Origin of the sequence: Paraburkholderia sp. SECH4, from assembly GCF_030511745.1 — a bacterium.
Classification (GTDB): domain Bacteria; phylum Pseudomonadota; class Gammaproteobacteria; order Burkholderiales; family Burkholderiaceae; genus Paraburkholderia; species Paraburkholderia madseniana.
This window is the reverse complement of sequence record NZ_JALOCP010000014.1, coordinates 1-57,671: the sequence shown is the minus strand read 5'-3', so window position 1 is coordinate 57,671 and position 57,671 is coordinate 1. Positions and strand designations below refer to the sequence as shown.

The window sequence follows — 57,671 nt, the reverse complement described above, 5'->3', positions numbered from 1 at the left end:
TTGCCGTGCTGCGCTTTATTGCCGGTCTCGGCATCGGCGGCGCGTTGCCGAGCTCGACGACCATGACCGCGGAGTTCACGCCGGCTCGCCGCCGCACCTTGGCGGTCACCGCGACGATAGTCTGCGTGCCGCTCGGCGGCATGGTGGCGGGATTGTTCGCGCATGAAATTCTGCCGACGTACGGATGGCGCGGCTTGTTCATGATCGGCGGTGTGCTGCCTCTCGCGCTCAGCGTGTTGTTGTTCTTCACATTGCCCGAATCGCCGCGCTTTCTCGCCCGGCACCCGCGGCGCTGGCCGGAACTCAAACGCCTGCTTGGCCGGATGTCGCGTCCGGTGGCCAGCGGCTGCGTGTTTACCGACTCGCGCGAACAGGCTGTTGAAAAACATACGGGTTTTACAGCGTTGTTCCGCGAGGGCCTCGCGCTCGATACGGTGGCGATCTGGTGCGCGTTCTGCCTGTGCCTGCTGGCCGTCTATAGCGCCTTCAGTTGGCTGCCGACGATGCTGAGCACGCAGGGCTTGTCGGTGTCGGTGGCGGGGTCGGGGCTCACCGCATACAACCTCGGCGGTGTGGTCGGCGCGTTGCTGTGCGCGGTGGTGATCGCCCGTACCGGTTCGCGCTGGCCGTTGATTATCTGCAGCGCGGGTGGCGCGGCGAGCGCGTTGCTGCTGCTCGGTGTGAACATCTCCGACCACACCGGCTTGCTGATATTCGGTCTTGGCGTACACGGCCTGTTTGTCAACGCGGTCCAGTCGACGATGTTTGCGTTGTGCGCTTATGTCTATCCGACGCGTGTGCGCGCAACCGGTACCGCCTCGGCGCTCGCGTTCGGCCGGCTCGGCGCGATTGCCAGTGCTTTCGCGGGTGCGGTGGTGATTACGGCGGGCGGTGCATCGTCATACCTGTGGATGCTCGGCATCGCGATGGTGATCGTGATGGTCGCGCTGATGGTGGTCAAACGTCATATTCCGAAGCCGGGCGGTTGAAGGACGCAATGTCCTGAATCGCGGCGACCGGGTGTGACACGCGGATCGCCGCTATCTGAAGCGGTCAATCTTTAGCGTATCGGACGGCTTGAATAGCGGTCGGTATCGTCACGTCTGTCATTAGTATCGCTACATAAAAACGCTGCGTGCGGGCCGCATACGGATTGGTGTGCGCTCACACAAAGCACTAGTCCAGGAGACTCGGAGATAATGAAATACAAACTCGCTTTGGGCAGTATGTTGCTCGGTATCAGCGCATCGTCGTTCGCGCAGAGCAGCGTGACGTTGTACGGAATCATCGATACCGGCATCGAACTGGTGACGCATGCAAACGCAGCGGGCGATAGCGTCGTGCGGATGCCGGGCATCACCGGCGAATTTCCGTCGCGCTGGGGGATTCGCGGCAAGGAGGGATTGGGCGGCGGGTTGTCCGCGGTCTTCGTACTGGAAAGCGGCTTTAATACCAAAGCCGGCACGCTCAATCAGGGTGGCCGGTTGTTTGGACGGCAAGCCTTTGTGGGTCTCGAGAGTCCATACGGTACGTTGACTTTCGGCCGGCAGTACACGATGACCTATTGGGCGATACTCGATTCCGATCTGCTCGGCCCTGATATATACGGTGGCACGGGTTCGTTCGATCAGTACATGCCGAGCGCACGCAGCGACAACACGATTGCGTATAAAGGCACGTTCTCGGGCTTCACGTTCGGCGCGACCTATTCGTTCGGCCGCGATTCAGCGGGTACCGGCAATTCGCCGGGGCAGGGCACCTGTGTGGGGTCGATTCCGGGCAGTTCGCAGAGTTGCCGCGAATGGTCGACGATGCTGCGCTACGACATGAACGGCTACGGCGTGGCGGGCGCCTACGACGAACAACGCGGCGGCCCGGGCGCGGCCGCGAATCTGTTCGACGGCACGGCGCCTTTTGCGCTGACACAACCTGGCGACAAGGACGTGCGGATGCAGTTGAACGGCTACGGACACATCGGCCCGGTAAAACTCGGGGCGGGTTGGCTTGGCCGTCACGTCGAGACGGTGTCGCCGGCGTTGCCGGATGTGCGCTCGAATCTGTACTACGTGACTGCGGCCTATAACGTGACGCCTGCATTCATTCTCGACGGCGGCGTGTACCGCATCATCAATCGTGCCGACGACACCCGCGGCACAATCGCCGCGCTACGCACCACATATCTGTTGTCGAAGCGTTCCGCGGTTTACCTGCAAGGGGCGTATCTGTTCAACAGTCCGCATGCCGCTTATACGGTGAGCCAGGGTGGCGGAGGCACGACGCCGGCGCCAGGCATCGGGCAACTCGGTGTGATGGCCGGCATTCGTCATTCGTTCTGAGAGATTTAAACGGCCACGTCAGATGATCCGACTTGGCCGTTGTTGCTTTAGATCCCGCCGACGCACATGTACTTGATGACGACGTAGTCGTCGATACCGTAATGCGAGCCCTCGCGGCCGAGACCGGATTGCTTGACGCCACCGAACGGCGCGACTTCGTTCGAAATCAGGCCGGTGTTGATACCCACCATGCCATATTCGAGCGCTTCGGCGACACGCCACACGCGGCCGATATCGCGACTATAGAAGTACGACGCGAGGCCGAATTCCGTATCGTTGGCGAGGCGGATCACTTCTTCATCCGACGAGAAGCGGAACAGCGGCGCGAGCGGGCCGAAGGTTTCGTCGCGAGCGACCTTCATGGCCGGCGTGACATCCGCGAGCACGGTCGGTTCGAAGAAGCCATGACCGAGCGCATGGCGCTTGCCGCCGGTGACGATGCGTGCGCCTTTGGCGAGGGCGTCTTCGATATGCGATTCGACCTTGAGCACGGCGGCTTCGTTGATCAGCGGACCTTGCGTGACGCCGTCTTCGGTGCCGCGGCCGACCTTGAGTTGTTCGACGGCGACGCGCAGTTTTTCGGCGAATGCGTCGTAGACTTTATCGTGCACGTAGAAGCGATTCGTGCAGACGCAGGTCTGGCCGCTATTGCGATATTTCGACGCGATGGCGCCCGCGACGGCCGCATCCAGATCCGCATCTTCGAAGACGATGAACGGTGCGTTGCCACCGAGTTCGAGCGACACTTTCTTGACCGTCGGCGCGCACTGCGCCATGAGCAGACGGCCGACCGGCGTCGAGCCGGTGAACGACAGTTTGCGCACGATCGGATTACCGGTCATTTCCGCGCCGATGGCTTTCGGCTCACCGGTGACGACATTGAACACGCCGCGCGGCACACCGGCGCGTTCGGCCAGCACGGCGAGGGCGAGTGCGGAGAGCGGCGTGGCTTCGGCCGGTTTGACGATGATCGGGCAGCCGGCTGCGAGTGCGGGGCCGACCTTGCGAGTGATCATGGCTGCCGGGAAATTCCACGGCGTGATGGCTGCGCAGACACCGATCGGTTCTTTCGTCACGACGATGCGTTTGTCGTTTGCCGGTGTGGGGATGGTGTCGCCGTTGACGCGTTTGCCTTCTTCTGCGAACCATTCCAGGAACGAGGCGGCGTAGAGGATTTCGCCTTTGGCTTCGGCGAGGGGCTTGCCTTGTTCGGTGGCGAGGATCTTTGCCAGATCGTCGGCGTTTTCCAGCATGAGGTCATGCCATTTGCGCAGGATCGTGGCGCGTTGTTTGGCGGTGGTGGCTCGCCATGCTGGCCAGGCGGCGTTAGCCGTGTCGATTGCACGGCGGGTTTCGGGTGTGCCCATGCGGGGCACTGTGGCGATTGTTTCGCCTGTGGCGGGGTTTTTTACTTCAAACGTCGTGCCGTCGTCGGCGGATTGCCATTCGCCTGCTATGTAGGCTTTTGTTTTTAGGAGAGAGGGGTCGGTTAGGACTAGCGTCGGCATTTTTGGTTTGCTCCAGGGGTTTTGGATTTAAGGTTTTTTGCCTTCGCGGCGCTTTTTGTCCGTGTTCTTGGGGCGTTGGCCTTTCCTTGTTTTGTTAGTGGTCTATTAGCGTTGCCCCTGTGCGGGGCGGCACCTACTTTTCTTTGCATGCCGCAAAGAAAAGTAGGCAAAAGAAAGCGGCTCAAACCACTCCTGCTAAGTGGGCACCGTAGTTTGCCAGGGGTAGTGGTGCATCTGGAATCTGTGTTCGTGCACCTGCATACGCCAGTGACAAGGGCGTCATACTTCCGGCGGCGCTGCGCGCGCCGAAGCGTACTTCATCAAACCACCCGCTACGTTTTGGCGCTCCCGTCTCACCACCGGACCGTGGCTCGTCATCGCACCGACACATCGTTTGAGGTGGGGTTCCCAAGGGAGTGCAGAGGCGCCTCGCCGAGGCGAAGCCGACGGCCCCCACAGATCTCAACCGAAGCCCCTGGTTTCCCATGCAGACCCGTCCGCGACGCACGCAGTGCGGAGTGGGAGCTGATGACTCCTTTGTCACTAGCGCGGAATGTGCGAGAACACGGATTCCAGATGCACCACTACCCGCAGCAGACCACGGTGCCCACTTAGCATTAGCGGTTTGAGCCGCTTTCTTTTGCCTACTTTTCTTTGCGGCATGCAAAGAAAAGTAGGTGCCGCCCCGCACAGGGGCAACGCTAATAGACCACTAACAATTCAAGGAAAGGCCAAAGCCCTAAGAACACAGACAAGAAGCGCCGCAAAGGCAAAAAAAAAGCAAAGCCCAACGCGGCACGCGTCCACACACCCGCGCGCCGCGCAGGCAAAAAAACCATCAAACAGCTACAGCAACACTCTCCTTAAGCACCGCTTCAAGAATCCCCATAGCCTCATCAAAGACGGAGTCTTGAATAGTGAGCGGGAACAGGAACCGAACCACATTCGAATAAACACCACAAACCAGCAGCAACAACCCGCGCTCAAGCGCCCGAGCCTGCACCCGCTTGGTGAAATCCGCATCCGGCTCCGTGCCACCCGCCTTGCAGAACTCAACAGCAACCATGCCACCCGGCCCACGCACATCGGCGATCTGCGGAACTTCGCTCTGAAGCGCGATCAGCTTCGCCTTGACACGATCGCCCAGAACGGTAGCCCGCTCGCAGAGCTTCTCTTCATCGATGATATCGAGCACAGCATGCGCGGACGCAACCGCCAGCGGATTACCCGCATACGTGCCACCCAGACCGCCAGGCGCCGCAGCGTCCATCAAATCAGCACGTCCGACCACGCCCGACAACGGCATCCCACCCGCCAGGCTCTTGGCCATCGTCATCAGATCAGGCACCACGTCATAGTGATGCATCGCAAACAACTTGCCGGTACGGGCAAAACCCGTCTGCACTTCGTCGGCAATCAGCAAAATGCCATGCTCATTGCACAGCTTGCGCAGTGCGCGCACGAACTCCGCCGGCGCCGGGTAGAAGCCGCCTTCGCCCTGAACCGGTTCGAAAATGATCGCCGCGACGCGCTTCGGATCGATGTCGGCCTTGAACAGAAACTCGATCGCCTTCAGCGAGTCGGCCGTCGTCACGCCATGCAGCGGATTCGGGAACGGGGCGTGGAACACGTCCGCCGGGAACGGACCAAAGCCGATCTTGTACGGCGCAACCTTGCCGGTCAGCGCCATGCCCATCATCGTGCGGCCATGGAAACCGCCGGTGAACGCGATCACGCCCGGACGGCCGGTCGCAGCACGCGCAATCTTGATCGCGTTTTCAACGGCTTCGGCGCCCGTCGTGAAGAAAGCGGTTTTCTTCGGGTAGTCGCCCGGCGCGCGCGCGTTGATCTTCTCAGCCAGTTCGACGTACGACGCGTACGGCACGATCTGATACGCGGTGTGCGTGAAATGATCGAGCTGGTCGCGGATCGCGGCCAGAATCTTCGGGTGACGGTGGCCGGTGTTGCACACCGCAATGCCCGCGGCGAAATCGATGAAACGGCGGCCTTCGACGTCCCACAACTCGGCATTCTCCGCGCGCTCGGCGTAGAAATCGCACATCACTCCGACGCCGCGCGGCGTGGCGGCGTCTTTGCGGCTCTTCAGGTCAGCATTCTTCATGGTTATCTCCTTCGCTCCTCGGTGTTTGCGGGGGTGCCGCCAACGGACGCCGCACGCTCAGCGCAGCACATGCAGCGACTATAATGAGATTTGGCTCTTAACTTCAGAGCCATTTCAATAAAAATGTAGGAGCCAATCATGCGCGCGAGCGTTTTGTCCGACTGGCTGGCGCAGCGCCTTGACCGTGGCAACGGCCAGCCGATCTATCGTCAGTTGCATCGGCTGTTGCAGCAGGCGATCCTGTCGCGCGAATTGCCGGCGGGCAGCAGGGTGCCGTCGTCGCGTCTATTGGCGCAGGAATTGGGCATCGGGCGCAATACCGTCACGCAGGTGTACGAGCAGTTGGTGCTCGAAGGCTATGTGAACTCGGCAACCGGCCGCGGCACGTTCGTCGCCGAAAGCGCGCCGGACGAGATCGTCGGCGTGCCCGACGCCGAGGCGCTGGCCGCGCCGCTCGAGTCGTTGCCTCTGCCGCTGCCTTTGCAGGGCAGCCGCGCGTTGTCAACGCGTGGCGCGAGGCTGATTTCGGGGGCGGGCGTCTCGAAGCGGCAATGGGGCGCGTTCATGCCCGGGGTGCCGGATGTCACGAAGTTTCCGGCGCGCGTGTGGAGCCGCCTGCACAACAAGTATTGGCGCCGGCCGCGCCCGGACTTGCTGACCTACGCGCCGGGCGGCGGGCTGGCCTCGTTGCGGCACGCGTTGGCGGACTATTTGCGGACGTCGCGCTCGGTACGTTGTACGCCCGAGCAGATCATCGTCACGACCGGGATCCACCAGTCGGTCGACCTGGCTGTGCGCCTGCTATCCGATCCGGGCGATGTGATCTGGACCGAAGACCCATGCTATTGGGGCGTGCGCAGCGTGCTGCACGTGTCCGGTCTGCAATCGCGGCCGATCGCCGTCGACGAAGAGGGCATCAATCCCTCCGCCGACGATCTCGCGCAGCCGCCGAAGCTGATGCTCGTCACGCCGTCGCATCAATATCCGCTGGGCATGGTGATGAGCCTCGCGCGGCGCCGCATGTTGCTCGAGTACGCGCGGCAGAATCAGTGCTGGATCATCGAGGACGACTACGACAGCGAATACCGTTACGGCAGCCGGCCGCTCGCATCGTTGCAAGGTCTGGATAGATCCGGGCAGGTGATTTACGTGGGCAGCTTCGGCAAGACGCTGTTCCCTGGGTTGCGGATCGGCTACCTGGTCGTGCCGGAAGCGCTGGCCGAGAGCTTTGCGACTGCGAGCGCGGAGTTGTACCGGGAAGGGCAGTTGTTGCAGCAGGCGATGCTCGCGGAGTTCATCGCGGAAGGGCATTTCACGTCGCATATCCGCAAGATGCGCACGCTCTACGGGCAGCGTCGCCAGACCCTGCTGGATGCTGCAGCGCACCGTTATGGCGACGCGCTGCCGGCCGTGGGCGGCGATGCTGGTTTACATCTAGTGATGCAATTGCCTGAAGGCAGTGACGACCGTGCAGTGGCTAAGGCGGCGCTGGAGCGCAATATCGTCGTACGGCCGTTGTCAGGGTATTACGCGCAGCCGTCGCTGGCGCCGTCGGGTCTGCTGATCGGCTATGCGTGTGTGCCGGACGAGGAGATCGCGCCGGCGTTCAATACGCTGGCTGAGGCGATTGACGCGACGCTTGTGCAGTTCGCGTGAGCGGGGCTTGAGGGCAGGTGAGGGCGCTTTTCAGATAGCGACGCTGTAGGGACGGACCATTGAAACGGTTTGCGTGAGGCCCAGGCCAGCAAGAGTGTCGAGGTATTCTTCGACAGACTTGGGCGGATTTTTCAACGACTTTCTGTGGTCAGCCATTGCTTCGAGAACCTTGGCCTGGTTCAGGTCGAAGAGACCAGCGATGAAGTCATCAGGATGCTGAGCGGCCACATTGAATGTGCTCAAAGCGTCGACTGGAAAATCCTTCAGGTTGAACGTGACAATGAGTTCCGCGCCGCAATGCACGGCGGCGGCGACCACATGTGCATCACCAGGGTCTGGCAAATCGATGGCCGGCATCAGATGCGCATAATTGTCGACCAAGGCATCCCGCACATGCGCGTCCATCAGGTCGCGGACGCGATAGATCTTGACGGGGTCGAGATCAGGACGGTTTGCAATCAGATTGCGGGTCCACTCGTCATGAATAGCCGGCGTCTAGCGCGCACGATAGAGGTCGGTTAGCGCGAGACGCATCAACAGATTTCGCAATGGTTGGGAGTACAGAACGCAAGCGTCGTAGATCGCAGTGAAATGTGACGACATTGATTATTCCAGGCCCATTTCCTGTGACAACGCTGCGAGTTCGTCCAAGGCCTTGCGCCGGTCCGAATCGATTCGATCCTTATACGCCATCACGTCTTCATAACGCACTCGCCGATGCGTATTGACCTTCCGGAAAGGGATTTCTTTCTTTTCCAGCAACTGGACGAAATACGGGCGCGATACGTTAAGCAGGTCGGCCGCTTCCTGCGTGGTCAACTCGGCATGAATAGGGATGATCGACACAGCGTTACCCTGGCCGATTTCCGCAAGGACGTCGACGATCAGACGCACAACAGACGTCGGCAATTCGACACTGCGCGTTTCGCCCTTGCTGTCCTTGAAGTCGAACTGTTGCGTTTCGGCGTGGCTTGAAAGCACGACGGACAGATTCCGACCGGAGACACGGGCGAGCTCAGCCTCTTGCGCTGACGGGAGCGGCGTGGGATGGATCGAGGTGTTCATGGCGCGGTTCCTTTCGAATTTCGGCATTGTAAATCGAAATATTCGAAATCGCAATAAACGAAACGAGCGCGAGCGCGTGCTTCAACGCCTCAAATCCGAATCAACACAGCCCCCAGCGTAACCAGTGCGCAAGCCACGATCCGCCGCGTGGTCAGCTTCTCCTGCATGAACAGCCAGCCGATCAGCACCGCGAAGATCGAACTGAGTTCACGCAGCGCAGAGACCATCGCAATCGGCAGATAGCGGTAGGCCTCGATGATCAGGCAATAGGCGGTGAGTGCGAGCACACCGGATGCGATGCCCTTGAGCACCACCGTGCGGCCGATGAACAACCCCTTCGCGCCGCCGCGCCAATGCCACGCAAGCAGAAACTGCGGGATATTCCAGATCAGATAGACCCACATGATGTAGCTCAGGCCGTTGCCCGCCACGCGCGCGCCGATTCCGTCGACGACCGAATACGTGGCGATAAAGAAGCCCGTCAGCAGCGCAAACGGCACGCTTTCGCCGGAAAACCGCATGCCGCGGCGGAACGCGAGTGAGACGATGCCGAGCGACACCAGCGCCACGCCGATGGCCGCCAACGGCTTGAGCGATTCATGCGCGAATACCAGCGCGCCGATGAATACGAGCATCGGCGAAAGACCGCGCGCGATAGGATAGATTTGCCCGAAATCGCCGCTCTTATAAGCGCGGATCAGTGCCAGCAGGTAGCCGAATTCGAGTACGACCGACGCGAAGATATAAGGCCACGCCTCAGGTGCAGGCAAAGGAAGCACGATCACGCCGACCGCGCTGACTGCGACATAGGGAATCGCCATCATGCCAAGCAGCCATACGCGGTCTTCGGATAGATGCAGAAACGCGTTCCAGGTAGCGTGAAGCAGCGCGGAGAGCAGCACCAGCAAGACGACAAAGGTGTCCATCGAAGATCAGGGAGAGAAGAAAGAAGGCCGGGGGGCCGGCTGCAAGCACGTGATTATTCCAGCAGAACGCGGGAATGGAGGGGTGGACGACTAAAGTGAAGGGGTTTTATGTGGCGAAAACCGGTGATTTGTGGCGAGGAGAGCCCGCTGCTCAACCTCGTCGCAGCGCTAGCAGGCCGGCGCACTTACACACTGGCACACAGTATCGAAGCGGCCTGGACGAGGGTTGGCGAAGCACGTCTCGCCACCCCCCCCAGGCTTTCAGGAATCGTGAAGCGCTCACGTCACGCGTTCGCGCAGCCACGCGGACGCCAGATCGATCACCGTCACGACCACGATCACCATGATCATCACCGCGGCCGTCTGCGCGTAATTGAACGAGCGGATCGCCTCGTACAGCACCACGCCGATCCCACCCGCGCCGACCATGCCGACCACCATCGCCGAGCGCACGTTCGATTCGAAGCGATATAGCGCGTATGAGATCCACAACGGCAGCACTTGCGGCAGCACGCCGTAAATGATTTCGTCGAGACTGGTCGCGCCGGTGGCGCGCACGCCTTCGGCCGGACGCGGATCAATTGCCTCGACCGCTTCGGCGAAGAGCTTGGCGAGCACGCCGGTGGTGTGCACCCACAACGCCAGCACGCCGGCGAACGGACCGAGTCCCACCGCGACGATGAACAGCATCGCGAAGACCATTTCATTGATCGCGCGGCACGCGTCCATCATGCGGCGCATCGGCTGCACGACCCACATCGGCGCCATGTTGTGCGCGGACATCAGCCCACACGGCACCGCGCACACCAGCGAGAGGGCCGTGCCCCACACCGCCACCGACAGCGTCACGTACATCTCGTGCAGATAGCTGCGCCATTCGGTGAAGTCCGGCGGGAAGAAGTCCTTGGCGAACTGGCCCATGTTGCCGGAGTCGGAGAGCAGGTCGAGCGGTCGCATATCGGCGCCGTGCCAGGCGCCACCCAGCACGGCAAGCACGGCGATCCAGCCGATGAGCGACAGCCAACTGCGCTTGCCCGCAGCGGGGGCGCCGCGCGCCGCCTGCGCGGCGAGCGCTTCGCTCGCACGCGCGGGCGACGTGATCAGATCAACGGTGTTCATTGCTTGGCTAAGGCGGTGTTGAGTGCGCTCAGCCTGGCGTCGAGTGCGGCCAGTTGGGTTTTGCGGTCGTCGTCGGAAAGATGCGTGTCGCTCTCGATCTTCTGCTTCTGCTGGAACAACGCGACCTGGCGAATCGGCAGCAACTGCTCATCCGACGATGCCGCGAAGCCGGCGTAGCCCGTGATAGCAGCCATCACCGCTTTTTCATGCGGATCGGTCTTGCCGTAGTTCACGAAGAAGTTGCGGATCTTGTCCTTGGTGGCTTGCGGCAGATCCTTGCGCCAAACCAGCGGGTCCGACGGAATCTGCGGCGACGTCCACAACACGCGTACTTGTGCAAACTTGTCCGGATGCTGCTTCTTCAGCGTGTCGAGCATCTCGGTGTTGTTGGTCGCGATGTCGATCTTGTTGTTCACCACGGCCAGCAGATTCGCTTCGTGGCTCGACGGCAGCACGGCCTTGAACGAGGTGTTGACCGGCGTGTTGTGCTTGGCGAACAGGTAATAGCCGGGGATCAGCGTGCCCGAGGTGGAGTTCGGATCGCCAAAGCCGAGTGTGACGTCCTTCGTGTTTTTAAACACGTCGTCGAGCGTCTTGAAGCGGCTGTTCACGTTGGTGATCAGCACCGACTTGTAACCCGCGTCGCCATTCAGATACAGGACCTTCGCGAACACTTCGCCTTGCGAGCGATCCACCGCTTCGATCGCCGAGGCATTGCCAAAATAACCGACCTGTACCTTGTTAAAGCGCATGCCTTCGATGATGCCGGCGTAGTCGGTCGCGAAGAACGCTTTGACGTTCAGGCCGGTTTGCTTGTTCATGTCGTCGATCAGCGGCTCCCAGCGCTGTTTCAGCACGGAGGACGAATCGGTCGAGATGATGCCGAGATTGATGTCCTCGGCTTGTGCGGTAGCGACGCAGGCAAATGCGGCCGCGCCGACGGTCAGCGTGATCAATGAACGCAGGAATTTCATCGCTTTGAGGTCCGGTTGAGTGAACAGAATGAGTGGGCGCGCTCAGTTCGAGTGCGCCGGATTGAGGGCGAACGCATAACGCGTCGAGGTGGATTCGGTGTCTTGCGCCGGTGCGCTGGTGTCGCCACCGTTAGCGTTGCTGTCCGCATGATTGACCGCGCCCGCGGCGGTCTCTTCGAGCAGTTCACGGGCATCGTCGCCGTAGAGTTTCTTGAGCAGGGCAGGGCTCAGCGCGGCCGAGGGGCCGTCGTAGACCACCCTGCCGCGACGCAGTCCAACGGTGCGGGGGCAATACTGCATGGCGATGTCGACCTGATGCAGCGACACCAGCACCGTCAGTTGATGTTCGACGTTAAGGGTGCGCAGCATTTCCATCACGCGGCGCGACGATTCGGGATCGAGCGAGGCGATCGGTTCGTCGGCGAGCACGATGCGCGCGCGTTGCACCAGCGCGCGCGCCAATGCCGCGCGTTGCTGCTGGCCACCGGAGAGGTTGGCGGCGCGTTCGCGTGCATGGTCGCCGATGCCGACTTCATTGAGCGCGGCCATCGACAACGCCCGCTCCGCGGCCGGAAAGCGCCCGCTCAAACGGCGCCACAAAGGCAGCCGCGCGAGCGCGCCGATCAGCACGTTGCTCTCGACGGAAAGCCGGTTCACCAGATTGAATTGCTGGAACACGAAGCCGATATCGCGGCGAATGCTGCGCACTTCGCGCACAATGCGGCCGTTCTGCTGGATTGGCCGGCCCAGAATCGCGATCTGCGACGGTTGCGCATCCGAGGCCGTGAAGCCCGCGATATGCCGCAGCAGTGTCGACTTGCCCGAGCCCGAGGCGCCAATCAACGCAACCATTTCGCCCGGCTCGACACGCAGATCGATTTCGTCCAGCGCCTTGCGGCCGTTGCTGAACGTCTTGCTCAACCGTTTGATACGAATTGCTTCCCGAATTGCTTCCATGAGTACCCCTTCATGCATCCGGCCATTGCCGGCATGTGTGGGGCTCATTCTAGGAAGCGTCTGTGACGGTTGAGTGAAGGCATCGCAACGTCTAGACGACTATATCTATATGTGTCTTTTTTGAGTCGCCGGGAAGGCAGACAGAAGTCATTCGTTCGAATGGAAAATGACACCCGTATGACATGATTTGCATTGGACGGGGCGGGCTGCGCATGATCACCCGCAGCCAGGCTATATTGCGTCATTCAGTGTGCCGTCCCCAATAACCTTGCAGTTCCTTTCGACGTCGTCATGCAGCCTTTGAGCTTTCTGCCCGACAGTTTTGCGGAGTACGAAGATCTCAAGACGATCCTCGACCAGGGCAGCGCCAGCTTCGAGATCCGCACCGTCTGCGAGACGACGGTGCGGGGCCGGCAATTCGCCGTGCACACCGCGAGTATCGGTTCAACCGATCCGCTCGCGCCGGCAATCGGGTTTTTTGGCGGCATTCACGGACTCGAACGGATCGGCTCGCAACTCGTGCTCGACTACATGCGCGCGCTGCTCGCCCGGCTGGAATGGGACGAACTGCTGGTGCGGCAGTTGCAATCGATTCGTCTGATCTTTATGCCGATCGTCAATCCGGGCGGCATGTGGGCCGCCACGCGGGCCAATCCCAATGGGGTCGATCTGATGCGCAATGCGCCGCAGAATGCCGACGAACGGGTGCCGCTGCTCGCCGGCGGTCAGCGGGTGGGTGCGTGGCTGCCGTGGTATCGCGGCCGGCAAGGCGAGCCGATGGAGCCCGAGGCCGCGGCACTCCTGCGGGTGGTCGAAACCGACATGGCCGTGCGGCCCCTGAGCATCGCGCTCGACTGCCACTCGGGCTACGGCTGGCGCGACAGCATCTGGTTTCCCTACGCGCGCACGCGCAAGCTGATGCCGCATCTGCCGGAAATGTACGTGCTGAAAACCATGTTTGAGCGCGCGCATCCGCATCATGGCTACGCGTTCGAACCGCAAAGCCACCAGTATCTGTTGCATGGCGATCTGTGGGACTTCGCGTACGACCGTACGCCGCCACCCAACGTCTTCTTGCCGATGACGCTCGAACTCGGTTCGTGGCTGTGGATCAAGAAGAATCCGCGCCAACTGTTTTCGCGCCAGGGCATGTTCAATCCGGTCAAGGCGCATCGCACCGCACGCGTGCTGCGGCGTCATGCGAATCTGCTCGATTTTCTCGCGCGCGCAGCGTTCTCGTCGCAACGCTGGCTACCGCAAGGCAATCGTCGCGAAGAACTGCTTCAAAGCGCGATCGACCATTGGACCAGGCCGGAAGCGCCATGAGCACATGGATTCTTTTGCGTGGACTGACGCGCGAAACACGCCACTGGGGTCGTTTGCCCGGCGTGCTGCGCGAGGCGACCGGCACGGATCGCCTGTTGCTGCTCGATCTGCCCGGCAACGGCGAGTTCGCTAACTTGCGCGCGCCGGCCGCGGTCGAGGATATGGTGGGCTTCGTGCGGATTGCTGCATTGCAAACGGGTGCGGCAGGTCCTTATCGCGTGCTGGCGATGTCGCTCGGCGGCATGGTGGCGACCGACTGGGCGCAACGGCATCCCGGCGAGATCGAGCGGCTCGTGTTGATCAATACCAGCATGCGGCCGTTCAGCCGCATGCACGAGCGCTTGCGTCCCTCGGCATGGCCGGGCCTGCTGGGCATCGCAGCACACTGGCGCGATGCGCCGCGCGCGGAAAGCGGCATTCATCGGCTGACGTGCAACAACGCCGAAACGCTGGGCGCCGATCTCGATGCATGGAGCGAAATTCGCCGCAGCGCGCCGGTGAGCCGCGGCAATGCGTTACGGCAGCTTTGGGCTGCCGCGCGCTTTAGTGCGGCAGCGGCGAAACCGCATTGCCCGTTGCTGATTCTCTCATCACGCGCCGATAAGCTGGTCAATCCGGTGTGTTCGGTCAAGCTCGCGGCCGCGTGGGGCGCAACGCATCGCGAGCATCAATGGGCCGGTCATGACCTGCCGCACGACGACCCGGCCTGGACCAGCGAACAGGTTCAGGTATGGCTGAAGCAGGAGGCTGGCGAATTGAAGGCCGCGCTTTAAACAGAGGCGGCACGGTCGCCGGCAGCGGGTATAACCTAAGTGAGCTCGCGCATCGATTTCCGGGTGGCAGGCGCATAATCCTGGTTCAGACGATGCATGCGAATCAAGCGATACTCGCTATTGCCGCCCGCCGGGGGAGTTGATCATGCAAGCAAAGAATGAAGAAGCCGTCACGCACCTGCTGAACGATGTCTTTGAATTTGCGCGTGGGCGATTGCCGGAGCCAACCTTCAAAGTCGTCGAGCCTTTCCTGCGGCACTACTACGATTTCGTCGACGCCGACGACCTTCAAAGCCGCTCCATCGCCGATCTTTACGGCGCGGCGCTTGCCCACTGGCAAACCGCGCAGCGCTTCGTACCAGGCAGCGAACGGCTGCGCGTCTACAACCCGATACTCGAACAGCATGGTTGGCATTCCGATCACACGGTGATCGAAATCGTCAACGACGACATGCCGTTTCTGGTCGATTCGGTATCGATGGCGGTCAACCGCCTCGGGCTCGCGCTGCATTCAGTCGTGCATCCGGTGTTTCGCATCTGGCGCGGACCGGACGGCAGCATTGTGCGCGTGGGTCAGGGCGCTGAAGATGCCGCCGATACGCGCTCGCAGCTTGCCTCATTCATTCACTTCGAGGTCGACCGTTGCGGCGACGCAGCGAAACTCGACGCATTGCGTGACGAGATCGCCAAGGTGCTGCGCGACGTGCGCGCTGCAGTGGAAGACTGGCCGAAGATCGTCGAACTCGCGCGTGTCACCGTCAAAGGCATGAAGGCCGGCGAGGCAGGGCCCGAAGGTGTCGAGGCCCGCGCGTTCCTCGAATGGATGGTGGCCGATCATTTCACGTTTCTCGGCCAGCGCGACTATGAATTGGTGCAGCACGATATCGGCTTTGGCCTGCGTGCGATACCCGCCTCCGGCCTCGGCATTCTGCGCGATGAGTTGCGTCCCGCGGGCGCTGCCGAAGTCACGCCATTGCCACCGGCGGCCGCCGATATCATCTCCGGCTCGTCGCCCATTTTCCTGACCAAGGCCAACTCGCGCGCGACGGTGCATCGGCCGGGCTATCTGGATTACGTCGGCATCAAGCTGACCGGTGCGGATGGCAAAGTGACCGGCGAGCGGCGCTTTATCGGCCTGTATACGTCCACCGCCTACCTGGTGTCGGCCTCGGAAATCCCGATCGTGCGGCGCAAATGCGCGAACATCGTACGGCGGGCCGGTTTCCTGCCCAAGGGCCACCTGGCCAAGTCACTGGTGACGGTGCTCGAAACCTATCCACGTGACGAACTGTTTCAGGCCGACGAAGACCAGCTCTACGATATCGCGCTGGGTGTGCTGCGTTTGCAGGAGCATCAGCGCACGCGTATGTTCGTCCGGCGCGACCGTTTCGATCGCTTCGTGTCGTGTCTCGTGTTCGTGCCGCGCGACAAGTACAACACCGATCTGCGGCAGCGCATTGCCAATCTGCTGACCGATGCATTCAACGGCGCAAGTGTCGAATTCACGCCGTTGTTGTCGGAGTCGACACTCGCGCGCATTCACTTCGTCGTGCATGCGAAGCCCGGCGGCATGCCGACTGTCGACACGCGTGAGCTCGAAGCGCGGCTCGTGCATGTCACGCGCCGCTGGCAGGACGATCTCGCCGACGCATTGCTCGATGCATTCGGCGAAGAGCAGGGCAACCGTCTCCTGCAACACTATGCGGATTCGTTTCCCCCCGGCTATCGCGACGATTATCCGGCCCGTACCGCGGTGCGTGATATCGAGTTGATCGAACGCGTGCAGGGCAGCGAGCGGCTCGCCATGAACCTGTACCGCCCGATCGAATCGGGGCCACGCGCGTTCCGTTTCAAGGTTTATCGTGCGGGCTTGCCTATTGCGTTGTCGCGCAGCTTGCCGATGCTCGAACATCTCGGCGTGCGTGTCGATGAAGAGCGGCCTTATCTGATCGAAGCACTCGACGCCACGCCTGCCTGGATTCACGATTTCGGCCTTGAACTCGCGGACGATGCGGAGTTCGATATCGAACGGGTGAAGGATCTTTTCGAAGACGCGTTCGAACAGGTGTGGACCGGTGGCATCGAAAGCGACGATTTCAACCGGCTGGTGTTGCGCGCACAACTGAGTGCGCGCGAGGTGACGATTCTGCGTGCCTACGCCAAGTACCTGAGGCAGGTGGGTTCGACGTTCAGCGATGCTTATATCGAACGCGCGGTCACCGGCAATCCGGCGATCGCCCGCATGCTGGTCGAGTTGTTCATTGCACGTTTCGATCCGGTGCTCGGAGACACGCGCGAGGCTCGCGTCGATAGCTTGCTGAAGACGATCGACAGCGCGCTCGATCAGGTGCCGAATCTCGACGAGGACCGGATACTCCGGCAATTCCTCGGGGTCATCAAGGCGACGCAGCGCACGAATTACTATCGCTTCGACGCCGACGGCCATCCGAAACCGTATCTGTCGTTCAAATTCAATCCCGCCCACGTGCCCGGTTTGCCCGAACCGAAACCGATGTTTGAAATCTGGGTGTACTCGCCGCGTGTGGAAGGCGTGCATTTGCGCGGCGGCCGTGTTGCGCGCGGCGGTCTGCGTTGGTCGGATCGGCGTGAGGACTTCCGCACGGAAGTCCTCGGGTTGATGAAGGCGCAGATGGTCAAGAATGTGGTGATCGTGCCGGTTGGCTCCAAAGGCGGTTTCGTCGTAAAGAATCCGCCGCCGCAAACCGAACGCGACGCGTGGATGCGTGAAGGTATCGCCTGCTATCAGACGTTCCTGCGCGGCTTGCTCGATTTGACTGACAACCTCGCGGGTACGACGGTGGTGCCGCCGCCCGATGTGGTGCGGCATGACCCCGATGACCCCTATCTGGTGGTCGCCGCCGACAAGGGCACCGCCACCTTCTCCGACTACGCGAACGCGATCTCCCAGGAATATGGCTTCTGGCTCGACGACGCTTTTGCGTCGGGCGGTTCGGTCGGTTATGACCACAAGAAAATGGCGATCACGGCGCGCGGCGCTTGGGAGTCGGTCAAACGGCACTTCCGCGAAATGGGCGTCGATACGCAAGCGACCGACTTCACGGTCGTGGGCGTCGGCGATATGTCGGGCGATGTATTCGGCAACGGCATGCTGCTCTCGCCGCATATCAAGCTGGTAGCCGCGTTCGATCATCGGCATATCTTTCTCGATCCGAATCCCGACCCGGCGGTAAGCCTTGCCGAGCGCGGACGACTTTTCGGGCTTGACCGGTCGAGTTGGGCCGACTACGACCCGTCGCTGATCTCGTCGGGCGGCGGCGTGTTTCCGCGCACCGCCAAGACGATTCCATTGTCTCCAGCCGTGCAGTCGGTGCTTGGCATCAGCGCGCCGGCGCTCGCGCCCGCTGAATTGATGCGCGCGATTCTGCAGGCACCCGTCGATCTGCTCTACAACGGCGGTATCGGCACCTATGTGAAGGCGAGCCGCGAAACGCATCTGCAGGTCGGCGACCGCGCCAACGACGCGATCCGTGTCAACGGCTCCGATCTGCACTGCAAGGTCGTCGCGGAAGGCGGCAATCTCGGTCTCACGCAATTCGGGCGTATCGAGTTCGCGCAGCGCGGCGGCCGCATCAATACCGATGCGATCGACAACTCTGCTGGGGTCGACTGTTCGGACCACGAGGTCAACATCAAGATTCTGCTGGGACTGGTCGTCTCCGACGGCGAAATGACCGGGAAACAGCGCAATGCACTGCTCGCGGAAATGACCGATGAAGTCGGCTTGCTCGTCTTGCAGGACAACTATTACCAGACCCAGGCACTCTCGATTGCGGGCCGCTATGGCGTCGAATTGCTCGATGCCGAAGCGCGTCTGATGCGTTATCTCGAACGCGCGGGCCGCCTGAACCGCGTGATCGAGTTCTTGCCGACCGATGAGGACGTCGCCGAGCGCCAGGCCGCGAAACAAGGGCTGACCACGCCTGAGCGCGCGGTGCTGCTTGCCTATAGCAAGATGTGGCTCTACGACGCCCTGCTCGAATCGTCGATGCCGGAAGACCCGCTCGTGAGCGACATGCTGATCGAATACTTTCCGAAGCCGTTGAGGCAGCGCTTTAGCGAACCGATGCAGCGTCACCCGTTGCGGCGCGAAATTCTTGCGACGCATTTGACCAATGCGTTGGTGAATCGCGTCGGCTGCGAGTTCGTGCATCGGCTGATGGAAGAGACCGATGCACAGCCTGGTGACATCGTGCGGGCCTGCATCATGGCGCGTGACGTGTTCGATCTCGACGACGTATGGCGCAGTATCGATGCGCTAGATAATCGTGTCGCCGACGATGTGCAGGCGCGAATGTTCGTCGAAGTGGCGCGGCTCGTCGAACGCTCGGCGCTGTGGTTCCTGCGGCAATTGCAATCGGGGGCGGTCAGCGACGGTGATGTCGCCGGCTTGCTCGCACGCTGCCGCGATGCGGCGCAACGGCTCGCGCCGCAATGGCCGGCGCTGTTGCCGAGCGCCGATCTCGAAGCGCTGTCCGAGCGCCAACGCGTGCTCGTGGACGCCGGTGTCGATAGCGAACTGGCGGTGCGAATCGCCAGCGGGGAGATATCGGCGGCTTTGCTCGACATCGCCGAGGTGGCGTCGACCTGCGGACGCAGTCTCGAACTCGTGGCGGGTGTCTACTTCGCGCTCGGCACGCTGCTGAACTACGGCTGGATCAGCGAGCGCGCGGCCGCGCTGCCGGCGCCCACGCATTGGGACATGCTGGCGCGCGCCACGGCGCTGGCGGAACTCGCACGCCTGAAACGCGCGCTGACTACGAGCGCGCTGGCCGACGCCGACGAGGCATCCACGCCGGACGCGTTGGTTCAGGCATGGCGCGACAAGCGCACCGCGCAACTCGAGCGTTATGCGCGCCTGCTTGCCGACTTGCGGGCCACGGGCGGCGCGAGCTTGTCGATGCTGCTGGTGATCGTGCGGGAGATGGCCGCGCTCGAAAGGGCATAGCACGACGGAGCGCGAGAGCGGGCAGATGTGCTGCATACGTCACAGAACCCGGCGAGGAACAGCGCCGGGGTTGGACGCATGCCGGTTGGCATGTCCATAATACGAACTATTGCCAACTGAAAGCGCTCTGCAAACTCACGGACCCTCGCAACGACGATGAAAGAAGAATCGCCGAAAGCCATTTTCTATGCGCTTGCCGCCAACCTCGGCATCGCTATCTGCAAGTTCGCTGCTGCCGCGTTCACTGGTTCCGGCTCGATGTTCGCCGAAGCCATTCACTCGACCGCTGACTGCGGTAACCAGTTGCTGCTGCTATTCGGCTTGCGTGAAGCGCGCAAGCCGGCGAGCCCGTTGCATCCTATGGGCGGTGGCCGCGAGATCAATTTCTATTCGCTGCTGGTGGCATTGCTGCTGTTTTTTGTCGGCGGCGCGTTTTCGGTGTACGAAGGCGTGCATCGTCTATTCGCGCGCGAGCCTTTGCAGTACGCCTATGTGGCGCTCGTCGTACTGGGCGTTTCGGTGGTGCTCGAAACGCTTTCGTTGTGGGGCGCGGTGAAGGAGATCCGCAAGTCGCATCCGGACAAACACCTGTGGCGCTGGTTTCGCGAAACGCGCGAGTCCGAACTGCTGGTGGTGGCCGGCGAGGACATTGCCGCGTTGGCGGGTCTTGCGATCGCCTTCATTGCCGTGTTGCTGACGATGGTGACTGGCAATCCAGTCTACGACGCACTGGGCTCCATCGGCGTCGGCGTGTTGCTAATGGTGATTGCGTGGCTGGTGGCGCGCGAAGTGAAGTCGATGATCGTCGGCGAATCGGCGAGCCCGGAAGTGCGCCGCGCAATCGAGACGCATCTGCGCGGCCGCTCCGAGATTCGCAGCATCATCAACATGATTACGCTGCAGTGGGGTCGCCACGTGGTGGTGGCGGTGCAAGCGGAAATGATCGACTACGCGAGCGGCCGCGCGATGGTCGATGCGATCAACGTGATCGAAGCGGACTTGCAGGAGGCGTTTCCGCAAGTGCGCTGGGTGTTTTTCGAACCGGACGTGCCGCGGGTTTGATGCTTTGTCCCGGTTGCCTGGTACGTACGGTTCACTCGGGGCCAGCGGATCGCGCTAGTGTCTCCGCTTAGGAAGGCCCTTACTTTCGCGTCTGCTGCCCGGTGCATTGGCCGCTTATTTGAAACCGGTCACCGCATGCGGCACGTACAGCTCCTCCAATTGACGGATCTCGTCCGCGCTCAGATTCAGCGACAATGCCGCGACCGCATCGTCGAGATGATGCAGCTTGGTCGCGCCGACGATAGGCGCGGTAATCGGCTTCTTCTGCAACACCCAGGCTAGCGCGACTTGCGCACGCGGCACACCGCGTTCTTTCGCAATCTGACTGACGCGTTCCACGATCCGGCGGTCCGCGTCTTCGGTATGTGCGTACAGTGTGCGGCCGAACTCGTCGGTCTCGGAGCGTGCGCTTTCAGTGTTCCAGTCGCGCGTCAGACGTCCGCGTGCAAGCGGGCTCCATGGAATGACGCCGATGCCCTCGCTTTCGCACAGCGGCAGCATCTCCCGCTCTTCCTCGCGATAGAGCAGATTCACGAAGTTCTGCATCGTCACGAAGCGCGTCCAGCCATGGCGTTCAGCCACATGCAATGCCTTGGCGAACTGCCACGCATACATCGACGACGCACCGATATACCGCGCCTTGCCTGCCTTCACCACATCGTGCAGCGCCTCCATGGTTTCTTCGATCGGCGTGTCGTCATCCCAGCGGTGGATCTGATACAGATCGACGTAATCCGTACCGAGACGCCTCAGGCTGTTGTCGATTTCCGCCATGATCGCCTTGCGCGACAGACCCGCGCCGTTCGGGCCCGGATGCATGCGGCTATTCACCTTGGTGGCCAGCACGATCTCGTCGCGCTTCGCAAAGTCCTTCAATGCGCGGCCGACGATTTCCTCGCTGGTGCCGTCCGAGTAAACGTTGGCGGTATCGAAGAAATTGATACCGTGGTCGAGCGCCTGCTTGATAAAGGGGCGCGCCGCTTCATCGTCGAGCGACCAGGAGTGGGTGCCGCGAGCGGGCACGCCGTAACTCATGCAGCCGAGACAAAGACGCGATACATCGAGGCCGGTGCGGCCCAGTTTCACATAATCCATCGAGGTGCTCCTGTGTTGAAGTGCACAAACGCGGTGCGTGCTGACGACCTCCCATTATAGGAACGGACGCGTTGACGTGCTGAAGGGCTGAAGGGCTGAAGGGCTGAAGGGCTGAAGGGCCAATCGGACGCGCGGGTCGGCGGAGTTCAATCGCGGTGGGTGAATTGCTGCAATACGTAGTGGAAAATAATTTCTTCGCATCTATACTTCTTTCGGCTTGAAAGCGGCCTTTCTCCCAATCTGCATCACAAGCAAAAAGGAAGGATCACGATGCTGACTCGCACACTTGGCGCAATCTCCGCCATTGCACTCGCGGCATGCGCCGCCTTTACATCCGGCCCTGCCAGCGCGGACGACAACGACGGTTTCTCGCAAGGCGACGGCGGCTCGCACGGGCGGCCGGTCAAGGTGATGATCATTTCGATGTTCGGGCCGGAAGGGCAAGTATGGCTCGATCGGCTTGGTCCATGGCGCGAGATTACGGTCGATGGCTTATCGCCTGACTACCCGACGGTTCATTGCAATAAGCAGGACGTGTGTGTCATGACGACTGGCATGGGGCATAGCAACGCTGCCGCGTCGATCATGGCGTTGACCTTTTCGCCGCGGTTCGATTTGCGGCATACGTACTTTATGGTGGCGGGGATTGCCGGGATCGATCCGCAGCAAGGCACGGTCGGATCCGCCGCGTGGGCGAAGTACCTGGTCGACTTCGGGATTCAGTGGGAGATCGATGGGCGGGAGATTCCGCCTGGCTGGAATACCGGATACCTCGGGATCAATACCACGAGTCCGACGGCCAAGCCGCCGCTCGACTATCGGACGGAGGTGTTTCAGTTGAATACCCAACTAGCCGATACGGCGTTTGCCTTGTCGCGCAGCGTTGTGCTGTCAGATAACGCTCAGGCGCAGGCTGCGCGGGCCAAGTATTCGTATGCGCCTGCGAATCGGCCGCCTACTGTCATTCAGTGCGACACGCTCGCGGGCGATACATGGTGGTCGGGGACGCTGCTTGGGCAACGGGCGCGGGATTGGACCAAGATTCTGACGGATGGCAATGGTGTGTATTGCACGACGCAGCAGGAGGATAACGCGACGTATGAGGCGCTTAAGCGCGCGGCCTCGGTGCATAAGGTTGATTTGAATCGCGTTGCGGTGCTGCGGGCTGGGTCCGATTTTGATCGGCCATATGATGGGCAGACTAGTGCGGATAATCTGCTTAACTATGCTGCGCAAGGGGGCTTTACGATTGCTATTGAGAACCTTTACAGGTCTGGGAATCCGCTTGTGCAGGATATTGCCACTCATTGGGGGGAGTGGCGGGAGGGGGTACCAAAGAGGTAGCTTTTTTGCCTTCGCGGCGCTTCTTGTCCGTGTTCCTGGGGCTTTGGCCTTTCCTTGAATTGTTAGCGGTCTATTAGCGTTGCCCCTGTGCGGGGCGGCACCTACTTTTCTTTGCATGCCGCGTAACTATTCAGCGCTTGTAAACTGCCACCAGGCTCTGCATAGTGAAGGACATGACAAAGATGCCTGACATCAAGGACCTGACACCGGAGCAGAAGGACGCACTCATCGTTGATCTGGTGAGGCGTCTGAACGAGCTTGAGGCAAAGCTTGAGAAGGACAGTCATAACTCCAGCAAGCCGCCGTCAAGTGACGGTCCGCAGCGCAAGCCGAAGTCATTGCGTGGCATGAGCGGGGCAAAGCCTGGCGCGCAACCGGGGCACAAGGGCAAGACGCTCAAACGCGTAGCGCGGCCTGATCACATCGAGATTCACCCGGTAGCGCCGGTATGCGATGCATGCGGCGAAAGCATCGAGTCAGCCAGCATTGCCGTGTTGCCCGAGGGACGTCAGGTGATCGATCTGCCGCCCACGCGCTTTGAGGTAACCGAGCATCGCGTGCAGATCGCACAGTGCCGCTGCGGCAAGCACCATTCGGGGGTGTTTCCCGAGGGCGTGAGCCAGGCGGTGCAGTATGGTCCCCAGGTGCGCGCCGCGGCGGTCTATCTGACGCAATACCAGCAGTTGCCTGTGGGGCGTACGGCCCAGGCGCTGGAAGACCTGTTCGGCCTGCGGGTGAGTACGGGAACCGTACAGCACAGCATTGACCAGGCCGCCCGGTTGCTGACGCCGGCGGTCAAACAGATCAGCCAGGCGCTGCGTGAGCAACCCGTGGTGCATTTCGATGAGAGCTGCATGCGCGTGGGACGCAAGACTCACTGGCTGCATAGCGCCTCGACGCGCGCGCTGAGCTGGTATGGCGCGCACAACAAGCGCGGTCGCGAGGCGCTGGACAGCTTCGGCATTCTGCCCGGCTTTGCGGGAATCGCCGTGCATGACGGCTGGGCAGCCTACGCGCAGTATGAGTGTGAACATGCGCTGTGCAATGCCCACCATCTGCGCGAACTGGTGTTTGTACTGGAGTCCACCGAGCAAGCCTGGGCCCAGCAGATGATTGATCTGCTTTGCCAGGCAAAGCGCGAGGTCGACCTCAGTCTGGCTTCAGGCAACACAGCGCTGGGTCAATCGCGCCAACGCTATTACGCGCGACGCAGCCGGACGCTGATCGCCCAGGCGCGCAGGCTCAATCCGCAGCAGGCACGTGAGCCCACGCGCAAGGAACTTCGCGGCAGGATCAGGCAAAGCTTTACCTACAACCTGCTCGGACGCCTTCACAGGCATGCGCGCGAGGTATGGCGCTTCATTGCCGATCACCGCGTACCGTTCGACAACAACCAGGCCGAACGCGATATCCGCATGCCCAAACTCAAACAGAAAATCTCGGGGTGCTTCCGCGCGATATCGGGTATGGAGGCGTTCTGCACGATCCGCTCCTACCTCGCCACCTTGCGCAAACAGAACCGTTCGCTGATCGATGCGCTGGCCTTGAGCTTTGCCGGATTCGTCGTTTCGCCTCTGACTGCCGCTGAATAGTTACGCATGCCGCAAAGAAAAGTAGGCAAAAGAAAGCGGCTCAAACCACTCCTGCTAAGTGGGCACCGTAGTTTGCCAGGGGTAGTGGTGCATCTGGAATCTGTGTTCGTGCACCTGCATACGCCAGTGACAAGGGCGTCATACTTCCGGCGGCGCTGCGCGCGCCGAAGCGTACTTCATCAAACCACCCGCTACGTTTTGGCGTTCACGCCTCGCCACCGGACCGTGGCTTGCCATTGCACCGCTGTCACCAACGCCATCGCGATTGTGATTGGAACTGCAACCGGAACCGTGATTGCAGGACACCGACATATCGTTTGAAGTAAGGGGGTGCCGGGTGAGTGCAGAGACACCTCGCCGAGGCGAAGCCGATGGTCCCCGCTACCTCAACCGAAGCCCGTGGTTTCCCGTGCAAACCCGTCCGCGACGCACGCAGTGCGGAGTGGGAGCTGATGACTCCTTTGTCACTAGCGCGGAATGTGCGAGAACACGGATTCCAGATGCACCACTACCCGCAGCAGACCACGGTGCCCACTTAGCAGCGGTTTGAGCCGCTTTCTTTCGCCTACTTTTCTTTGCGGCATGCAAAGAAAAGTAGGTGCCGCCCCGCACAGGGGCACCGCTAATAGACCACTAACAAATCAAGGAAAGGCCAAAGCCCCTAGAGCACTGACAAAAAGCGCCGCGAAGGCTAAAAACAAAAACCAAACCTTTACCGCTGCGGCGCCCGATAAGGCGTCCACGCCCCCACATCTACATCCCAATCATCAAGTTCAGACGGTGTCATAACATGCTCCTTCGTAAAGAGTGCAAACAACCCACCGCGATGAAAATTTCTTTTGGAAACCGAATCATCGCGGCGCATTCGCCTTACTGCCCGTTGGCGACGCGCGTAACGTCGCCACCAGTCCCTTCCTGCAATGCAATGCGCGCAGCCTGCGTCTGACCAATCAGACCTTTATTCGGGTACGACGTACGATTCAACGCAGGCAACGAACCATCCCGATACGCCGCGACCAGCTCAGCGTTAACTTCAGCACGCGTTTTGCCGACGGTAGTCGGCGCGGGCAACGTTTGGTAAGTGCCGGCATGCCCAATGCCCCCACCGTTGCTTTGAGCAAACACCGGTGCGCTGGCAAGCAGCGAAAGAGCCAGACCTGCTAAGAGATTGCGCTTCATGATTCACTCCTGTCGATTCGTTTGCAGCACGAGCGGCGCTGCGACAGGGTGAAATGTAGACTTCGAAGTGATGCGGATAAATCGCACTTTCGCGAAATGAATTGTCGCGAATCAGGAACAATCGTGACGACGTGCGTGTAACCCGGTTACTGCGGGGCAACCGCGGCATTAGAGCCGCGGTTGAAATTCACTTTTCCATATTCTGTACTTCAACTCACGCGAATCAGGCAACCCACTCCGTTATCACCGGCGTGTCGAGTATCGGAGCAGATTCGCGTTCTTCGAAAGTACGCTTCGTGCACATCGCGTCGAGACTGCCGCGTCCGCTGAGCAACGGGCAGCGGTCGAACAGCTCGGCAATCCAGTCTACGAAAACACGGACTTTAGGCGACAGATGCCGACTGTGCGGATAGACTGCGGAAATCGGCATCGGCAAAGGCTTCAGCTCCGGCAGCACTTCAACCAGCTGACCCGAACGCAGATGCGGCAGCACCATGAAGAGCGCCGGCTGAAACAGGCCGAAGCCTTCCAGGCCGCACGTTACGTAAGCATCGGCGTCGTTCACCGACACAATGCTCTTCATCTTCACTTCGACTTCTTTGCCATCAACCATGAAGGCCCAATCGATCGTGCGCCCCGTGCGGCTCGAAAAATAATTGACCGCTTTGTGATTCTCGAGGTCTTCGAGCGAAGTCGGCATGCCCGCACGCTCGATGTAGCTGGGGGCCGCGCATGTCACGCCCTCGAACAAACCGATACGGCGCGCCACCAGCGAGGAATCCTGTAGCGCGCCCACTCGCACCACGCAATCCACGCCTTCCTGCAACAGATCGACGGGCCGGTCCGTCAATCCGAGCTGCAGGTCGATGTCCGGGTAACGCGTGTGGAATTCACACAGCGAAGGGATCACCAGCAAACGCCCGATCGATCCCGGCATGTCGATGCGCAGCTTGCCGTGCGGCTTTTTATTGCCGCTCTGGAAGCTGGCCTCAGTCTCTTCGACGTCCGCGAGGATGCGCACGCAGCGTTCGTAATACGCCGCGCCGTCCGGCGTCAGCGACAAACGCCGCGTGGTCCGGTGCATCAAACGCGTGCCGAGGAACGCTTCGAGGTTCTGAATGATGGTGGTAACTGATGCGCGTGGCAGGTCGAGCGTTTCCGCCGCGCGGGTAAAGCTGTTGGTGTCGACGACGCGCGTGAACACTTGCATGGCCTGAAGCCGGTCCATTGCAAACCTCCTAAAAGGGGCGGGCGCGCTGAGCAGGAATCGAATCCGCAGAGCAATCGCGTTCGATTGTTCAGGGGCGCCGAATTGTGTTGCCGGATTATAGGCATTTATTTACGAGTCTGCCGAACCCACAATTCGCACCATTGAAGTTCTATGCGCATTGCGCGGCTCGACATGGATGCATTTAAACCGCCGTACTCGTTTGTGCCCGCCGGCAGCGGCCCGGCACAGGCTGACAGCACGGCACTCGACGTCACTGACGTGCAGATCGAAGGGCACGCACAGGACATTACGTTGCGTTTGTACCGCCAGGCACAGAAAACCGCACTGCCGGTACTGCTTTATTTCCACGGTGGCGGTTTTACCAAGGGCTCGATCGATCAGGCCGACTTCGCCGCCCGTTATTTCGCAGAACACTTACCGGCTCTGGTCGTTTCGGTCGGTTATTCGCTGGCGCCGCAGTTTCCGTTTCCGGCGGCGCCTGAAGACGCACATCGCGCGGCGCTGTGGGTGCAGACACGAGCACGCGCGTTTGGCGGGAATAGCAAGAAGGTCGGCGTGGCGGGCCACGATGCCGGCGGGCAGTTGGCCAACTGCCTCGCTTTCATCGCGCGTGATCGCGGCGACGTGCGCATTGCGGCGCAAGCGCTGTTCGGACCGATGCTCGATCCAAGCCTGACGCGCCTCGGCGACGAAAAGCGCCTCGGCTCAGATATCACCGCGAAGGAATGCGCGGCGTGTTATCGCGCGTATCTGCCGCAAGCGTCGCAGCGCATGCATCCGTATGCCGCACCGCTCGAATCGTCGCGCCTGGCGGGCCTGCCGGCCACGCTGATCGCGACGGCGCAAAACGACGTGCTGCATGTGGAAGCGGAGAAATACGCGAGCGGGCTGATCGATGCGGGTGTGCTGACCCAGGTGGTCCGCTATCCCAGCGTCTCGCACGCCGCGTTGGCCGACCATCCGCCCGCCTTGCAGGAAGCGGTGCGATTTTTTCAGTGGCGCTTCGATGCGCGCGCCCATCGCTGAGACACCAATAAGCAAAACTTTAATCAACGATACCGGGAGCTTCTCATGACTATCCTTCCTCTTTCCCGTCGCCGTGTGGCGATTGCCGTGCTAGCTGTCATCGTGGTGGCCGGACTGGGCACGTTCGGCGCGATCCGCGTCGACGCGAGCTCGCCTGCTGCGCCGACCATCGTGCCGGAAGTCGATGTGGCCACCGTGGTGCAAAAGACCATTACCGACTGGCAAAGCTATTCCGGCCGCCTCGAAGCGGTCGAAAAAGTGGACGTCCGTTCGCAAGTGCCGGGCACGATCGTGTCCGTCAACTTCAAGGACGGCGCCCTCGTGAAGAAGGGCGACACGCTGTTCGTGATCGATCCGCGTCCGTACGCGGCTGAAGTCGATCGTACCGAAGCACAGGTCGCGGCAGCGCAAGCGCGTACGGGCTATACGCAAAGCGATTGGGAGCGCGCGCAACGCCTGATCGCCGACAACGCGATCGCCAAGCGCGACTACGACGAGAAGCAGAACGCCGCGCGCGAAGCGAGCGCCAACCTGAAGGCCGCGCAAGCCGCCGTCGAAACCGCGCGTATCAATCTCGGCTACACGAAGATCGTCGCGCCGGTGTCGGGCCGTGTCTCGCGTGCGGAAATCACGGTGGGCAACGTGGTGTCGGCGGGCGCAAGCTCGGCGCCGTTGACCACGCTGGTGTCGGTTTCGCCGATCTACGCATCGTTCGACGTTGACGAACAGACCTACCTGCAGTACCTGAGCCGCGCAAAGGATGGCAGCAAGGTGCCGGTGGACCTCGGGCTGGCGGATGAAAGCGGCTACTCGCGCAGCGGCACGATCGAATCCGTCGACAACCGGCTGGATACGTCGTCCGGCACGATCCGGGTGCGTGCGCGCTTCGATAACCAGGACGGTGCGTTGATCCCAGGTTTGTATGCGCGCGTGAAGGTCGGCGGCAGCGAGCCGCATCCGGCACTGTTGATCGACGACGCCGCAGTGGGCACCGATCAGGACAAGAAGTTCGTGCTGGTGGTCGACCAGAGCAACCACGTCGTGTACCGGGAAATCGCAGTGGGCGGCATGCAGGGCAACCTGCGCGTCGTCAAGGGCGGTTTGCAGGCAACCGACCGGATCGTCGTGAACGGTGTCCAGCGGGTGCGTCCGGGCGATGCAGTGCGCGCTCACATGGTGCCGATGACCACCGATCAGGATCCGAACAGCGCGCCGCTTGCGCAGACGCGGGCAAAAGCAGCGGACAAGAATTCGTGAGCCCCGTGCGCCGCGCTTGCCCAGTCATGTTGACTGGCCGTAGCGGGCGCATGCTCCAACGTTAAGAGCTTCCCATGAACATATCCAAATTCTTCATCGATCGACCGATCTTTGCCGGTGTGTTATCGGTATTGATCCTGCTGGGGGGCATCATTTCGCTCTTCAAGCTGCCGATTTCGGAGTACCCGGAAGTCGTGCCGCCTTCGGTGGTGGTGCACGCGCAATATCCGGGCGCCAATCCGAAAGTGATCGCGGAGGCCGTTGCGGCGCCGCTTGAAGAGCAGATCAACGGCGTCGAGAACATGCTGTACATGCAGTCGCAAGCCAATAGCGACGGCAATCTCACGCTGACGGTGACCTTCAAGCTCGGCACCAATCCGGACCTGGCGACGCAACTTGTGCAGAACCGCGTCAACCAGGCGCTGCCGCGCCTGCCGGAAGACGTGCAACGGCTTGGCATCACGACCATCAAGAGCTCGCCGACGCTGACGATGGTGGTCCACCTGATCTCGCCGAACAATCGCTACGACATGACGTACCTGCGCAACTACGCGTTGCTCAACGTCAAGGACCGCTTGGCGCGGATTCAGGGCGTCGGCGAAGTGCAGTTGTGGGGTTCGGGCGACTACGCGATGCGCGTCTGGCTCGATCCGCAGAAAGTCGCACAGCGTGGTTTGACCGCGACCGAAGTGGTCAACGCGATCCGCGAGCAGAACATTCAGGTGGCAGCCGGTGTGATCGGCGCATCGCCTTCGGTGCCGGGCACGCAACTGCAGTTGTCGGTGAATGCGCGTGGCCGTTTGAAGACTGAGGGCGAATTCGGCGACATCATCGTCAAAACCGCGCCGGATGGCGGCGTGACGTACCTGCGGGATATCGCACGTGTCGAACTCGCGGCGTCGGAATACGGCCTGCGTTCGCTGCTCGACAACAAGCCTGCTGTGGCGCTCGCTATCAACCAGGCGCCGGGTGCGAACTCGCTCGCGATTTCCGACCAGGTCCGTTCCGCAATGAAGGAGCTGGCGGAAGACATGCCGGCAGGCGTCGAATACAAGATCGTCTATGACCCGACGCAGTTCGTGCGCTCGAGTATCGAGGCGGTGATTCACACGCTGCTCGAGGCGATCGCGCTGGTGGTGATCGTGGTGATCGTGTTCCTGCAGACCTGGCGTGCGTCGATCATTCCGTTGATTGCGGTACCGGTGTCGATTGTGGGTACGTTCTCGCTGTTGCTGGCGTTCGGCTTCTCGATCAATGCGTTGTCGCTGTTCGGGATGGTGCTGGCCATCGGGATCGTGGTGGACGATGCGATCGTGGTGGTGGAGAACGTCGAACGGAACATCGAAAGCGGGCTCAGTGCGCGCGATGCGACTTATAAGGCCATGCAGGAAGTGAGCGGGCCGATTATCGCCATCGCGCTGACGCTGGTTGCCGTGTTCGTGCCGCTCGCTTTCATGACCGGTTTGACGGGCCAGTTCTACAAGCAGTTCGCGATGACCATCGCGATCTCGACGGTGATCTCGGCGTTCAACTCGCTGACCTTGTCGCCGGCTTTGTCCGCGATGCTGTTGCGTGGCCACGGCGCCAAGGAAGACTTCCTGACGCGTGTGATGAACCGCGTGCTGGGTCGCTTCTTCAAGGGCTTCAACAAGGTGTTCCATCGCGGCTCGGCGGAGTACGGTCGTGGCGTGAGAGGCGTGCTGGGCCGTAAAGGTGCGATGCTCGCGGTCTACGCGATCCTGCTGGGTGCAACGGTGCTGATCTCGCGCGTCGTGCCGGGCGGTTTCGTGCCGGCGCAGGACAAGGAATACCTGATTGCGTTTGCGCAACTGCCGAACGGCGCGTCGCTGGATCGCACGGAAAAGGTGATCCGTGACATGAGCGCGGTTGCCTTGAAGCAGCCGGGCGTGGAAAGCGCGGTGGCGTTCCCGGGCCTGTCGGTGAACGGCTTCACCAATAGTTCGAGCGCGGGCATCGTGTTCGTCACGTTGAAGCCTTTCAAGGAACGTGGCGACAAGAAACTCTCGGCCGGTGCGATTGCCGGTGCGTTGAACCACCAGTACGGCGCGATCAAGGATTCGTTCGTTGCGGTGTTCCCGCCACCTCCTGTGCTTGGCCTGGGTACGCTGGGCGGCTTCAAGATGCAGTTGGAAGATCACGGCGCGGTGGGCTATGCGGAGTTGAACAAGGCTGCGGAAGCGTTCGTGAAGAAGGCAGCGCAAACGCCTGAACTCGGACCGACGTTCTCGAGCTATCAGATCAACGTGCCGCAATTGAACGTCGACCTGGATCGCGTGAAAGCCAAGCAACTCGGCGTGCCGGTCACGGACGTGTTCAACACGATGCAGATCTATCTGGGCTCGCTGTATGTGAACGACTTCAACCGCTTCGGCCGCGTGTATCAGGTGCGGGTGCAGGCTGACGCGCCGTTCCGTCAACGTGCCGACGACATCCTGCAATTGAAGACGCGCAATGCTGCCGGTGACATGGTGCCGCTGTCGTCGCTGGTGACGGTGACGCCGACGTATGGTCCGGAAATGGTGGTGCGTTACAACGGCTATACGGCTGCCGACATCAACGGTGGTCCGGCGCCGGGCTTCTCGTCGGGCCAGGCGCAAGCCGCGGCCGAACGCGTGGCGGCGGAAACCTTGCCGCACGGCGTGAAGCTCGAATGGACCGACCTGACGTATCAGCAGATCATCGCCGGCAATGCGGGCCTGTGGGTGTTCCCGATCAGCGTGCTGCTCGTGTTCCTCGTGCTGGCCGCGTTGTATGAAAGCCTGACGCTGCCGCTCGCCGTGATCCTGATCGTGCCGATGAGCGTGCTATCCGCGCTGACCGGTGTGTGGCTCACGGGTGGCGACAACAACATCTTCACGCAGATCGGTTTGATGGTGCTGGTGGGGCTGTCGGCGAAGAACGCGATTCTGATCGTCGAGTTCGCTCGCGAACTCGAACATGACGGGCGTACGCCGCTGGCGGCGGCGATCGAGGCGAGCCGCCTGCGTCTGCGTCCGATTCTGATGACGTCGATCGCTTTCATCATGGGTGTGGTGCCGCTCGTGCTCTCGAGTGGAGCGGGTTCGGAGATGCGTCATGCGATGGGTATCGCAGTGTTCTTCGGCATGCTCGGCGTGACGCTGTTCGGCCTGATGCTGACCCCTGTGTTCTATGTGGTGCTGCGTACGTTGGCGGGCGGGACGATTCACGTCGCGCAGAAAGACGCGCCGCACCTTGGGGCGCCGGTGACGGACGCCTGAGGAGAAAATAATAATGAAGCGTTTTGAATCTTTAAGCGGGTGGGGCAGAGCGGCTGCCAGCGGTTTGCTGCTGGCGTTGCTCGCGGCCTGCTCCGTGGAGCCCACGTATAAGCGGCCGGAGGTGGATACGCCGGCTGCGTTCAAGGAAACGCCGACTGCTGCATCGGCTGCGTCCGGTGCTTCGGCTACATCGGCTACGTCCGCCGCATCGCCGCAGGACACGGGCACCTGGAAGCAGGCTCAGCCCGCCGACGACGCGCATCGCGGCGAATGGTGGACGATCTTCGGCGACCCGCAGTTGAACGCGCTGGAAGAACAGGCGGCTGCAGCGAATCAGGACCTGAAGGCCGCTGCGGCGCGTGTGCAGCAGGCGCGTGCGGTGACGCAGGCGGCGAAGTCGGACTGGTTCCCGAAGTTCGACGCGGGCTTTGGTCCGACGCGTGAACGGGCATCGGCGGCCTCGCAGTTTCAGCCGGATAGCGCGGGCGGGACGAACGGCACGATCTGGCGTGCGCAGGTTGGCGCATCGTATGAAACCGATCTGTTCGGGCGAGTCGGTTCGAACGTGAATGCATCGCGTGCGGACGAGCAGCAAAGTGAAGCATTGTTCCGGTCGGTACAGTTGTCGTTGCAAGCCGACGTTGCGCAGAACTACTTCCAGTTGCGCGAGCTCGACACGGATCAGGATCTGTACCGCCGTACCGTGGCGTTGCGCGAGGACACGCTGAAGCTGATCGAGCGCCGTTTCAGGGAAGGCGATATCGGTGAGCTGGATGTTTCGCGTTCTCGCAACGAACTGGCGAGTGCGCGTGCCGATGCAGTGGGCGTGGCGCGTCAGCGCGCGGCCTCCGAGCACAGTCTGGCGATTCTGCTCGGCAAGCCGCCGGCCGATTTCTCGTTCGCGGAGGCACCGCTCGTGCCGGTGACGGTGCGCGTGCCGCCAGGTTTGCCTTCGGCGCTGCTCGAACGTCGGCCGGACATTTCGGCGGCGGAGCGGGCGATGATGGCGGCGAATGCGCGGGTCGGTCTGGCGAAGTCGGCGTTCTTCCCGAAGCTCGATATCACGGGTGCGGCTGGTTTTGAATCGGCGACGCTGGGCGATCTGTTCAAGTGGTCGAGCCGCGCGTTTATTCTCGGGCCATTCGCCGGTACCGCGCTAACGTTGCCTTTGTTCGACGGTGGCCGCCGCAAGGCAAACCTCGCGCAAGCTCGCTCGAAGTACGACGAAGATGTCGCGCAGTATCGTCAACAGGTGCTGGTGGCGTTCCGTGAGGCCGAGGACAACCTGGCCGATCTGCGTTTGCTCGACGATCAGATGCGCGAGCAGAACGATGCGGTCGTGGCCTCGCAACGCGCGGCGCATCTGTCGCGCACGCAGTACACGGAAGGCGCGGTCAGCTATCTGGATGTGATCGACGGCGAGCGGCAGGTGCTGACATCGCAACTACAGGCGAGCCATCTGTCGGGCACGCAGGCGGTGGCGACGGTTAACCTGATTCGCGCGCTGGGTGGCGGCTGGGGTGATGTGAAGCCTGCGGGCGACGAGACGGTGGGGGCGGTTGCGCCGGCTTCGGGTCCGGTTGCTACTTCTGCTTTTGCGTCGGCGGAGCAGGTGGCGAAGCGCTAAGGTCTGTTTTTAGTTTGTTGGCTGGTGAAGAACGCCGGGTTGCGCTAAAGCGTGGCCCGGCGTTTTTTCTTTGGTGACGTGTTGCGCCAGCTCCATGGGGCGAGCCCCAAATCATTTTTCCCGCTTTCCTTCCAAAAATCCGTTCGTAGACCACCGGTTTCCCGCCGTCTATGATGATTCGCACCTCATCTGGAGAGAGGCGATGACCTGTCCGACCTGCCGCTGTCCGCGCTGTCCGCGCTGACCCGCTCACGCGTTCTATCGCTGCCGCACGCCGGTTAAACCGCGCGCTGCAGATTTCTGTTGTCCGACCGATTCCGGCACGCCTGCCCGCATGTCGTGGAATCGGCTCGCCTCGAAACACACCACGCCCCTATCCTAACGAGTTCACCATGCGCATTTCTCTGACCACTGCACGGCGTTTTTTCAAGGCGCGGACGCTGACGTTCCTCGGCGCGTTCGGCCTCGCGCTGGCGTTGTCCGCTTCGCCCGCGTTCGCGGCAGACACGCCCACGCTGAAAATCGGCATCGCCACCAGCCCGCAAATCGAGGCGCTCAAAGTCGCCGCGCGCGAAGCGAAGGAGCAAGGGCTTGACGTGAAGATCATCGAGTTTACCGACTGGAATACGCCGAACGCGGCGCTCGCCAACAAGGATATCGACGTCAACTATTTCCAGCACATCCCGTTTCTCGAGAACGCAAAGAAGCAGGGTGGTTATAACTTCGTCGCAATCGCCCCGGGCACGATCATGAAGATCGGCCTGTATTCGAAAAAGATCAAACGCTTCGATGAATTGAAAGACGGCGCCACCGTTGCCATCGCTAACGATCCGGTCAACGGCGGTCGTGGTCTGTTGTTGCTGCAACGCGCCGGTCTCATCAAACTGACGCCGGGCATCGATTATCGCGCCACGACGCTAGACATCATCGACAACCCGAAGCACCTGAAGATCGTTCAGCTCGAAGCCTCGCAATTGGCCCGTTCGCTCGACGACGTCGATCTCGCGCAAGGCTACCCGAGCTTCATCAAGCTCGCGGGCACCACCGATCCGAACAGCGCATTGTTGTTCGACGGCCTGGAAAACAAGAACTACGCGATCCAGTGGGTCGTGCGTCCGGAAAGCGCAAATGATCCGCGTATCCGCAAGTTCATCTCGATCTATCAGCATTCGCCCGCTGTGCGCGCTGCGCTCGACAAAGCCTTCGGCAGCCTCTACGCCGTCGCCTGGTAAGGCACGCCGCTAGCAACGTTGCAACCAGCAAGGAGCCGCACGATGGCGAAGAAAAAGATCCTGCTGAACGCGTTCAATATGAATGCGGTCGGTCACATCAATCATGGTTTGTGGACGCATCCGCGCGACCGTTCGGCGCACTACACCGACCTCGACTACTGGACGAGCCTCGCGCAAACGCTCGAGCGCGGCAAGTTCGACGGGATCTTTCTCGCGGATATCGTCGGCGTATACGACGTTTATCAGGGCGGTCCGGAAACCTCGTTGCGTGAATCGGTGCAGATTCCGATCAACGATCCATCGCTGATTGTGCCCGCGATGGCACACGTGACGAAGCATATCGGCTTCGGCGTCACGTCGAATCTGACTTACGAGCCGCCGTACCTGTTCGCGCGCCGCATGTCGACGCTGGATCATTTGACTAAGGGTCGGGTGGGCTGGAACATCGTGACGGGCTATCTGGACAGTGCCGCGCGCGGCATGGGTCTCGCACAACAGATCAGCCACGACGACCGTTACGACCGCGCGGACGATTACATGGACGTGGTCTACAAGCTATGGGAGCAAAGCTGGGAGGACGACGCGGTAGTGCGCGATCGCGAGGCACGCATCTTCTCGCACCCTGACAAAGTGCATCGCGTGAAACACGACGGTCCGTACTATTCGATCGACGCCATTCATTTGAGCGAGCCATCGCCGCAACGCACGCCGGTGCTGTATCAGGCGGGTTCGTCGAGCCGGGGCGTCGATTTCGCGGCGCGTCACGCGGAATGCGTGTTTGTCGGTGGCCAGAACAAGCAGCTCACGCGTTCCATTGTCGACGACATTCGTGCACGGGCGGTCAGCTTCGGCCGCGCGCCGGACGATATCAAGATCTTTGCCGGCATCACCGTTGTAGTCGGCGAAACAGAACGCGCCGCGCAGGAGAAATTCGAAGAGTACCGGCGTTATGCGAGCGCCGAGGGCGGTATCGCGCATTTCTCCAGTTCGACCGGCATCGACTTCTCGCAGTACGAACTGGATGAACCGATTTCGTATGTGAAGACCGAATCGATGCAATCTGCCGTTGAAGCGATTTCGAAGAAGAGCGTGAGTGGCGTATGGACCAAACGCAAAGTGCTCGAACAGATGACGCTCGGCGGCCGCGCGAAGCCCGTAGTCGGGTCACCGCAGCAGATCGCGGACGAGCTGGTGTCGTGGATAGAAGAGGCGGGCGTTGACGGATTCAATCTGACGCGCACTGTCATGCCCGAATCGTTCGAAGACTTCGTCGATCTGGTGGTGCCGGAATTGCAGAATCGCGGCGTCTACAAGGAAGATTACGACCCGGCGCCGACGCTGCGCGAAAAGCTATTCGGCGGCGGCCGTGCGCGACTGCCTGAGGTGCATGCCGGCGCGCAGCATCGGCGTAATGCACCAATTGCGCAAAGCGGCGCGCGATCCACCGTGGACGCCTGAGAGGAACGAAGCCATGGCTCATCTTTTCGACGTGCCGCAATTCATTGAAGACGCACCGTCCCTCGCCTTGAATCGTGATGCGGCCGATGCCGCGCAAGAAGTTGTCGTATTCGACGACGTGGGCAAGGTGTTCGCCAACACGCGCGGTGTGTCGACTGCGGCACTGGCGAACGTCACGCTGAAGGTGGCGCGCGGTGAAGTGTTCGGCATCATCGGGCGAAGCGGCGCAGGTAAATCGACCCTGCTGCGGCTCGTCAATGGTCTGGAAAAGCCGAGTTCCGGCGCCGTGCGCGTGAATGACGTGAGTGTCGGCGAGCTCGACGAACGCGGGCTGGTCACGCTGCGGCGGCGTATCGGCATGGTGTTCCAGCATTTCAATTTGCTCTCCGCTAAAACGGTGCACGAAAACATTGCGTTGCCGTTAAAAATCGCTGGTGCGCCTAAAGCGGCGATCGACAAAAAGGTCGACGCCTTGCTCGAACTAGTCGGCCTATCGACCAAGCGCGACGCTTATCCGGCGAGTTTGTCCGGCGGTCAGAAGCAGCGCGTCGGGATCGCGCGCGCCCTTGTGACTGACCCGGACATTCTGCTGTGCGACGAGGCAACGTCCGCACTCGATCCCGAAACGACGCAAGCCATTCTCGCGTTGCTGCGCGATATCAATCAGCGGCTCAACCTGACCATCGTGCTGATTACGCACGAGATGCAGGTCATTCGCGAGGTCTGCGATACGGTGGCCGTGATCGAGCGTGGTGAAGTGGTGGAGACGGGTCCGGTGTGGCGTGTATTCGGCGACCCGCAGCACGATGCGACGCGCGCGTTGCTGCGGACCCTGGTGCATGATCTGCCTGCGGATCTCGCCGCGCGCGTCAAACCATTGCACGAGATCGCACAAGCGGATGCGCAGATTCTGCTCGACGTGCGCTTCACCGGCAGCGATGCACGTGAGCCTGACCTGGGCGGGTTGACGTCTGCATTGAGCATTGAAGGTGGCCGCGTGAGTTTCGTGCATGGTGGCATCGACCGGATCCAGGGGCATGCGCAAGGGCGTCTGGTGGTGTCGGCGGAAGTGCGCGCGAACGCGGACGGCACGGTGCAAAAGCAGATCGCGACACTGCTCGAGCGTGCGCGTCACTATGCCAATCACGTCGAGGTGCTGGGCTATGTCTGATCTCTGGCTCTCGGAACTCGCCGATGCCATTCGCGACACCATCGTCATGGTCGGCGTATCGGCCTTCGTCGCGGCGCTGGTCGGCATTCCCCTTGCATTGGTGCTGGTCACCACAACGCGCGGCGGCATCTTTGAAAAACGTGTGGTGAACAGCACGCTCGGCGCGCTCGTCAATGCGTTCCGCTCCACGCCGTTCATTATTTTGCTGGTCGCGCTGTTGCCGCTCACACGTTTGCTGATCGGCACGACGATCGGTGTATGGGCTGCCATCGTGCCGCTCAGTATCGCGGCGATTCCTTTTTTTGCGCGCGTGGCCGAAGTGAGCTTGCGCGAAGTGGACCGCGGTTTGATCGAAGCCGCGCAGGCAATGGGCGCACAGCGCCGGCATATCATCTGGCATGTACTGCTGCCTGAAGCGCTGCCGGGCATTCTCGGCGGCTTCACGATCACCGTGGTGGCGATGATCGGTTCCTCGGCCATGGCGGGCGCGGTGGGCGCCGGTGGTCTCGGTGATCTGGCGATCCGCTACGGCTATCAGCGTTTCGATACCACCGTGATGGTGACGGTGATCGTGTTGCTGATCGTGATCGTGACGGCGGTGCAGTTCGTCGGCGACCGCTTCGTGCGACGGCTTGCGCAACGCGCATGATCGTCGTCTTTCGACCGCTATTTGCATAACGAATACGCGCTTGCGGCCCACGTTTTCAGCGTTGACGCCGCCGTCTGTCATGCTATTTACGACGCAGGGCGCAGCGAGACTGCCGCTCACCTGATCGAATGCAAACCGGCCGCGCTGATAAGCCGCGTGTCGTTCGCCAAACTTCTTCACGTGGACATTGCATGAACGAACCTCGACATCCCGAGGCACTGCAACCGCTGCAAACCGGCGCTGCGCCTGTGGTGCGCAATCTTACCGGCTTGCTCGACGCGTTGCGTGCCAGCGCGGCTCAGCGCGATCGCGACGGCGGCCACGCCGCGCGGGAAAAACAATGGATCGCCGACGCGGGGCTGCTCACGCTCGCCGTGCCGCGTGAATTCGGCGGTTCCGGCACGCACTGGCCCGAGATCTACGAGACGATCCGCCAGATCGCGCGAGTCGACAGTGCGCTCGCGCATCTGCTTGGCTTCACGTGCCTGCAGGTGGTCAGCGTCAATGTATGGGGCAACCCGGAACAACGTGCCCGCTATCTGGGCGGCACCGTGGAAGAGCGCTGGTGGTGGGGTAATGCGGTCAATCCGCTCGACACGCGACTCGTTGCAAGCGGAACCAGCGACGGTGGCTATCTTTTAGATGGGCAGAAAGGATTTTGTTCGGGCACGCGCGGCTCGCACATGATGACGGTTTCCGGGCACGTTCCGGTTACCGGCAAAGCGGTGTTCGCGGTGGTGCCGACCACGCGTGAAGGCATTACCGTTCACGAAGACTGGAATCCGATCGGTCAGCGGCAAACCGATAGCGGCAGCGTCTCCTTTGTGCAAGTCAAGGTTGAACCGCACGAGGTGCTGGAGCGGGCCGACACCTCATACGCGAGCCTGCGCACGCTGATTTCGCAGCAGGTGCTGATCAATCTGTTCGTCGGCATCGCGCAGGGCGCGCTCGAAGAAGCACGCGCGTACGTCACACAGTACGGCAAACCGTGGATATCCTCGGGCGTCGAAAAAGCCACCGACGATCCCTACCTGATCCAGCGCTTCGGTGAGATGCGTCTGCAGGCGGTGAGTGCGGAAGCGCTGGCAGTGCGTGCCGCCTACGCGCTCGAGGACGCATGGCAACAAGGCCCGTCTCTGGACGCCGAAACCCGTGCGCAGGTGGCGCTCGCCACCTCGGAGGCGAAAATCGTCGCGCACCGCGCCGCGCTCGACGTCAGCGAAAAACTGTTCGATGCCTGCGGCGCGCGTGCCACACACGCGCCGCTCGCGCTCGACCGCTTCTGGCGCAACGCTCGCGTGCATACGCTGCACGATCCACTCGACTATCGCGTACGCGACGTCGGCCGTTATGCGTTAAGCGGGACATTGCCGGAAGTTTCTTTGTACACTTGAGGCGGTTCGCGGCAGCCTGCATGAGGCGTCGCGGTTTATCCCCTTCAAGAGACCACTGGCTTGCAGTTCAAATTACCGACCACCGCAACGGCGCCGTTTTGCCCATCCGAGGTGCAAGGCACGGTCGCCGTTACGCAAGGCGCGCCGTTCTGGAAAAAAATCCTGCAATTCGCGGGGCCTGGCCTGCTGATTTCGATCGGCTACATGGACCCCGGCAACTGGGCCACCGATATCGAAGCGGGCTCGCGTTACGGCTACAGCCTGCTGTTCGTCGTCATGTTGTCGAGTCTTGCGGCGATGGCGCTGCAATGTCTGAGCATGCGCCTCGGCATCGCCACCGGGCGGGACCTCGCGGAATTGTCTCGGCTGCGTTACTCACCAGGTGTCGCGCGCTTTCAGTGGCTGCTTGCGGAGCTGTCGATCGTGGCCTGCGATCTGGCCGAAGTGCTCGGCGGCGCGCTGGCTTTCCATCTGCTCTTCAAATGTTCGCTGACCACCGGCGTGTTGCTGACCGCGTTCGATACGCTGATCGTGCTTGGCCTGAAGGGCAAAAATTTCCGCGACCTTGAAGCGATCATGCTCGGGTTGATCGCGACGATCGGCGTCGGCTACATCATCGAGTTGGCACTGGTGAAGCCGCATTGGCCGTCCGTCGCGCAAGGACTGATTCCTTCGTGGCAGGCACTCAGCAGCCGCGAGCCGATGTATCTGGCGATCGGCATTCTCGGGGCGACTGTGATGCCGCACAACCTCTATCTGCATTCGTCGATCGTGCAGACCCGCGCGGTTAAACGCGATTCGGCCAGCATCCGGTCGGCGATCGGCATGTCGCGCATCGATACGATCGTCTCGCTGATAATTGCGCTGCTGATCAACATGGCGATCCTGATTCTCGCGGCCGCCGCGTTCCACGCGACCGGCCACAATCAGGTCACCGAAATCGAAGACGCGTACAAACTGCTGGCGCCGATCGTCGGCACCGGTTTCGCAGCGGTGCTGTTCGCGATCACGCTGCTGGCGTCGGGGCAAAGTTCGACCTTCACCGGCACGGTGGCCGGGCAGGTCATCATGGAAGGCTTCCTGAAGCTGAAAATTCCGTGCTGGCAACGGCGCTTCATTACGCGGGCGCTCGCCTTGATTCCGGCGCTGATCGGCGTGCAGATGATGGGCAACGGCGCAGTCGGCAAGCTGCTGGTCGCAAGCCAGGTCGTGTTGAGCCTGCAACTGCCGTTCGCGCTCTATCCGCTGATTCGCATGACCAACGATCGTTCGCTGATGGGCGAATTTGCCAACAGACTTCCGACGCGGTTTCTCGCCTGGTCGCTGTTCGTGGTGATCAGCGCGGCGAACCTGTGGCTGGTGGTGCAGACGGTGGGACTGGTGGACTAATACGGCAGCGGGAGGTAGCGGGGTAGAGCCTGGCGTCGGGTGTTAGATGTGAGGTGTCCCGTGTCCGGGCCAGAACCACATAAAAAAAGTCCGCAGGATGGCGGACTTTTTCCAAGGTGCTTCGGTTCGAATCAGGCTGGACCGGCCCTCATCGATTCCACTTAACTCAGGCGGCTTGTGCAATCTGCGCTGCTTCGAGCGCTTCCTGACGAGCGGCGGCGGCCTTTTTGGTCTTGCCGGCGCGCGATGGCGGCTGGCAGGCGCCACACACCACGTTGTGTTGCAGATCGTGCTTGTGCGCGACGAACTTGCCGGTGCAACGGCAGCATTTGGTCAACTGCAGGATGTCGGCGTCGAAGAAACGCACCAGCGTCCATGCCCGCGTGAGATCCAGCACCGGTTCGGAGTCGCTGTGCTGGCAATGTTCCAGATACAGCCGATACCCCTTGGTCAGCGCATCCAGGTGCGAGCAACGCGCTTCGTTCTTCAGGAACAGGTACGTGTTGTAGAACAACGACGCGTGGATGTTCGCCAGCCACGTCATGTACCAGTCCGCCGAGAAAGGCAGCATACCCTTGGGCGGCGACACACCTTTGACCTCGCGGTACAGGCGGATCATGCGGTCGCGCGAAAGCGTCAACTCGCTTTCGAGTACCTGCATGCGCGCGCCGAGTTCAATCAGCGCGATGGCACGGAATACTTCTTGTGCGTCTTCCGTCAGGCTACGCTTGAGCATCGCGGTCACCTCGATTAAGCAAATTGCTCAGCAGGCTGGCCTGCAAGCAGGATCGCCGCGTGAGTCGGTGCAACTGCGGCATGCTTTGTCGTTTGCGTCAACGCCGACAACATCGAGTGGTCGTTGAAGCGGAAGAAGCACAAAAGCTGATCGGAAGCGGCCAGCTTGACGATCTGCGCGAGCGACAGCCCGGCAAGCAAATCAGCCAGTTCCGACGACAGTCCCAGTCGGAACATGCCGACCGGTTTGTCCTCACGCAACATACGTTGCGCGAGCATGATGTAAGACAAGTTGATCTCGCGGATTGAATCCAGCGTCTCGCTGCTACGGTCCATTTTCTGTGTTTCCGAAGCCCCGAATTACTATGTCGGCTTTTTTTGCCGTTATGTCTTTTGTGCCTCACCGGAAACGTTGTCCTCCGGCTACATGTCACTACCTGATACAGCTCGCGACTTTTTGATACATCGCGTTACATTTCGTAACAGCTTGGGACGAATTGTATGAAGGGCAAAACAAGAAATCAATCCCTTCTCAAAAAAATATCTCAAAAAGATGCATCAAATTTCGGTAAGTCTTTCACAGTCCTGTAATAGACGATGCTTAGCAGGTTTTTTGTTGCCTTGGAATTTTGTCTGATCCATGAAAACCCTTGTGTGGTGGGCCTTATCGTTATTCATCTGAGCAATGGTGTGTACCCGGTCGAGAACCGAAAAATCAGGACTGAATCAGAAAGGAAATAGAAAGCGAGCCCAATTGAAAGTAATAAATACCGCTCATTGGTGCTGCTGTGGGGACAAATTAGATGTGTAACAGGTTGGTGCAGCCCTAGTTACAAACGGGGCGCATTTGTAACTTCCAGCAACCGTTTGCGCGGATCCGTTCGACTTCGAGGCCGAACGCCGGGCGCAGGCGGGTGTCGAGTACGTTGCCGGCGAAGGCGACGACCAGCCACAGCCGACCGTGCAAGCTGCCTGACACGATGCCGCTGAAATAGGCGCCGATGTTACAACCGTAGGCCAGACGGGCCCCGTAGCCCAGCATCAGGCCGCCGACCACTGCCGCGACCAGCGAGCGGACCGGGCGCCCCGGGAGCAGGATTGGCGCCCAATAGCTGTTACATGAAGCGCGCCATCAGATCGGCATCGTGAAACACCCCGCCGACGTTCAACGCGTCGACCTCGCAACCATATTTGCGGAAGCCAAGCGACTCGTAGAGTTTGCGCGCCGCCTCGTTGCGGCTACTCACCATCAACTGGATTTGCCGTAGACCTTCTACCTGTGCCGCTCGCGCCAGCAACTCATTAAGCAAGGCGCGCCCGACTCCGCGACCCGCAGCTTCCGGCGCGACATACATACCGACGACGGAAGCCTTGTGTCGTTCCTTGTCGCTCTGGTTACGCAGCAATCCGACCACGCCGATTAAGGGGGCATTGGCCGATTCATAAGCACCGAGCAAAAAGTCGCCTTCGGCTGCGCGCGTGCCCTGCAACGTCGTGCCGCGCCGCGCCCTTGGCCACCGCTTCCTCGTAGCTTTGCCCGAACGACTCCGGATGCGCCTTCAGTCCGCGCAGGCGAAGCTCAAAGTAGGCGTCGCGGTCGGCCGGACCGAGTTGGCGGACCAGTAGGGCGCTGTTGATCAAGTGTGTCTCTCCGTGTGGTTTGAATGGTGCTGCAAGCGGGAACAACTCTGCTTTCGATGCTGCTCTTCGGGTTTCTGCGGTTCAGCGGTGCTGCTATGGCTTCACGGCTTCAGTTTTTTGGCCTTCGGCACGTTGGCTCGCGGCAATCTCGCGCAACGCCGCCGCGGTTTCCTGATCGGCGGGAAAGAACGCTTCAATAGCAAGCTCCGATAGTGTGACATCTACCGGTGTGCCGAATACCGTGGTCGTGCTGAAGAACGACAGCACGCCGATCGGTGTGCGCAAACGCAGCGGCACGGCGATCTGATTACCCGCGGTGTCGGCGTGCTCGGCCGCTTCCGCGCCGGGCGGAGCGGGGTATGCAGCGAGTTCGTCGCGCAGTGCGCTCAACGTGTCGTCGCCGCTCACGTCGATTTGGCGCTGGAGTCGGGACAGCCCGTGCGCGCGCCAGGCATGCCAGTTGACGATCGACGCTGCGATGCCTTCCGGATGCAAGCTCAGTCTCATCGCATTGACCGGCGGTTTTAGAAGCGCCGGGCTTGCGCCTGCAAGCAGCGGCGCAAGCGCATTGTTCGCGGCAATGATGGTCCAGTGACGGTCGATCGCGAGAGCCGGATACGGCTCGTGACCTTTGAGCACCAACTCAACTGCCTCGCGTGCGGCGGCTAATTGCGGGTCCGTCAAAGGGCGTTCGCGGAACAGCGGCGCATAACCCGCCGCAATCAGCAGCGCATTGCGCGCGCGCAGTGGCACGTCGAGCCGCTCGGCGAGGTGCATGACCATTTCCCGGCTGGGCACCGCGCGGCCCGATTCGACGAAGCTCAGATGCCGCGTTGAAATATCGGCTTCAGCGGCGAGCAGCAACTGGCTCATTCTTCGCCGCTGCCGCCATTCGCGCAGCAGATCGCCGACCGTGCGGCTTGCCGTCGGCCTGTTCGACGGGATGGTTTGTGCAAGAGAAAGTGTGTTCATGTTGCCGATGATAGCCAAAGCGCGTTAGCGATCCATTACCTGACAGGTAATGGAATACCCGGGACTGCCCTGGAATATCCGAGAAAGCGTAGGAGCACCTACGAATACGCAGCGCATTCAGGGCGTTACCCCAAGCGACAACACGCCAGGCGCGAATCAGGCGGGCGCCACGCCTTCCGGCACGGCGTTGAGTTTGACGCCCAGCGCGCGCAGCAGTTTGAACACCGTATCCATGCGCGGTTTGGAGCCGGGCGCGAGTGTTTTATAGAGGCTTTCGCGCCCGAGTCCAGCGTCGGCCGCAACCTTCGCAATGCCGCGTGCTTTTGCGATGTCGGCGATCGCGGCGAGGAGGAGGTCGGCGTCGCCTTCTTCCAGCGCTGCGTTGAGATACTCGGCGATCATCTCTTCGCTATCGAGGTAATGCGATGCGTCGAACCGTGCGGTTTTGACTTTGCTCATGACAGTTCCTTTCTGATGTCTGCCCACATTGATTTGGCATGCCTGATGTCGGCTGGCTGCGTGGATTTATCGCCACCGCAGAGCAGCAGGAACACCATGCGCCCTTCGCGCGCGAAGTAGACCCGATAGCCGGGCCCGCAATCGATGCGCATCTCGGACACACCGTCTTCCAGCAGCTTGACGTCGCCGAAATGACCTCGCTCAGCACGCCGGACTCGCACCAGGATTTTGGCTCTCTCCCTCAAGTCTGAGAGGCCGGCAAGCCAGTGGTCGAATTCCTCGGTGCGGTTGACCGTGTACACAGGCGGTGAACCGATTTGTTGATGAGTGTATCCTGTTGGATACGGCATTGCAAGTGTGAAAACCATATTAAAAAAGCGGCTTGTGTCCGCGCCCATTCAGTTCGTCACATGCCGCGAGTCGACACTGCGCGGCCCCCAATTCCGCCATGAGGTTAGCGGCTGACGCAGCCGGTGACGATTCGGCCGAATGGCCAATCCGGTGGACAAAAAAGCGCGGTTCTTCACGCCGGTGCATCCGGATGCTTACCTCCCACGTAATCGACGCGCTGCGCTCGAGCCGTCAATCTTCACTCCGAGCCCGCCGCATACACCGTGTCTGCCGAGCGTAGTGCTCAGTCATGCCAATCAAGGAGTCTGAGATGAATGCGCATACCGATCTGATCGACCGTTACTTCGACGCATGGAATGAAACCGATGCAGTGCGCCGCCGCGAACTGATCGCCGCGACATGGACTGCCGATGCCGACTATCGCGATCCGCTGCTGGCAGGCGCGGGCCATGACGGCATCGACGCGATGATCCGTGCGGTGCATGAACGCTTCCCGCATCACACGTTTCGCCGCACGACGGAAGTCGACGGTTTCGCCAACCGCCTGCGATTTTCGTGGGCACTCACCACGCCGGCCGGCGAGGCGATCGTCAAGGGATCCGACTTCGGCGTGCTCGACACGCACGGCCGCCTGCAGGCGGTGACCGGTTTCCTCGACCAGGTGCCTACCGCTACCTGACCACACGCAGTTTTTTCACGGAGACGATCATGCATGAGTCCGTTGCCGTCACGGCTCCCGGTACTGTCCTCACGGTCGCGCGCCTGTCGGGCGTTGTCGACGCGCTCTCCAGCGCGATCGCCGGCTTCGCTCTGCTGGCCGGCACGCGCGCGTTCACCTTCGCTGCGTTGCTGGCCTGGCGCGAGCCGGTGCTGGGTGGCGCGGGTCTCGTGCTGCTCGCCTTGGTCGGATGGTTGCGGTGGCGGTGTCGCGGAATGCCGCTCGCCGCATCGTGTGGACAGGCGGATTGACGGTGAGCCGCCGGTAACGGACCGTGCGCCACGGTCTTGCTACAATCGATCGCGACGCGCCACAAGGGCAATCCGCTCGAACCCGGGTAGCTGGCCGCCAATCGAACCTCAAGGAGACACCGTGCTGAAGAATCTGGACCCGCTGCTGAATGCCGATGTGCTGCATGCGCTACGCTCGATGGGGCATGGCGACGAACTGGTGGTTTGCGACGCCAACTTTCCGGGCGCATCCGTCGCGCAGGAGACGGTGTTGGGCAAGCTACTGCGCCTCGATGGCGTGAACGCACCGCGTGCCATTCGCGCGATTCTGTCGGTGATGCCGCTGGATACATTCATCGAGCGCCCTGCGTCGCGCATGGAAGTGGTCGGCGAGCCGAATACGATTCCAGCCGTTCAGCGCGAAGTGCAGATCGAAATCAATGCGGCGGAAGGGCGCGAGGTGCCATTTGCTTCGGTCGAACGTTTCGCTTTCTATGAGCGGGCGCGCAAGGCCTATTGCGTGATCGCTACCGGCGAAGAGCGCGGTTACGGCTGCTTCGTTTTTACGAAGGGTGTTTTGCTCGCGCCGGATGCGCCGCAGCAATAGCACTTCACGACGGCGACGACACCCATCTTATCCCCGCGCTTAGGCGCGGCGGCGATACAGTCCGTGGCGTGCACGATCGGGCACGTGCTGGGCGCTGGGACACCTTTTTCCTTCCCTTGAGACGGCGCGGATTACGCTGTTCGTGCCGGCCCACGCTTGGAAAAGGCGGGCAGCGCACCTATTCTCAGGTGCAAAGTGGGGAACTGCGGCCGTCTGGCCGGGTCTGCTGCTTATTCATTTACAGGAGCCCCTCATGACGCGTCCCGTCGATTCCGGCGTCATCCTCATCGCGCGTGTTGCCCTTGCCGTGCTGTTTTTATGGGGCGGTGTGATGAAACTGCTGGGCTATGCGGGTTTTGTCGGCTATCTGAATTCGAAGGGTGTGCCGCTCGTCCAGGTCGCCGCACCGATTGCAACAGCGGTCGAGGCGCTCGGTGGCCTGCTGCTGATCGTCGGCTTCAAGATCCGCCCGCTCGCGCTCGTCCTGGCCGTCTATACCGTGGCGGCCGCGGTGCTGGGCCACGATTTCTGGAATGTTACCGATCCCGCTTTGCAACGCGATATGGTGATCCACTTCTGGAAAAACATCGGTATCGCTGGTGGTTTCCTGCTGCTGTTCGTGACCGGAGCGGGCCGAATCAGTATCGACGGCGCGCGCTCGCCACGCGGCGGGCTGAATCTCTGATCACGCAATTGAGGTAGTCTGTGCAGGTCGCTTTTGATTGTGGCTGTAATCAAGGGAGCAAATAATGATTCAAAGTTTTGAGCAAACCATTGGCGGCAAGGTCACGCAGTTGTGCGCAAGTCTCGGCGAAGGGCCTACGCCGCATCGCGTCATCATCAGCCTTGCCGATTCGGCGAAAACATTGGTGGTTCTGGATGCATCCGGTCTTATTGGCACGATCAAGGCCGAAATCGAACAGCCGGAAAAATTGATCGCCGACGCGATCACCAAGGCGCAAAACGAAGGGCTGATCGAGCGCGCGATCGACACGGGCGTGATTCAGGAAGCGCCGCTGTAAGTCACGCGGCGGCAGTGCGCGTTGTAGCGCGCCTGCTGGCGCCGTATAAGCGCGGAAAGAAGACTCCTGCGGTGTGTAAGCATCGCGGGGGTCATTTTTTTGCGCTTCCGGTGAAGCGGCGAGACGCTAAGTGCGACTCGCCAGTTTGCGGGTTTGCCGATTCATCGATTTGCCAATTCGCCGGCTCGCGCCGGGCAAAGCGATGAGACACTCAACGCGGTTCACCAACTTGCCCAGGGCCAGTCTTGTAGGGTTGCGAGGCCGACGCGTGCGGTTCCGGATGCACGAGGCAACCCATTATTCCACCGAGCACCAGCAGACCGACCGAGATGGCCGTCGCGGCCTGCATCCCCGAAACGATCTGCGTGGCAGCCGCACCGCTCGCCAACGCGCCAAAAGCGGCTACACCCACTGCGCCACCTGCTTGGCGGGCGGTATTCAGCACAGCGGACGCAGTGCCCGCGCGCTTCGCTTCGACGGAGGCCAGCACGGCGGTCGTCATCGCCGGAACCGCGAGGCCCATCCCCGAGGGAATCAGCAGGAACGGCAGCAGCAAGCCGACGAGCGGCGTAGACGCATCGACGAAATGCAGCAGGCCGTAGCCGAGCCCCGCAGTGATTGCGCCGGCGATCATCGGCACACGTACGCCAAAGCGTCCGACCACCCAGCCGCTTGCCACGTTCGAGAGCAGAAAACCGCCCGTCAACGGCAGGAACGCGAGGCCCGCCTGCAGCGGGGTATAGCCGCGTACGCGCTGCAAATACAGGCTTAACACGAACACCATGCCGTAGTACGTCAGATTCACGCAGATGCCGAACAGCACCGCGGCATTGAAGGTCCGCTTGCTGAATAGCGAGAGCGGCAGCATGGGTGCCGCGACGCGCGATTCCACTGCGATAAAAGCGCCGGTCGCGATGAGCGCGAGTATGAACCCGCCGGCTACCAGAGGATGGCTTAGCCCGAGCGGTCGCAGTTCGATCACAGCGGCGACGAAGGCGGTGAGCGCGACGATCGCAAGTGTCTGACCGCTCAGATCGATGCCGCGTGGGATTGCTTCGGTTTTATCCGATGCCGATGCTGTACCTTTAGTCGCAACAGCAGCCGCATTCCCAACTCCAGCCCCAGTGCCTGTCCTCATCGCCGTCTCACGCCCAGTCGTGGCCGGAGCGGGAACCGTAGTCGCGGCCGCTCGCTGCGCGCTTTTCTGTGCGGATTCAGGGCGGGGCACCCAGAACCAGGTCGCCAGCAAACCGGCTACGCAAATCGGCAGATTGACGAGAAAGATACTGCGCCAGCCGAATGCCGCGATCAGCACGCCACCGACCACCGGTCCGGCCGCGATCGAAATCGCGCCCGCGGCGGTCCACAGTCCGACTGCGCGCGCACGGAGCTTCGGATCGCGGCCGTATGACTGATTGAGCAGCGCCAGCGAGTTCGGCAGCATGGCGGCCGCACCGATGCCCTGCACAGCGCGCGCCGCGACCAGCATTGTGGCATCGAGCGCCAATCCGCAGGCGAGCGACGCGAGTGCAAAGAGCACGATGCCGGCCGCGTACATGCGCCGTGTGCCGAGCCGGTCCCCGAGCGCGCCCGCCGAAAGCATCAGCACGGCGAACGCGAGTGTGTACGCATCGACGACCCATTGCAGCCCCGCGACATCCGCATGCAGGTCCGCACCGATCTTCGGCAGCGCGATGTTGACGATGGTCACGTCGAGTTGCGTGACGACGAAGCCGACGCTGACGGTCGCGAGAATGCGGCCGAGGGCGGGCGATGGGCGGGTATTGGAAGAGTTCATGAGACACATCGTAGGCTGATGCAGCGCACGATGTTTCGGTCCGACGTGAAGTGTCGATGTCGCCGGAATTGCCGTAAAGGCGGGGCGTGGAGCCGATGCAAACAACGGCGCACCACGCGGTGCGCCGTTGCGAAACAGCTCGACTAGCGCACTTGTGGCGCGTCTTTGATAAGCAGCGTCGTCAATGCCCCGACAATGCAGATCGCGCCGACATACAGCGGCGCGGCCATCGGGTTCGACTTCATCATCAGCGAAACGGCGATCGGCGTGAGGCCGCCGAACACTGCGTAGGCAACGTTATACGAGAACGAGATGCCCGAGAATCGCACGACCGGCGGGAACGCCTTCACCAGCACGAACGGAATCGCGCCGATCACACCGACGAACAGGCCGGCCACCCCATACAGCGGCACCAGCGCCGACGTATCGACGGCAAGCTGCTGGAACATCACGTAGTACGTCACGGCCAGCGCGAGGCCGCCGATGAAAATCGTGCGCCCCGCGCCGATGCGGCCGGCGATCGAGCCAGCCATCACGCAACCGATCGTCAGGCACAGCGTCGCCACGCAGTTCGCCAGCAACGCGGTGGCCGGCGCGATATGAAACTGCTTCTGCAGCAGCGTCGGCGTCATCAGAATCACCACGACGATCGCAGCGGACAGCATCCACGTGAGCAGCATCGACACGATCACAGCGCGGCCGTGGTCGCGCAACACGGCCTTGAGCGGCACTTCCGCGGCGATCGCCTTGCGTTGCTTGAGCTCGGCGAACACCGGCGTCTCATGCAGCCAGCGGCGCAGATAAACCGAGAACATGCCGAACACGCCACCCACCAGGAACGGGATGCGCCATGCGTAGGCGGAGATTTCCGCCGGTGCGAAGTTGCGGTTCACCGCCGAGGCAATCAGCGAGCCGAGCAGGATGCCTGCCGTGAGGCCGGCTGTCAGTGTGCCGCACGCATAGCCGATGTGCCGCTGCGGCACGTGCTCGGAAACGAACACCCATGCGCCCGGCACTTCGCCGCCGACCGCCGCGCCTTGCATCACGCGGAACAGCAGCAGCAATACCGGCGCCATTACGCCGATGCTGGCGTAGGTGGGCAGCAGGCCCATCATCAGCGTCGGCACCGACATCAGCAGCACGCTCAGCGTGAACATGCGCTTGCGGCCGAACAGGTCGCCGAAGTGCGCCATGATGATGCCGCCGAGCGGCCGGGCCAGATAGCCCGCCGCGAAGATGCCGAAGGTCTGCACCTGACGCAGCCAGTCGGGCATCGCGGCGGGGAAGAACAACTGGCCGATCGCCGGCGCAAAGAATACGAAGATGATGAAGTCGTAAAACTCCAGCGCCCCGCCGAGCGCGGCGAGACCGAGCGTCTTGTAATCGCTTCGCCCAAGAGGGCGTGGGGTGACAGCCTGCGCTCCACCCAGATTTGTCGCTTGCATTGCTTGTGTCTTGTCTTGAATTGGAAACCACACGTAGCGCGTGGAAATACGGCGGTCGTCGGGCGAGAAGTGTGGCAAGCGCTGGGTAGAGCACGGGACACCGGCGCGCCGGCCCGGGTAGGGCAAGCGCGATGACGACTGGGGCCAGGGCGGCGATTTTACAGGATGAAAGCCGGTCGCTTCGGGAAGTGCTTAATTAGATTGGGAAAAGTTCCCTGAGGCGTGCCTTTTCGACGGCAGGCAGGACCATGAGGGCTGCGCGTTGTGCGAGCCGCAGCGGTTGGGTGTAGGAATGCCGTGCCCACGTGTGGGAGTCGGGCGATTGGTATGCAAATTAGGATTGCTCCTATGTGAAGGAGTGGGCGTCCCTCTGAGAATCGCGTCCGAGCTATCAGTTAAGAGTCATCCCATGCGCATTGCCATTCTTCAGCGTGACCCCGTCATGCGTCAGTCGATCGAAAAGATTCTTATGAGTGCCGGCCATACCTGTATGGTCTATGACGACGGTCTGAGCATGTCGAAAGCGCTCGCCCGTTCCACCGTGGATCTGCTGGTGCTGGACTGGCAAGGCACGCGCCTGTCCGGCGCCGAAGTCCTGAGGTCGGTGCGCGCGGTCGGCGGCGATCGCCTGCCGGTCCTGTTCGCTCCGACCGAGACGTCGGAGGATAGCGTGGTGCGTGCCTTTGCCAGCGGGGCCGACGACTATGTCGGGCTGCCGTTGCGCCCGGGCGAGTTCCGCGAGCGCGTTGCGGCGTTGCTGCGCCGCGCCTATCCGGATCGGTTCAGCGCCGCGAGCTTCGATGTCGGCCCCTACCATTTCGACATTTCCCGTCGCCCGCAAAGTCTTATCCAGCAAGGGTTGTTCACTACCTGTTCAAAATTTGTTCAAAACCCGTAGCACCTATTCGCTGAGTTCGGCGGTTGTCTGTAACGTCGCGAACGGCTGTCGTATCCAAGCGTTGCTGGTGAGGCGCGTGCCCCGAGTGCCACGTCGGGCACAAATGGCGCCTCGTGCACGGCAATGGTTAAAAAGACCTTTTGCATGCTAGCTAGCCGCAAACCTGATTGCGCAACGCAGTCAAGTGCAGAACTTTCTCGGTCGACCCTATTTGTGAAGTGGTTCTGGTGCAAATAGGCTCATTGGACCGGTTAAAGTTGCGATCCAATCAATCTGGTGGGCGGTGATGAGCAAAGGGAAGGGGCTGGAGGGGTTGTTCGATGGTCGGCATTTTGATCGGGAGATTATTGTTCTGTGTGTGCGCTGGTACCTTCGCTACAAGCTCAGCCTGCGCGATCTGGTCGAGATGATGGCCGAGCGGGGATTGTCGCTGGCACACACTACGATCATGCGTTGGGTAAAGCGCTTTACGCCGGAGTTCGTCAAGCGCTGGAACCGGTTTGGCATACCCACAGGCCGGTCATGGCGTGTCGACGAGAGTGTGTCACGAACATAAGCGAGAGCTTGTGGTGCTGTACTGAAGATGGGAGCGGGCCTCCCGGAGCCGGCTTGCAGGAGCAGGCTTCAAACCGCCCGGTGCTGCTGCGTTCAAAAGGCGTGGTGGTGAGCGACCGTGGAAAAGTCGTCCATAAGGATGGCAGGTAGGTGTTGAGCAGATGAGCGAAAGCGAACCGTTCGATGACGCGTCGTTAACACGTTCAAGGCGCTGTCAAAACTGGGGTCATCTCGTCGCTCCAGGATCAGTCAGGACGAGACCTGTTTACGGACCTGACGGCAGCCGGCGTAGAGGCGGCATGAGCTCAACACAGGCTTCGGTATGGAACGTGAGAACCTTGTTGCGGATGCAAAGGGAAATGACAAATGGCTGACACCATGAGGAAGAATACCGATGCCGCAACGAGGGGCGGAGTTGCCCGTAGTAGTGTTGAAGCCCTTGTAATGAGGGTGGAGCGAAGGGGCGGCGTTATCCTGTTGACGAAGGTCACCAACCTGCACTGCGGGGATGAGTGACATGAAATCAACAAAACCGTATTGCATTGCAAAGCGCACGGTGTGGGAAGCCTATCAGCTGGTGAGGGCCAACCGGGGTGCTGCCGGGGTGGACGATGAAACGATCGCCATGTTCGAGCAGAACCTGTCGGGCAATCTGTACAAGCTGTGGAACCGGATGTCATCGGGGTCGTACTTCCCGCCACCGGTGAAACAGGTGGAGATACCCAAGGCCACGGGCGGTACCAGAAAGCTGGGCGTGCCCACCGTGTCGGATCGAATCGCCCAGGCTGTGGTCAAGCTCATGATAGAACCGGTCCTGGATCCGTTGTTCCATCCGGATTCCTATGGATACAGGCCGGGAAAATCCGCAAAACAGGCTATCGCGGTGACGCGCAAGCGTTGCTGGCAGTACGACTGGGTTGTTGAGTTTGACATCAAGGCGGCGTTTGATCAGATCGATCATGACCTCCTGCTCAAGGCGGTACGCAAGCACATCAAGGTGGACTGGCTTCTGTTGTATATCGAGCGGTGGCTGACTGCGCCATTCGAGACTGCAGATGGGGCGAGACTGCCACGAGCGCGAGGTACACCTCAGGGGGGAGTGGTCAGCCCGATGTTGATGAATCTGTTCATGCACTATACGTTCGACGTATGGATGCAGCGGCACTTCCCTCAATGCCCCTTTGCGCGTTATGCCGATGATGCAGTAGTACACTGCCGCAGCCTGGCACAGGCGCAGGAGGTCATCCAGGCCATCGCTTCGCGACTGGCGGAGTGCGGATTGCAGATGCATCCTGAGAAGTCAAAGATCGTGTACTGCAGGGACCGAAGTCGTACCCAAACCTACCCGGAAGTGACTTTCACATTTCTGGGCTTCCTGTTTCGTCCGCGAAGGGTGAAGACCCGGTCCGGGCAGATCTCGACCAGTTTTCTGCCCGGCGTAAGTTCTGCTGCCTTGAAACGGATGCGACAGACGGTGAGGGGGTGGCGGCTGCCTCGTCGAACGTCCGGGTCACTGGTCGAACTGGCCGAGCAATGTAATCCCACGATACGTGGCTGGTGGAACTATTACGGGGCCTTCTATCGGACGGCCATGCTCGGGCTCGGTCAGTATCTCGACCGCAAGCTCGTGCGTTGGGCCCAGCGCAAGTACAAGACACTGCGACGGCATAAAAGGCGCAGTGAAGAGTGGTTGCACAAGATGAAGAAGGCGTACCCGCGACAGTTCGTGCACTGGCAGTTTCAGTGGGCACAGGTTGGATAACGGGAGCCGTATGACGCGCGAGTGTCACGTACGGTTCTGCGAGAGACTTCGGGCGCAATTCCCGAGGTCTACTCACCCCTATCTGAAGATTCGTGGCAAGTGGGTCTATCTCTACCGGGCGGTAGATCGGGCCGGCCAGACAGTGGACTTCACGCTCAGGGCGAAGCGCGACGTGAGCGCGGCCAAAGCCTTCTTCAGCAAGGCCATCAAGCATCAGGGCCAGCCACCGGAGACGATTACGCTCGATGGGTATGCCGCCTCGCACCGGGCCGTGCGGGAGATGATCGCTGACGCTCTGCTGCCTGATGGAACGCACGTGCGCTCCTCGAAGTATCTGAATAACGTGATCGAGGTGCGACACGAGGTCGCTTACAGAAGTTGTTCTCACTTCTCGCAGCATAGAAGGAGAGAACCACCGGTGTCACCCGGTGAATCTAGGAGCCTGAATCAAGAGCGGCTCTGACAACGTAACGAAGCGCCACAAGGCGCGGGGTATCAATCGCGAGAGGCGTACCCTTCTGGCAGCCATACGCCGGATGAGTGCCAGATAGTCGGTATGGTGAAAACATTTGAATCTGCAGTAGGGTCGTTACGTTGAACGAGCGGAAATGGCTATTGCGCTCGAACCAAAACGGTACTGGAGGTGGGAACAGCGTCTTTCGATTACGCGTTCGTGACCCGCATACCTCCCGGCCCAGAGCAGGCACCTAACCCGACACACTTCCATAAGCGGAACGTGGAAACCCCGTATCGCTCCCTTCGGGACAGCAGGCTGCGAGGTCTGCCCATGGCGGTGCGGGCACAGGATCGGGGAAAAAGCGAATGCCCGGCTGTAATGGACGGGATACGGGTTGCAACATCACCCGACGCGAAAGCGGGCAGACTTCCTCGTGGTCTCTCCTCACCAGAGAGTTTGCAGAACCATCTAAACGGAAGGAAAGCAAATGAGCGCAGCAACACGGGCGCGTGCACCTTCGGGTGTGGCGTGGAACGGCATCAATTGGGCCGATGTTCAACGTCAGGTAAGGAGGCTGCAATCGCGTATGGTGAAGGCGGTACAGGCCGGCCGCCATAACAGGGTGAAAGCCCTGCAATGGCTGCTGACCCATTCGTTCAGCGGCCGTGCATTAGCCGTGAAGCGGGTGACTGAAAATAAAGGCAGGAACACCCCCGGTGTGGACAAGGTAACGTGGAAAACACCGGCGGCAAAGGCCAACGCGATTGCGTCGTTGAAGAGGCGGGGTTATTCGCCCCTTCCGCTTCGGAGGGTTTTTATTCTGAAGAAGAACGGCAAGACGAGGCCCCTCGGCATACCCGTGATGCGGTGCAGGGCAATGCAAGCTTTACATTTGCTAGCGCTCGAACCCGTTGCGGAAACCACCGCCGATCTGAATTCTTATGGGTTCAGACCGGAACGCTCTACTGCTGACGCTGGAGGACAATGCTTCATTTCTCTGGCAAAAAAGGCGAGTGCGGAATGGGTGCTGGAGGCCGACATCCAAGGCTGTTTCGACAAAATTTCCCACGACTGGATGATCGCCAATATCCCCACGGACAAGGTGATTCTAAAGAAGTGGCTCAAAGCGGGATACGTGTATCAAAACGAACTCTTCCCCACTGACGCCGGCACCCCGCAAGGGGGAATTATTTCCCCGGTGGCAGCCAACATGACGCTCGATGGCCTCGAAGCGATGCTCGCGGAAAAATTCCCGCGAGCGAAGCAGAGAGGACTGAAAATGAACATGGTGCGTTACGCGGACGACTTCATTATTACCGGCCACTCGAAGGAGTGGCTGGAACATGAAGTCAGGCCGGCAGTAGCTGAATTCCTGGCGGAACGCGGGCTGGTCCTATCACCAGAAAAGACCAGGATAACGCACATCAAGGATGGGTTTGATTTCCTCGGATGGAACATTCGCAAGTACAACGGCAAGCTACTGATGAAACCGTCGAAAGCGAACGTCAAGGCACATCTTGACAAAATTCGTGAAATCATCAAGGCCAACAAGACGGCTAAACAGGCGAACCTGGTAAAGCTGCTCAATCCTGTTTTACGAGGATGGGCGAATTACCATAGCCATGTTGTCGCCAAGAAAGCCTTCGATCGGGTTGATCACGAGGTCTGGTCAATGCTATGGCGATGGGCGGCAAGAAGGCACCCTAAAAAAGGCGCCAGATGGATAAAAATCAAATACTTCAGGGCTAAAGGTCTGCGGGACTGGGTATTTGCCGCCACAGAAAAAAAAGAGGATGGCACGACAAGAGAGGTCACCTTGCTGAAGGAATCGGACACGCCAATAAAACGGCACATCAAGATCCGAGCGGGCGCCAATCCGCACGATCCGCAATGGGTACCATACTTCGAATCCCGATGGGGCCAGAAGATGCTGAACTCGACGCGCGGTCGCCGTAAGCTGTACCGTGTCTGGGTAAGGCAAGATGGCATGTGTTCCAACTGTCAGCAGCCCATCACAATGAACACCCGCTGGGATGTTACGCATATTGTGAAGCAAACTGACGGCGGGACGGATGCAGCAAGCAACCTTCAAGTGCACCATCTCAATTGCCGTAGGAATCCGCAATACGCCTGAGTAGAAGTTGTGCCACCGGGTGTCGACAGATGCCTTTGTAGAGGCTTGAGCCGTATGCTCCTAAAGGCGCACGTACGGTTGTGTGTCCAGCGAAGGCTGGCGTGTTCAGCAGGAGACAGACCTGCCGGGGTAGAAGTCAGAAGCCCCGTAGCTTGGATAGCAGGGTGGCGGG

Annotated in this window: 43 protein-coding genes and 6 pseudogenes (1 of these 49 running past the window's edge); 29 read left to right on the top strand and 20 right to left on the bottom strand. The window is 61.0% G+C overall.

Features of this window, described 5'->3' with window-relative positions; all coding sequences use genetic code 11:
* A protein-coding gene (locus M0D67_RS19985; protein WP_266239534.1) for an MFS transporter crosses the window boundary here: on the top strand, nt 1-989 show its 3' portion. Its footprint begins 283 nt before the window's first position; 989 of the gene's 1,272 nt are visible here — the last part of the coding sequence; the start codon falls outside the window, past its left edge; it ends in the stop codon at nt 987-989.
* A gap of 210 nt (nt 990-1,199) precedes the next feature.
* Nucleotides 1,200-2,336: a porin gene (locus tag M0D67_RS19980; protein WP_266239440.1), complete on the top strand. Its 1,137-nt coding sequence runs from the start codon at nt 1,200-1,202 to the stop codon at nt 2,334-2,336.
* A gap of 47 nt (nt 2,337-2,383) precedes the next feature.
* On the opposite strand, the gene M0D67_RS19975 is transcribed toward M0D67_RS19980, so the two are convergent.
* Together M0D67_RS19975 and M0D67_RS19970 are read right to left on the bottom strand one after the other, a co-directional pair.
* Complete coding sequence (locus tag M0D67_RS19975) at nt 2,384-3,844, bottom strand: NAD-dependent succinate-semialdehyde dehydrogenase (RefSeq protein ID WP_266239439.1); 1,461 nt, start codon at nt 3,842-3,844, stop codon at nt 2,384-2,386.
* 838 nt (nt 3,845-4,682) lie between these two features.
* Nucleotides 4,683-5,966, bottom strand: a complete 1,284-nt coding sequence (locus tag M0D67_RS19970; RefSeq protein WP_266239438.1) for a 4-aminobutyrate--2-oxoglutarate transaminase — start codon at nt 5,964-5,966, stop codon at nt 4,683-4,685.
* Between the two features lie 138 nt (nt 5,967-6,104).
* Between M0D67_RS19970 and M0D67_RS19965 the strand changes: the two genes are divergently transcribed.
* Entirely contained in the window at nt 6,105-7,622 is a 1,518-nt protein-coding gene (locus tag M0D67_RS19965; RefSeq protein ID WP_266239437.1) for a PLP-dependent aminotransferase family protein, read from the top strand.
* A gap of 30 nt (nt 7,623-7,652) precedes the next feature.
* On the opposite strand, the pseudogene M0D67_RS19960 reads toward M0D67_RS19965, so the two are convergent.
* From M0D67_RS19960 to phnC, 6 genes and pseudogenes are all read right to left on the bottom strand, one after another.
* Nucleotides 7,653-8,225: pseudogene (locus M0D67_RS19960) on the bottom strand (PIN domain-containing protein).
* 3 nt (nt 8,226-8,228) lie between these two features.
* Entirely contained in the window at nt 8,229-8,687 is a 459-nt protein-coding gene (locus M0D67_RS19955) for a helix-turn-helix domain-containing protein (RefSeq protein WP_266239436.1), read from the bottom strand.
* A gap of 89 nt (nt 8,688-8,776) precedes the next feature.
* Nucleotides 8,777-9,613 (bottom strand): DMT family transporter, encoded by an 837-nt coding sequence (locus M0D67_RS19950; protein WP_266239435.1) that lies wholly within the window; start codon nt 9,611-9,613, stop codon nt 8,777-8,779.
* Nucleotides 9,614-9,892: 279 nt separating this feature from the next.
* Nucleotides 9,893-10,732: a phosphonate ABC transporter, permease protein PhnE gene (gene phnE / locus M0D67_RS19945; protein ID WP_266239434.1), complete on the bottom strand. Its 840-nt coding sequence runs from the start codon at nt 10,730-10,732 to the stop codon at nt 9,893-9,895.
* Entirely contained in the window at nt 10,729-11,706 is a 978-nt protein-coding gene (gene phnD / locus M0D67_RS19940) for a phosphonate ABC transporter substrate-binding protein (protein ID WP_266239433.1), read from the bottom strand. Before phnD ends, phnE begins: the two co-directional genes overlap by 4 nt.
* 42 nt (nt 11,707-11,748) lie before the next feature.
* Complete coding sequence (gene phnC / locus M0D67_RS19935; RefSeq protein ID WP_266239432.1) at nt 11,749-12,663, bottom strand: phosphonate ABC transporter ATP-binding protein; 915 nt, start codon at nt 12,661-12,663, stop codon at nt 11,749-11,751.
* A 291-nt stretch (nt 12,664-12,954) separates the two neighbouring features.
* Between phnC and M0D67_RS19930 the strand changes: the two genes are divergently transcribed.
* The 4 genes from M0D67_RS19930 to M0D67_RS19915 all read left to right on the top strand — a co-directional run bounded on the left by M0D67_RS19930 (nt 12,955) and on the right by M0D67_RS19915 (nt 20,811).
* The gene (locus M0D67_RS19930) at nt 12,955-13,989 is read left to right on the top strand and encodes a M14 family zinc carboxypeptidase (protein ID WP_154567170.1); all 1,035 of its coding nucleotides are present in this window, start codon (nt 12,955-12,957) and stop codon (nt 13,987-13,989) included.
* Nucleotides 13,986-14,762, top strand: coding sequence for an alpha/beta fold hydrolase (locus tag M0D67_RS19925; protein ID WP_266239431.1), 777 nt, complete (start codon nt 13,986-13,988; stop codon nt 14,760-14,762). The genes M0D67_RS19930 and M0D67_RS19925 overlap by 4 nt, the downstream gene beginning before the upstream one ends.
* 145 nt (nt 14,763-14,907) lie before the next feature.
* Nucleotides 14,908-19,749: an NAD-glutamate dehydrogenase gene (locus M0D67_RS19920; protein ID WP_266239430.1), complete on the top strand. Its 4,842-nt coding sequence runs from the start codon at nt 14,908-14,910 to the stop codon at nt 19,747-19,749.
* Nucleotides 19,750-19,905: 156 nt separating this feature from the next.
* Nucleotides 19,906-20,811, top strand: coding sequence for a cation diffusion facilitator family transporter (locus tag M0D67_RS19915; RefSeq protein WP_171928331.1), 906 nt, complete (start codon nt 19,906-19,908; stop codon nt 20,809-20,811).
* 114 nt (nt 20,812-20,925) lie between these two features.
* Here the strand turns inward: M0D67_RS19915 and M0D67_RS19910 are convergent, their stop codons facing one another.
* Complete coding sequence (locus tag M0D67_RS19910) at nt 20,926-21,906, bottom strand: aldo/keto reductase (RefSeq protein ID WP_266239429.1); 981 nt, start codon at nt 21,904-21,906, stop codon at nt 20,926-20,928.
* A 270-nt stretch (nt 21,907-22,176) separates the two neighbouring features.
* Between M0D67_RS19910 and M0D67_RS19905 the strand changes: the two genes are divergently transcribed.
* Both M0D67_RS19905 and M0D67_RS19900 read left to right on the top strand, forming a co-directional pair.
* Nucleotides 22,177-23,250: a purine nucleoside permease gene (locus M0D67_RS19905; RefSeq protein WP_266239428.1), complete on the top strand. Its 1,074-nt coding sequence runs from the start codon at nt 22,177-22,179 to the stop codon at nt 23,248-23,250.
* A gap of 173 nt (nt 23,251-23,423) precedes the next feature.
* Complete coding sequence (locus M0D67_RS19900) at nt 23,424-24,842, top strand: IS66 family transposase (RefSeq protein WP_266239427.1); 1,419 nt, start codon at nt 23,424-23,426, stop codon at nt 24,840-24,842.
* Between the two features lie 870 nt (nt 24,843-25,712).
* Here M0D67_RS19900 and M0D67_RS19895 read toward each other — a convergent pair.
* Nucleotides 25,713-26,021, bottom strand: a complete 309-nt coding sequence (locus M0D67_RS19895) for a DUF4148 domain-containing protein (protein WP_154566783.1) — start codon at nt 26,019-26,021, stop codon at nt 25,713-25,715.
* 223 nt (nt 26,022-26,244) lie between these two features.
* Entirely contained in the window at nt 26,245-27,249 is a 1,005-nt protein-coding gene (locus M0D67_RS19890; protein WP_154566782.1) for a LysR family transcriptional regulator, read from the bottom strand.
* A gap of 174 nt (nt 27,250-27,423) precedes the next feature.
* Between M0D67_RS19890 and M0D67_RS19885 the strand changes: the two genes are divergently transcribed.
* From M0D67_RS19885 to M0D67_RS19840, 10 genes are all read left to right on the top strand, one after another.
* A complete protein-coding gene (locus M0D67_RS19885; protein WP_093634909.1) occupies nt 27,424-28,278 on the top strand; it encodes an alpha/beta hydrolase in 855 nt (284 codons plus the stop codon).
* Nucleotides 28,279-28,323: 45 nt separating this feature from the next.
* Nucleotides 28,324-29,535, top strand: coding sequence for an efflux RND transporter periplasmic adaptor subunit (locus M0D67_RS19880; protein ID WP_154566781.1), 1,212 nt, complete (start codon nt 28,324-28,326; stop codon nt 29,533-29,535).
* Between the two features lie 74 nt (nt 29,536-29,609).
* A complete protein-coding gene (locus tag M0D67_RS19875; protein WP_266239426.1) occupies nt 29,610-32,795 on the top strand; it encodes an efflux RND transporter permease subunit in 3,186 nt (1,061 codons plus the stop codon).
* Between the two features lie 13 nt (nt 32,796-32,808).
* Entirely contained in the window at nt 32,809-34,422 is a 1,614-nt protein-coding gene (locus tag M0D67_RS19870; RefSeq protein WP_266239425.1) for an efflux transporter outer membrane subunit, read from the top strand.
* A gap of 392 nt (nt 34,423-34,814) precedes the next feature.
* The gene (locus tag M0D67_RS19865) at nt 34,815-35,654 is read left to right on the top strand and encodes a MetQ/NlpA family ABC transporter substrate-binding protein (protein ID WP_154566778.1); all 840 of its coding nucleotides are present in this window, start codon (nt 34,815-34,817) and stop codon (nt 35,652-35,654) included.
* Nucleotides 35,655-35,696: 42 nt separating this feature from the next.
* The gene (locus M0D67_RS19860) at nt 35,697-37,112 is read left to right on the top strand and encodes an LLM class flavin-dependent oxidoreductase (RefSeq protein ID WP_266239424.1); all 1,416 of its coding nucleotides are present in this window, start codon (nt 35,697-35,699) and stop codon (nt 37,110-37,112) included.
* A 13-nt stretch (nt 37,113-37,125) separates the two neighbouring features.
* Entirely contained in the window at nt 37,126-38,283 is a 1,158-nt protein-coding gene (locus M0D67_RS19855; RefSeq protein ID WP_266239423.1) for a methionine ABC transporter ATP-binding protein, read from the top strand.
* Nucleotides 38,276-38,932 carry a methionine ABC transporter permease gene (locus M0D67_RS19850; RefSeq protein ID WP_074286788.1) on the top strand — a complete coding sequence of 219 codons (657 nt, stop codon included), beginning with the start codon at nt 38,276-38,278 and terminating at the stop codon, nt 38,930-38,932. Before M0D67_RS19855 ends, M0D67_RS19850 begins: the two co-directional genes overlap by 8 nt.
* A 191-nt stretch (nt 38,933-39,123) precedes the next feature.
* A complete protein-coding gene (locus tag M0D67_RS19845) occupies nt 39,124-40,326 on the top strand; it encodes an acyl-CoA dehydrogenase family protein (RefSeq protein WP_266239422.1) in 1,203 nt (400 codons plus the stop codon).
* A 60-nt stretch (nt 40,327-40,386) separates the two neighbouring features.
* Complete coding sequence (locus M0D67_RS19840) at nt 40,387-41,715, top strand: Nramp family divalent metal transporter (protein ID WP_171929358.1); 1,329 nt, start codon at nt 40,387-40,389, stop codon at nt 41,713-41,715.
* A gap of 166 nt (nt 41,716-41,881) precedes the next feature.
* Here the strand turns inward: M0D67_RS19840 and flhC are convergent, their stop codons facing one another.
* The 7 genes and pseudogenes from flhC to M0D67_RS19805 all read right to left on the bottom strand — a co-directional run bounded on the left by flhC (nt 41,882) and on the right by M0D67_RS19805 (nt 45,890).
* The gene (gene flhC, locus M0D67_RS19835) at nt 41,882-42,451 is read right to left on the bottom strand and encodes a flagellar transcriptional regulator FlhC (RefSeq protein WP_054039111.1); all 570 of its coding nucleotides are present in this window, start codon (nt 42,449-42,451) and stop codon (nt 41,882-41,884) included.
* Between the two features lie 14 nt (nt 42,452-42,465).
* The gene (flhD, locus tag M0D67_RS19830; protein WP_028194930.1) at nt 42,466-42,786 is read right to left on the bottom strand and encodes a flagellar transcriptional regulator FlhD; all 321 of its coding nucleotides are present in this window, start codon (nt 42,784-42,786) and stop codon (nt 42,466-42,468) included.
* Between the two features lie 490 nt (nt 42,787-43,276).
* Nucleotides 43,277-43,531: pseudogene (locus tag M0D67_RS19825) on the bottom strand (YeeE/YedE thiosulfate transporter family protein); the annotation flags it as partial.
* Between the two features lie 34 nt (nt 43,532-43,565).
* Nucleotides 43,566-44,091: pseudogene (locus tag M0D67_RS19820) on the bottom strand (GNAT family N-acetyltransferase).
* Between the two features lie 93 nt (nt 44,092-44,184).
* Entirely contained in the window at nt 44,185-45,063 is an 879-nt protein-coding gene (locus M0D67_RS19815) for a helix-turn-helix domain-containing protein (RefSeq protein WP_266239421.1), read from the bottom strand.
* Nucleotides 45,064-45,219: 156 nt separating this feature from the next.
* Entirely contained in the window at nt 45,220-45,522 is a 303-nt protein-coding gene (locus M0D67_RS19810) for an addiction module antidote protein (RefSeq protein ID WP_054039070.1), read from the bottom strand.
* Nucleotides 45,519-45,890 (bottom strand): type II toxin-antitoxin system RelE/ParE family toxin, encoded by a 372-nt coding sequence (locus M0D67_RS19805; protein ID WP_266239532.1) that lies wholly within the window; start codon nt 45,888-45,890, stop codon nt 45,519-45,521. Before M0D67_RS19805 ends, M0D67_RS19810 begins: the two co-directional genes overlap by 4 nt.
* A 293-nt stretch (nt 45,891-46,183) precedes the next feature.
* Here M0D67_RS19805 and M0D67_RS19800 point away from each other — a divergent pair, with 293 nt between their 5' ends.
* From M0D67_RS19800 to M0D67_RS19780, 5 genes are all read left to right on the top strand, one after another.
* Entirely contained in the window at nt 46,184-46,552 is a 369-nt protein-coding gene (locus M0D67_RS19800) for a nuclear transport factor 2 family protein (protein ID WP_266239420.1), read from the top strand.
* Between the two features lie 29 nt (nt 46,553-46,581).
* Nucleotides 46,582-46,842, top strand: a complete 261-nt coding sequence (locus M0D67_RS19795; RefSeq protein ID WP_266239419.1) for a hypothetical protein — start codon at nt 46,582-46,584, stop codon at nt 46,840-46,842.
* A gap of 121 nt (nt 46,843-46,963) precedes the next feature.
* Complete coding sequence (locus M0D67_RS19790; protein WP_168435985.1) at nt 46,964-47,428, top strand: RbsD/FucU family protein; 465 nt, start codon at nt 46,964-46,966, stop codon at nt 47,426-47,428.
* Between the two features lie 253 nt (nt 47,429-47,681).
* Nucleotides 47,682-48,113, top strand: a complete 432-nt coding sequence (locus M0D67_RS19785; RefSeq protein ID WP_154566770.1) for a DoxX family protein — start codon at nt 47,682-47,684, stop codon at nt 48,111-48,113.
* A 64-nt stretch (nt 48,114-48,177) separates the two neighbouring features.
* On the top strand, nt 48,178-48,450 hold the full coding sequence (locus M0D67_RS19780) for a hypothetical protein (RefSeq protein ID WP_154566769.1): 273 nt from the start codon (nt 48,178-48,180) through the stop codon (nt 48,448-48,450).
* A gap of 211 nt (nt 48,451-48,661) precedes the next feature.
* On the opposite strand, the gene M0D67_RS19775 is transcribed toward M0D67_RS19780, so the two are convergent.
* Both M0D67_RS19775 and M0D67_RS19770 read right to left on the bottom strand, forming a co-directional pair.
* Nucleotides 48,662-50,248 carry an MFS transporter gene (locus M0D67_RS19775; protein WP_266239418.1) on the bottom strand — a complete coding sequence of 529 codons (1,587 nt, stop codon included), beginning with the start codon at nt 50,246-50,248 and terminating at the stop codon, nt 48,662-48,664.
* 143 nt (nt 50,249-50,391) lie between these two features.
* The gene (locus tag M0D67_RS19770; RefSeq protein ID WP_266239417.1) at nt 50,392-51,693 is read right to left on the bottom strand and encodes an MFS transporter; all 1,302 of its coding nucleotides are present in this window, start codon (nt 51,691-51,693) and stop codon (nt 50,392-50,394) included.
* Nucleotides 51,694-52,102: 409 nt separating this feature from the next.
* Here M0D67_RS19770 and M0D67_RS19765 point away from each other — a divergent pair.
* The 5 genes and pseudogenes from M0D67_RS19765 to ltrA (M0D67_RS19745) all read left to right on the top strand — a co-directional run.
* Nucleotides 52,103-52,516, top strand: a pseudogene (locus M0D67_RS19765) (response regulator transcription factor); the annotation flags it as partial.
* 361 nt (nt 52,517-52,877) lie between these two features.
* Nucleotides 52,878-53,129 (top strand): annotated as a pseudogene (locus tag M0D67_RS19760) (IS6 family transposase); the annotation flags it as partial.
* Nucleotides 53,130-53,663: 534 nt separating this feature from the next.
* Nucleotides 53,664-54,908 (top strand): group II intron reverse transcriptase/maturase, encoded by a 1,245-nt coding sequence (ltrA, locus tag M0D67_RS19755; protein ID WP_266239416.1) that lies wholly within the window; start codon nt 53,664-53,666, stop codon nt 54,906-54,908.
* Between the two features lie 79 nt (nt 54,909-54,987).
* Nucleotides 54,988-55,371, top strand: a pseudogene (locus M0D67_RS19750) (DDE-type integrase/transposase/recombinase); the annotation flags it as partial.
* Nucleotides 55,372-55,852: 481 nt separating this feature from the next.
* A complete protein-coding gene (gene ltrA / locus M0D67_RS19745; protein WP_266239415.1) occupies nt 55,853-57,499 on the top strand; it encodes a group II intron reverse transcriptase/maturase in 1,647 nt (548 codons plus the stop codon).
* Nucleotides 57,500-57,671 lie beyond the last annotated feature (172 nt).

Coding starts and splice junctions, on each gene's coding strand:
- M0D67_RS19785 (WP_154566770.1), top strand. CDS start 47,682: ATGACGCGTCCCGTCGATTCCGGCGTCATCCTCATCGCGCGTGTTGCC.
- ltrA (WP_266239416.1), top strand. CDS start 53,664: ATGAAATCAACAAAACCGTATTGCATTGCAAAGCGCACGGTGTGGGAA.
- M0D67_RS19855 (WP_266239423.1), top strand. CDS start 37,126: ATGGCTCATCTTTTCGACGTGCCGCAATTCATTGAAGACGCACCGTCC.
- M0D67_RS19850 (WP_074286788.1), top strand. CDS start 38,276: ATGTCTGATCTCTGGCTCTCGGAACTCGCCGATGCCATTCGCGACACC.
- M0D67_RS19900 (WP_266239427.1), top strand. CDS start 23,424: ATGACAAAGATGCCTGACATCAAGGACCTGACACCGGAGCAGAAGGAC.
- ltrA (WP_266239415.1), top strand. CDS start 55,853: ATGAGCGCAGCAACACGGGCGCGTGCACCTTCGGGTGTGGCGTGGAAC.
- M0D67_RS19905 (WP_266239428.1), top strand. CDS start 22,177: ATGCTGACTCGCACACTTGGCGCAATCTCCGCCATTGCACTCGCGGCA.
- flhD (WP_028194930.1), bottom strand. CDS start 42,786: ATGGACCGTAGCAGCGAGACGCTGGATTCAATCCGCGAGATCAACTTG.
- M0D67_RS19955 (WP_266239436.1), bottom strand. CDS start 8,687: ATGAACACCTCGATCCATCCCACGCCGCTCCCGTCAGCGCAAGAGGCT.
- M0D67_RS19815 (WP_266239421.1), bottom strand. CDS start 45,063: ATGAACACACTTTCTCTTGCACAAACCATCCCGTCGAACAGGCCGACG.
- M0D67_RS19895 (WP_154566783.1), bottom strand. CDS start 26,021: ATGAAGCGCAATCTCTTAGCAGGTCTGGCTCTTTCGCTGCTTGCCAGC.
- M0D67_RS19930 (WP_154567170.1), top strand. CDS start 12,955: ATGCAGCCTTTGAGCTTTCTGCCCGACAGTTTTGCGGAGTACGAAGAT.
- M0D67_RS19845 (WP_266239422.1), top strand. CDS start 39,124: ATGAACGAACCTCGACATCCCGAGGCACTGCAACCGCTGCAAACCGGC.
- M0D67_RS19770 (WP_266239417.1), bottom strand. CDS start 51,693: ATGCAAGCGACAAATCTGGGTGGAGCGCAGGCTGTCACCCCACGCCCT.
- M0D67_RS19865 (WP_154566778.1), top strand. CDS start 34,815: ATGCGCATTTCTCTGACCACTGCACGGCGTTTTTTCAAGGCGCGGACG.
- M0D67_RS19795 (WP_266239419.1), top strand. CDS start 46,582: ATGCATGAGTCCGTTGCCGTCACGGCTCCCGGTACTGTCCTCACGGTC.
- M0D67_RS19890 (WP_154566782.1), bottom strand. CDS start 27,249: ATGGACCGGCTTCAGGCCATGCAAGTGTTCACGCGCGTCGTCGACACC.
- M0D67_RS19880 (WP_154566781.1), top strand. CDS start 28,324: ATGACTATCCTTCCTCTTTCCCGTCGCCGTGTGGCGATTGCCGTGCTA.
- M0D67_RS19860 (WP_266239424.1), top strand. CDS start 35,697: ATGGCGAAGAAAAAGATCCTGCTGAACGCGTTCAATATGAATGCGGTC.
- M0D67_RS19915 (WP_171928331.1), top strand. CDS start 19,906: ATGAAAGAAGAATCGCCGAAAGCCATTTTCTATGCGCTTGCCGCCAAC.
- M0D67_RS19805 (WP_266239532.1), bottom strand. CDS start 45,890: ATGGTTTTCACACTTGCAATGCCGTATCCAACAGGATACACTCATCAA.
- M0D67_RS19870 (WP_266239425.1), top strand. CDS start 32,809: ATGAAGCGTTTTGAATCTTTAAGCGGGTGGGGCAGAGCGGCTGCCAGC.
- flhC (WP_054039111.1), bottom strand. CDS start 42,451: ATGCTCAAGCGTAGCCTGACGGAAGACGCACAAGAAGTATTCCGTGCC.
- M0D67_RS19775 (WP_266239418.1), bottom strand. CDS start 50,248: ATGAACTCTTCCAATACCCGCCCATCGCCCGCCCTCGGCCGCATTCTC.
- M0D67_RS19970 (WP_266239438.1), bottom strand. CDS start 5,966: ATGAAGAATGCTGACCTGAAGAGCCGCAAAGACGCCGCCACGCCGCGC.
- M0D67_RS19780 (WP_154566769.1), top strand. CDS start 48,178: ATGATTCAAAGTTTTGAGCAAACCATTGGCGGCAAGGTCACGCAGTTG.
- M0D67_RS19925 (WP_266239431.1), top strand. CDS start 13,986: ATGAGCACATGGATTCTTTTGCGTGGACTGACGCGCGAAACACGCCAC.
- M0D67_RS19885 (WP_093634909.1), top strand. CDS start 27,424: ATGGATGCATTTAAACCGCCGTACTCGTTTGTGCCCGCCGGCAGCGGC.
- M0D67_RS19810 (WP_054039070.1), bottom strand. CDS start 45,522: ATGAGCAAAGTCAAAACCGCACGGTTCGACGCATCGCATTACCTCGAT.
- M0D67_RS19920 (WP_266239430.1), top strand. CDS start 14,908: ATGCAAGCAAAGAATGAAGAAGCCGTCACGCACCTGCTGAACGATGTC.
- M0D67_RS19910 (WP_266239429.1), bottom strand. CDS start 21,906: ATGGATTATGTGAAACTGGGCCGCACCGGCCTCGATGTATCGCGTCTT.
- phnC (WP_266239432.1), bottom strand. CDS start 12,663: ATGGAAGCAATTCGGGAAGCAATTCGTATCAAACGGTTGAGCAAGACG.
- M0D67_RS19965 (WP_266239437.1), top strand. CDS start 6,105: ATGCGCGCGAGCGTTTTGTCCGACTGGCTGGCGCAGCGCCTTGACCGT.
- M0D67_RS19875 (WP_266239426.1), top strand. CDS start 29,610: ATGAACATATCCAAATTCTTCATCGATCGACCGATCTTTGCCGGTGTG.
- M0D67_RS19950 (WP_266239435.1), bottom strand. CDS start 9,613: ATGGACACCTTTGTCGTCTTGCTGGTGCTGCTCTCCGCGCTGCTTCAC.
- phnE (WP_266239434.1), bottom strand. CDS start 10,732: ATGAACACCGTTGATCTGATCACGTCGCCCGCGCGTGCGAGCGAAGCG.
- phnD (WP_266239433.1), bottom strand. CDS start 11,706: ATGAAATTCCTGCGTTCATTGATCACGCTGACCGTCGGCGCGGCCGCA.
- M0D67_RS19800 (WP_266239420.1), top strand. CDS start 46,184: ATGAATGCGCATACCGATCTGATCGACCGTTACTTCGACGCATGGAAT.
- M0D67_RS19980 (WP_266239440.1), top strand. CDS start 1,200: ATGAAATACAAACTCGCTTTGGGCAGTATGTTGCTCGGTATCAGCGCA.
- M0D67_RS19975 (WP_266239439.1), bottom strand. CDS start 3,844: ATGCCGACGCTAGTCCTAACCGACCCCTCTCTCCTAAAAACAAAAGCC.